Source organism: Janibacter sp. LM, assembly GCF_039631275.1.
Lineage (GTDB): Bacteria > Actinomycetota > Actinomycetes > Actinomycetales > Dermatophilaceae > Janibacter > Janibacter terrae.
The window spans coordinates 1-54,667 of sequence record NZ_JBDIVG010000018.1; the positions used below are offsets into that span (position 1 = coordinate 1).

Below are 54,667 nucleotides of genomic sequence, written 5' to 3' on the forward strand. Positions count from 1 at the left end.
GACCCGTGTCACCAAGGTCATGCCCAGTTACACCTAGGGCAATGCGGGTTCACTCTGCATTGCCCTAGGGCAATGCAGGCCGGGGTCAGTCCCTCGGGCCGCCGGCCACGTAGATGACCTGGCCCGAGACGAAGCCGGCCTCCTCGGACAGGAGGAAGGACGCGGTCGCGGCGATGTCCTCGGGCTGACCGACGCGGCCGACCGGGGTCTCCTTCGCGGCGTGCGCGAGGAAGTCCTCGAAGGGCACGCCGATGCGCTCGGCGGTCGCGGCCGTCATGTCGGTCTGGATGAAGCCCGGGGCGATGGCGTTGGCGGTCACGCCGAACTTGCCCAGCTCGATGGCCAGGGTCTTGGTGAACCCCTGCATGCCGGCCTTGGCGGCCGAGTAGTTCGTCTGACCGCGGTTGCCGAGGGCGGAGGTGGAGGAGAGGTTGACGATGCGCCCGTACTTCTCGGCCGTCATGTGGGCCTGGGTGGCCTTGGTCATGAGGAAGGCGCCGCGCAGGTGGACCGCCATGACGGAGTCCCAGTCGTCGACGGTCATCTTGAAGAGCATGTTGTCGCGGATGATGCCGGCGTTGTTGACCAGGAGGGTCGGGGCGCCGAGCTCCTCGGCGACGCGGGCGACGCCCGCCTCGACCTGGTCGGGGTCGGAGACGTCCACGCCCACGGCGAGGGCGGTGCCGCCCCCTTCGGTGATCTCGTCGACGACCACCTGGCAGGCGGACTCGTCGAGGTCGAGGACGGCGACGTGGTGGCCGTCGGTGGCGAGTCGCAGGGCGATGGCCCGGCCGATCCCGCGGGCGGCTCCGGTGACGATGGCGGTACGCGTGGTGGTCATGGGTCCATCGTGCGCCACGCGTACCGGTCGGTCACAGCGCGGTCCGCGGACCGGTCACCGTCGGTGGACGCGGGGCGGCTTCCACGGCGGCTCGGTCGGCAACATCCAGCCGCGCTTGCGGGCGAGCATGCAGACCCCGCCACCGACCACCAGTGCGCCGAGCGAGGCGACCGGCCCGGACGTCAGGAGGTGGAGCAGGACGAGCGCCGACCCCCCGGCGAAGGCCGCCGTCGCGTAGAGCTCGGAGCGCTGCAGGATCACCGGCACGTTGCCGAGCATCATGTCGCGCACGACACCGCCGCCGCACGCGGTGAGGACACCGAGCAGGACCGCCGGGAGCCAGTGGATGTCGTGGAGCAGCGCCTTCTGCGTGCCGACGACCGCCCACGTGCCGAGCGCGACGGCGTCGACCCACGGGAAGATCTGGCGCCAGCGCCGTCCCTCGAGCGGGACGAGGTAGGCGATGGCCGCGGCCACGAGGGCGACGGTGAGGTAGCGCAGGTCGGTCAGGGCCACCGGCTGCACGTCGAGCAGCACGTCGCGGATCGCCCCGCCGCCGAGCGCGGAGATGATGGCCATCACGGTGAAGCCGACGGGGTCGAGCTGGTAGCGCCGGGCCACCGCTCCCCCGAGCAGGCCGTTGGCGAGGACGCCGAGCAGGTCGAAGAAGCCGATGAGGTCGGGGATCTCCGGGACGTCAGGCACCGGTCACCCGCACGGGGTCGGGGGCACCGGCCACGAGGTGGTGCACGACGGTGTCGGCGAGCAGCCGTCCGCGCCGGGTCAGCACGACCTGCCCGCGCAGGGCGGCCGGCCCCTCGACGAGGCCGTCGGCGACGAGGCCGGCGACCGCCCTCCGTCCGTCGGCCGTGAGGACTGCCGTCGGCAGTCCCTCGCGCAGGCGAACCCCGAGCAGGATCTGCTCGTCGGCCCGCTGCTCCGCGGTCAGCTCCTCGCGCTCGGCCGCGGGGTCGCCGCCGGCGAGGTGCGCCGCCCAGGTGGCGGGGTGCTTGCGGTTCCACCAGCGCACGCCGTCGACGTGGCTGTGGGCACCCGGCCCGACGCCCCACCAGTCGTGGCTGCGCCAGTAGGCCTCGTTGTGCCGGCACCGGTCGGCGTCGGTGCGTGCCCAGTTGCTGATCTCGTACCACTCGTACCCGGCGGCCGCGAGGAGCTCGTCGGCCAGCTCGTACTTGTCGGCCTCGTCGTCACCGGTCGGCATCGGCAGCTCGCCACGCCGGACGCGCACCGCCATCCGGGTGCCCTCCTCGACGGTCAGCGCGTAGGCCGAGAGGTGGTCCGGCCCCAGCGCGATCGCGGTCTCCAGCGAGGTGCGCCACTGCTCCAGGCTCTCCCCCGGCGTGCCGTAGATGAGGTCGAGGCTCACGGAGAGCCCGGCGGCGCGGGCCGCGGCGAGGGCGCGCGCGACGTTGGCCGGGTCGTGGGTGCGGTCGAGGGTGGCGAGCACCTCGGGCACCGCCGACTGCATGCCGATGCTCACGCGGGTGAACCCGCCGTCGGCCAGGACCCGCAGGGACTCCTCGGTGACGCTGTCGGGGTTGGCCTCCGTCGTCACCTCGACGTCGTCGGCGAGCCCCCAGCGTGCGCGCACCGCCTCGAGGAAGCGCACGAGGTCCTGCGGCGGCAGCAGCGTCGGTGTCCCGCCGCCGACGAAGACCGTCGAGACCGGCGGCGCGTCGGGGACCGCGGCGGCGGCGAGGTCGAGCTCACCGATCGCGGCGTCGACGAAGGTGGCGAGGCTCGCCCCCTTCGCTCCTCCGACGGGGCCGAGCTCGGTCGCCGTGTAGGTGTTGAAGTCGCAGTAGCCGCAGCGGACGGTGCAGAAGGGCACGTGCAGGTAGATGCCGAAGGGGGGACGCACCCGCCCATCCTCCCACCCGGTGGCTAGCGTGGCTCCCATGACCAGGTGGATCGAGCTCGATGGCGTCGTCAACATGCGTGACCTCGGTGGCCTGCCCACCCGCGACGGTCGCGGCACCCGGGAGGGCCGGCTCATCCGCAGCGACAACCTCCAGGACCTGAGCGAAGGGGACGTGCGTCACCTCGTCGAGGAGCTCGGCGTCACCGACGTCGTCGACCTGCGCAGCAACGTCGAGTACGAGGTCACGGGTGAGGGTCCGCTGCGCGCGACCCCCCTGACGCACCACCACTTCAGCCTGCTGCGCGAGGACGTCGACGCGCAGACCACGGTCGAGGAGGCGCTCGCGCTGCGCTGGCAGCGCGACGAGCCGGTCGTGCGCGACGGCGAGTTCTGGGGTCGGCACTACACGGGCTACCTCAGCACGCGTCCCGACTCGGTCGCCGCTGCCCTGGCCGCGGTGCGCGACAGCGCTGGCGGCGCCGTGGTGCACTGCGCGGCCGGCAAGGACCGCACGGGCACGGTCGTGGGGATGGCGCTGGCCGTCGCCGGCGTCCCCGAGGAGGAGATCATCGCCGACTACGTGCGCACAGCCGAGCGGATCCACCGGATCATGGAGCGGCTCGTCGAGGTCGAGCCCTACCGCCGCTCGATCCCCCACCACAGCATCGATGACCAGACGCCGCGTGCCGAGGCGATGGAGGCCGTCCTGACCCATCTGCACGAGGGCTTCGGTGGGACCGTCGGCTGGCTGACGGCCACGGGGTGGGAGGAGGCGGAGGTCGAGCGCCTCCGCGCCCGCCTGACGACCTGACGCTCAGGCGGCCTGCTGCGGCTTCGCGGTCACGTAGACGGGGATGACGCCCTCGACGACCACGACGCCGTCGGTGCGCACCGCCCTGACGCGGATGTCGACGTCGTACGGCGCCTCGCCCGCCCACTGCTCGGGGTCGGTCTCGGCGACGCACAGCAGGTCGGTCGTGGACTTCGCGAGGTAGCTCACCTGCAGGCCGCGGGGCAGCCAGCGCTGGTCGGACGGGCAGGTCGCCTCCGCGAGCAGCCCCATCGCGGCCTCGAGCCCGTTGCACACCGCGATCGCGTGCAGGGTGCCGATGTGGTTGTGCACGCGCCTGCGGTTGCTGATCGACAGCTCGGCGTGGTGGGCGCGCACCTCACGCACCTGCGGGCGGACCGTCGCGAAGTACGGCGCCTTGACGCTGTAGAGGAGGGAGAAGATGCGCTTGCCCGCGGGGAGCCGGGTGAGGCGCTGGTACAGGTCGAAGGTCTGCTGGGCCATGCGCACCAGACTAAGCCAGCGCTTACCTGTCCCGACGGATGTGCTACTTCTTGGCCTTGTCCACCGCGTTGTCGTCGGACGAGAGGGCGGTGATGAAGGCCTCCTGCGGGACCTCGACGGTGCCGATGTTCTTCATGCGCTTCTTGCCCTCCTTCTGCTTCTCGAGGAGCTTGCGCTTGCGGGAGATGTCACCGCCGTAGCACTTGGCGAGCACGTCCTTGCGGATCGCCCGGATGTTCTCCCGGGCGATGATCCGCGCGCCGATGGCGGCCTGGATCGGCACCTCGAACTGCTGCCTGGGGATGAGCTCCTTGAGCTTGCCGGCCATCATCGTGCCGTAGGCGTAGGCCTTGTCCTTGTGGACCACGGCGCTGAAGGCGTCGACGGTCTCGCCCTGCAGCAGGATGTCGACCTTGACGAGGTCGGCGACCTGGTCGCCGGACTCCTGGTAGTCGAGGGAGGCGTAGCCGCGGGTCTTCGACTTCAGCTGGTCGAAGAAGTCGAAGACGATCTCCGCCAGCGGCAGCGTGTAGCGCATCTCGACGCGGTCCTCGGAGAGGTAGTCCATGCCGCCGAGCTGGCCGCGCTTGGACTGGCACAGCTCCATGATCGCGCCGATGAACTCGCTCGGGGCGAGGATGGTCGCCTTGACGACCGGCTCGCGCACCTCGGAGACCTTGCCGTGCGGGAACTCGCTCGGGTTGGTCACGGTGATCGTGGAGCCGTCGTCCATCGTCACCTCGTAGACGACGTTGGGCTGGGTCGAGATGAGGTCGAGGTCGAACTCGCGCTCGAGGCGCTCGCGGACGATCTCCAGGTGCAGCAGACCGAGGAACCCGCAGCGGAAGCCGAAGCCGAGCGCCGCGGAGGTCTCCGGCTCGTACACGAGCGCCGCGTCGTTGAGCTTGAGCTTGTCGAGGGCGTCGCGCAGCGTCGGGTAGTCGCTGCCGTCGATCGGGTAGAGCCCCGAGAAGACCATCGGGTTGGGGTCCTTGTAGCCGCCGATCGCCCGGTCGGCCGGCGTGCCCGCGTTGGTGACAGTGTCGCCGACCTTGGACTGGCGCACATCCTTGACGCCGGTGATGAGGTAGCCCACCTCGCCGACGCCCAGGCCCTTGCTCGGGATCATCTCGGGCGAGATGACGCCGATCTCGAGCAGCTCGTGCGTCGCCCGGGTCGACATCATGACGATCTTCTCGCGCGGGTTGAGGTCACCGTCGACGACCCGCACGTACGTGACGACGCCGCGGTAGTTGTCGTAGACGGAGTCGAAGATCATCGCGCGGGCGGGAGCGTCTGCGTCGCCCACGGGGGCGGGGAGCTTGGCGACGATCTGCTCGAGGAGCTCCTCCACCCCTTCGCCCGTCTTGCCGCTCACCCGGAGCACGTCCTCGGGCTCGCAGCCGATGAGGCCGGCGATCTCCTCCGCGTACTTCTCCGGCTGGGCCGCGGGCAGGTCGATCTTGTTGAGCACCGGGATGATCGTCAGGTCGTTCTCCATCGCCAGGTAGAGGTTGGCCAGGGTCTGCGCCTCGATGCCCTGCGCGGCGTCGACGAGGAGGACCGCCCCCTCGCACGCAGCGAGCGAGCGGGAAACCTCGTAGGTGAAGTCCACGTGGCCAGGGGTGTCGATCATGTTGAGGCAGAAGGTCTCCCCGTCCTGCTCCCACGGCATGCGCACGGCCTGCGACTTGATGGTGATGCCGCGCTCACGCTCGATGTCCATCCGGTCGAGGTACTGGGCGCGCATCTGCCGCGCCTCGACGACGCCGGTGATCTGGAGCATCCGGTCGGCGAGCGTGGACTTGCCGTGGTCGATGTGCGCGATGATGCAGAAGTTGCGGATCTGCGCCGGCGGGGTCGCGTTGGGCGGGAGGGCCTCACGGGCCTGCGGTGACACGGGTGGTGGACCTCGGGGTTCGTCGGGACAGGGGTCGGCCTCCATCCTCCCACGGACGGGGAGCCGGTCCGGCAACCAGCGCCAGCCGGTCACCACTACGGTGAGGGCCCATGAGCGGCTACCCGGGCGACTTCGTCGGCATCCCCGAGATGCGGTGGGCCCCGACCCCGGACGACCCCACCCCGTCCCCCGGCGAGGTCGTGTGGACGTGGGTGCCCTTCGAGGAGGACCACGCGCAGGGCAAGGACCGGCCCGTGCTGCTCGTCGGCCGGGACGGCGAGTGGCTGCTCGGCCTGCAGCTGACGAGCGCCGACCACGACCTCGATGCCGAGCAGGAGGCCGCCGAGGGGCGCCGGTGGGTCGACGTCGGCGCGGGCGCCTGGGACGGACGGGGTCGTCCGAGCGAGGCCCGCATCAACCGCGTCCTGCGGGTGGACCCGGAGCAGGTCCGCCGCGACGGCGCGGTCCTCGACGAACGCGTCTTCGCCGCCGTGGTCGAGGGCGTGCGGGCGGTCGCCGCCGGCCGCGACTACGACGACGACCCGGCCTGACCCCCTTCCCTGCATTGCCCTAGGGGAATGCAGCTTCACGGGCATGACGAAGGGGGCCGGTCACCTCGCGGTGACCGGCCCCCTTCGTCTGGGGTCAACAGATCAGATCTTGTTGACGGCCTTCGCCAGCGCCGACTTCTTGTTGGCGGCCTGGTTGGCGTGGATGACGCCCTTGCTCACGGCCTTGTCGAGCTTCTTGCCGGCCGTGACCAGCGCGGTCTTGGCGGTCTCGGCGTCGCCGGTCTCGACGGCCGTGCGGACCTTGCGGATCCACGTGCGCAGCTCGGACTTGTGCGCGCGGTTGCGCTCGGTCCGGGCCGCGTTGGTCTTGACGCGCTTGATCTGGGACTTGATGTTTGCCACAAGAATCTTTCTGACTGGGTTGGTCGAGCTTCTGCCGTTAGAGGGCGGCAAGGCATCTCGGGACCGGCGTGGGGACACCGTGGGAGAGACGCCCTGGGTGGTGCTGCGATGCGCGCACGACCATGCGCGCACGCGATGGACAAATCTAGCAGCGGCGAGCAGGCGCGGACAAACCCGGGGTGGTTCAGCCGCCGTTGCGCTCACGCGTGATGGTGAGCACGGCCTTCTCCACGGCGTAGACGGGGTCGCGCCCGCCGCCCTTGACCTCGAAGTCTGCCGCGGCGACGGCCTGGATCGAGCGACCGAGCGCGTCGCCACCCCAGCCCTGCAGCGCGCGGCGGGCCTTGTCGACCTGCCAGGGGGCCATCCCGAGCTCTCGGGCGAGGTCGGCGCTGCGACCGCGCCCGGCTCCCCCGACCCTGGCCAGCTGCCGCAGCTGCTGGGCGAGGACCGCGACGATCGGGACGGGGTCGACCCCGACGTTGACCGCGTGGCGCAGCAGGCGCAGCGCCTCACCCGTCTGGCCGGCCACCGCCGCGTCGGCCACCTTGAACCCGGTGGCCTCGACGCGACCACCGTGGTACCGCTCGACGACGTCGGCGTCGATGACACCGGTCGTGTCGTCGACGAGCTGCTGGCAGGCGGAGGCCAGCTCGCGCACGTCCTTGCCCACGGCCTCGACGAGCGCCTGGACGGCGCCCGCATCGGCCTTGCGCCGGGCACGCCGGAACTCGTTGGTGACGAACTCGGCCTTGTCCCGGTCGCTCTTGATGGCGGGCGCCTCGAGGACGAGCGCCCTGGCCTTCTTGAGGGTGTCGAGCACCTTCTTGCCCTTGTTGCCCGAGGCGTGGGTGACGACGAGGGTCACGCCGTCCTCGGGGTCGGCGAGGTAGGCGAGCAGGTCGAGCTGCAGGACGTCGGGGGCCAGGTGCAGGTCCCGCACGACGATGACCTTGTCCTCGCCGAAGAGCGAGGGGCCGGCGTGGATGGAGAGCTCACCCTCCTCGTAGCCCTCGGCGCGCAGGGTCACGACCTCGAGGTCGGGCGCACCGACGCGCACGTCGGCGACGACCTGGTCGACGGCGCGATCGGCGAGGACGGTCTCTGGCCCCTGGACGAGGACGAAGGGGGGCGTGCTCAAAAGAGCGCCACCTTGGGCACCCGCGGGAAGATCTCGTCGAGCTCTGCCTCGTCCTGCGGCGTCGGGACCCACCCCGCGGCCCCGGCGTTCTCGGCCACCTGCTCGGGGCGGGTCGCGCCGGCGATGACGCTCGCGACGCTCGGGCGGGAGGCGAGCCACGAGAAGGCGACCTGCACCTCGGTGAGGCCGCGCTCCCGGGCGAAGTCGCCGAAGGCCCGCAGCTGGTCGAGGTCGGCCCCCTCGATGATCTCGGGGCGGGATGCCAGACGGCTGCCCTCGGGCGCCGTGCCCGAGGAGTACTTGCCGGTGAGCAGCCCCCGGGCGAGCGGGAAGTACGTTAGCACCCCCAGCCCGTACGCCTCGGCTGCGGGCGTGACCTCGAGCTCCGCGCGGCGGTCGAGCAGGTTGTAGTGGCTCTGGCTCGAGATGAAGCGTGGACCGCCGCGCTCGCGGGCGACGTGCTCCGCCTCGGCGATCTGCCACCCGGCGCGGTTGGAGTGCCCGATGTAGCGCACCTTGCCGGAGCGCACGAGGTCGTCGAGCGCGTCGAGGGTCTCATCGATGGGCGTGAGGGGGTCAGGGGAGTGGAACTGGTAGAGATCGATGTGGTCGGTGCCCAGGCGCCGCAGGGACGCCTCGACGGCGCGGACGATGTAGCGGCGCGAGCCGCGCGCGCCGAAGTCCTCGCCGTTGGTCCCGCCCATGTCCATGCCGAACTTCGTCGCCAGGACGGCCTCGTCGCGGCGCGAGCCGAGCGCCCGACCCAGCATGGTCTCGGAGAGCCCCGGCTCCGCGCCGTACACGTCGGCCACGTCGAAGAGGGTGATCCCGCAGTCGAGCGCGGCGTGCACGACGGCGTCCGTACCCTCCTGCGTCTCGCTGGCGGTGCCGCGGCGACCGAGGTTGTTGCACCCCAGACCGACGGCGGAGACGGCGAGACCAGAGCGACCGAGGCGGCGGATGTCCATGGCGCTCAGGCTAGTCGCGGGTGCGGACGACGAGCCCGAGGGTGTCGGCCCGCGCGGTGACCGCGGCCTCGTCGCGGTCGAGCGAGGCGGCCAGCTCGGTGAGCGGCAGACCGAGGTCGATGCCGTCGCGCAGCTCGTCGTCGTCCTGGACGGACCACCCGTCGCCCTGCACCACCGCGGTGCGCACGCTGCCGGCCGGGCCGGGGTCGGCGACCTGGCCGGTCAGGCCGCGCTTGACCGGGTCGGCGACCGGCAGGACGTCGGGGGCGGTCTCGTCGAGGCGAGCGAGGGCCCCGAGCACGAGCTGGCGGTCGGTCGTCGGCCAGAACGGGGGAAGGGAGCGCTGCAGGAACCCGGCGTAGCGGGCCTTGATCATCCGGTGGTCGAGGAAGGCGACGACACCCCGGTCGTCGGACCGTCGGATGAGCCGGCCGGCACCCTGGGCCAGCCGCAGCGCGGCGTGCGTGGCCGAGACCGCCATGAAGCCGTTGCCGCCGCGCCGGGCGATCTCCTGGGTGCGCGCGGATGCCAGGGGGTCATCGGGTCGTGGGAAGGGGATGCGGTCGATGAGCACGAGCTGGCAGCTGCTGCCCGGCACGTCGACGCCCTGCCAGAGCGTGAGCGTGCCGAAGAGGATGGTCCGGGGGTCGCGCGCGAAGTCGCGCACCAGCGTGCCGATCATGTCCTCGCCCTGGCAGAGCACGGTGAAGTCAGGCCCCAGCCGCTCGCGCATCGCCTCGCTGGCCTCCTTGGCCGCGCGCATCGACGAGAAGAGCCCGAGCGTGCGACCCCCGGCCGCCCGCACGAGCGCCTCGATCTCGTCGAGCGTCTGCGGCGCGAGCCCGTCCCGTCCGGGCGCCGGGAGGTGCTCGGCGACGTAGGCGATGCCCTGCTGCTGGTAGTCGAAGGGGGACCCGACGTCGAGGCCGGTCCACTCCGGGGCGCCCGGGCCGCGCAGACCGAGCGTGCCGGCGACGGCGTCGAAGGTGCCGCCGAGCTCCAGCGTCGCGGAGGTGAGGACGACGGTGCGGTCGCGCACCCCTTCGTCGTCGTCGGTCGCCCCGGTACCGAAGATCCGCTCCCGCATCCGCATCGCCACGCTCATCGGGGCGACCCTCAGCAGCGGTCCGCGACGCAGGTCGCGGCTGACCCAGATGACGTCCAGCTCGTGCTCCTGCAGCATGCGCGCGGCCGTGTCGTGGACCTCCTCGACCGTGACGAGCGCGACCTGCCGGGTGCCGTCGGCCTGCTCGCCCTTGGGCGGCTTCATCTCCGTGAGCAGCGCGCGGGCCACGTCACGGCAGCGCCCGAGGACCATTGCGAGCGCGTCGGGGATGCCGGTGGCCAGGCGCCCCTCGGGGGCCTCCTCGAGCACCGCCTCGAGGTCGGTGGCGAGGTCGTCGAGCGCGTCCGAGGTCTCCGCGAACTTGCGCGCCCGCTTGGCCGCCGCGCGCACGCCGCCCGGCGCCAGCTCGTCGGTGACCGTGGATGTGACCCGGTCGACGAGCTCGTGCGCCTCGTCGATGACGAGCACGTCGTGGTCGGGCAGCATCGGGCGCCCCTCGAAGGCGTCGATGGCCATGAAGGAGTGGTTGGTGACGATGACGTCCACGTCCTTGGCGGCCTCGCGGGAGCGCTCGACGAAGCACTCACCGACCATCGGGCACTTGGAGCCCAGGCACTCCTGCGCGGAGACCGACACCTGGCGCCAGGCCTTCTCCGAGACACCGGGGACGAGCTCGTCGCGGTCGCCCGACTCGGTCTCGGCGGCCCACTCGCGGACCCGGACGACCTCCTTGCCGAGCCAGCCCGCGCGGGCGTCCGCCTCGCCGACGTCGAAGAGCCCGTCCTCGTCGTCGGGGAAGCCGCCCTCGACCTTGTGCTTGCACACGTAGTTGCGACGGCCCTTGACGATCGCGTAGGTCGGGCGACGCCGCAGGTGGGGGGTCAGCGCGTCGGCGAGGCGCGGCATGTCACGGTCGACGATCTGGCCCTGCAGCGCGAGGGTCGCGGTCGCGACGACCGCGGGCTTGCCGACGCGCTGGGCGTGCTCGACGGCGGGGACGAGGTAGGCGAGGGACTTGCCGGTGCCGGTGCCGGCCTGGACGAGCAGGTGCTCCTCGGTGTCGATGGCACGCGCCACCGCGACGGCCATCTCGACCTGTCCCGGGCGGGTCGATCCGCCCACTCCCCCGACGGCGGCGGCGAGCAGGGACTCAACAGTCGAGGACACCGCTCCACCCTAGATGGCCCGGCCGACATCCCGGGTCACCGATCCACAGCCGTCGAGTTGGTCCACCAAAAGGTTGACCGCAGGACCAACCTCCCGCGCGATGCGGGCGAGCCCCCTTCGCCGGTGGACTGGGTGCCATGACGACGACCCTGCGACCTCACCGCCCCGACACCCCTCCACGTGGGTCCCGCGAGACCCTCGCGCAGCGCCTGACCGGCCGCCGCGGGGCCGCCCTCGTGCTCGTCCTGACCCTCCTGCTCGTCGGGCTGGCCACCACCCTGCTCGGCACCGCGCAGGCACCGCCCCGGGGCGACGGCTACCCGGCCACCGCCGAGTCCGCCATCGCGGCCGGGCAGCTGCGGCACTTCCCCGGGAGCGGCGATGCCCCGGTCGTCCTCGTCGCGACGAAGGGAGGAGCCGCCCTCTCCCCCGCCGACACCTCCGCCCTGGCCGACCTCGCCGACGACCTCGGCGCCACCGACGCCCACGCCCGCGTCAGCGAGGACGGCCGGGCCGCGACGGTCACCGTGCCGGTGCCCGTGACCGAGGACAGCGCCGCGGCGGTGCAGACCATCGAGGACCTGCGTGCCGACGTCGCCGAGCACGCGCCGGCGGACCTGACCGTCGAGGTCACCGGTGGGCCCGCCTTCGGTGCGGACATCGCCTCGTCCTTCGACGGCGCGGACCTCACCCTGCTCGCCGTGACCATCGGCGTGGTCGCGCTCCTGCTGCTCCTCACCTACCGCTCACCGGTCCTCTGGCTCGTCCCGCTCGTGGTCGTCGGGACCGCCGACCGGCTCGCCGGCAGGGTCACGGCTGCCGTCGGCGAGGCGAGCGGTCTACCCTTCGACGCCGGGATCGTCTCGGTCCTCGTCTTCGGCGCCGGCACCAACTACGCCCTCCTGCTGATCTCCCGCTACCGCGAGGAGCTGCACGAGCACGCGGACCACCGCGCCGCCCTCGCGGTCGCCTGGCGCGCCACGGTCCCCGCGATCCTCGCGAGCAACGCCACCGTCGTCCTCGCGCTGGGCACCCTGCTCCTCGCGAGCGTCCCCGGCACCCGTGGGCTCGGGCTGGCCTCCGCCGTCGGCCTCGCCATCGCCCTGGTCGCCGTCCTCGTCGCGCTGCCCGCCGCCCTCGCCCTGGTCGGCCGGCGGGTCTTCTGGCCCTTCGTCCCCCGCCCCGGTGACCGGCCCGGCCACGACGGCGTCTGGGCGAAGGTCGCCCGCCGCGTCGTCGCCCGCCCCGGGGCGCACCTCGTCGGTGGTCTCGCCGTGCTGGCCGTCCTCGCCTCGGGCCTCTCCGGCGCGAGCGTCGGCCTGGCCCAGGCCGACTCCTTCCGCACCGCCTCCGAGTCCGCCGACGGCCTCGTCACGGTCGGCGAGCACTTCCCCGCCGGGTCGCTCGCCCCCTTCGCCGTGACGACGCGCGCGGGGAGCACCGCGGCGACCGTCTCCGCGCTCGAGTCCGTCGACGGCGTCACCACGGTCGTCCCGGCGGGCACCGACGGCGCCGGCCTGGCCCGGCTCACGGTCATCGGCGAGCCCTCCCCCGGCACGCCTGCGAGCCTCGACCTCGCCCGCGACCTGCGCACGAGCGCCCACGCCGTCCCGGGTGCCGACGCCCTGGTCGGCGGTGGCTCCGCCGAGCTGCTCGACGCCCGCACCGCCGCCGAGAGCGACCTCACGACCGTCGCCCCCCTCGTCCTGCTCGTGAGCCTCGTCGTCCTCGTCCTGATCCTGGGCGCGCTCGTCGGTCCGCTCGTGCTCCTGCTGCTCAACGCGGCGAGCGCGCTCGCGGCGATCGGCCTCGGGGCGTGGCTCGACGAGCACCTGCTCGGACACGCGGCGCTGGACGTGCAGGTCCCGCTCCTCGCCTTCCTCTTCCTCGTCGCGCTGGGGATCGACTACACGATCTTCCTCATGCACCGGGCGCGCGCCGAGGCCGGTGGGCACGGCACCCGCGAAGGAGTCGCCCGGGCGGTCACCCGGACGGGAGCGGTCATCACGAGCGCCGGGGTCGTCCTGGCCGCGGTCTTCGCCGCCCTCGGGGTCCTCCCTCTCGTCGTGCTCGGCCAGCTCGGGCTCGTCGTCGGGCTCGGTGTCCTCCTCGACACCCTCCTCGTGCGCACCGTCGTCGTGCCCGCCGCGACGGCCCTCGTCGGCGACCGCTTCTGGTGGCCCGGGCGGGTAGCGTCACGCCGGTGAGCGCGCCCCTCGACCAGACGGTCACCAGCCGGTGGCTGCGGCTGGGCCGGCACGCCCTCCTCGGCGTGCTGGCCCTGGTCTGCGGACTCCGGGCGATCGTGGACGGGGCCCACCCGCTCGCCGAGATCGCCGCGCTCGCCGCGTTCATCGGTTGGTACTCCGTCGGCCCACGCCTCGCCCGGGCAGGCACCCGCTGGTTCCTCGTGCTGGTCCTGCTGTGGACCCTCCTCGTCCTCGTCTCCCCCGAGAACGTCTGGCTCGCCTTCCCCCTGTGGCTGCTGGCCGGCCACGTCCTGCCGCTGCTGCCGGCCGTGCTCATCTCGCTCGGCGTCTTCGTGGTCGTCGCCCTCGAGCCGGTCCGACAGACCGGCGCGGCCTCCTTCGCCGCGATCATCGGCCCCCTCATCGGCATGGTCGTCGCGCTCGGCGTCGCCTGGGCCCAGCAGGCACTCGTGCGGGACGGCATCGAGCGGCAGCGGCTCATCGCCTCGCTCTACGCGGCGCAGGAGGAGACCGCGGCCCTCACCGACGAGCTCGCCCGCGTGCAGCGTGCCGAAGGGGCGACGAGCGAGCGCACCCGGCTCTCCCGGGACATCCACGACGGCATCGCCCAGGGCTTCAGCTCGATCGTCCTGCTCGCCCGCGCGGCCGGCGCCGAGGAGGACCCCGCCCGGGTCCGCGAACTGCTCGGCCACCTCGAGGACGGCGCCACCCGCGGCCTCGAGGAGTCGCGCCGGGTGGTCGCGGCCCTCGCCCCCGCCGACCTCGACGAAGGGAGCCTCGCCGCGGCCGTGCGCCGGGTCACCGAGCGCTTCGCGCAGGAGTCGGGGGTCGAGGCAGAGGTCGTCGTCGCCGGGACGCTCCCGCCGCTGCCGACGACCGCCGAGGTCACGCTCCTGCGGTGCGTCCAGGGGGCACTCGCCAACATCCGCACCCACGCCGCCGCCGGCCGGGTCGTCGTCACCCTCGACGCGAGCGAGGAGACCGTCCGGGTCGACGTCGTCGACGACGGGCGTGGCTTCGACGCGGACGCGTGGTGGTCGTCCGGACCGAGCACCACCGGCGAAGGGGGCTACGGCCTGCGGGCGACACGAGCCCGCCTGCGCGAGGTCGGCGGTGGCCTGGCCGTCGAGTCCACCCCCGACGAGGGGACGGCCGTCTCGGCCTGGGTCCCCTCGCCCCGCACCGTGAAGGAGACACCGTGAGCGTGCGTGTCGTCGTCGTCGAGGACCACCCGGTGACGCGGCTGGGCATCGTCGCCCTGCTCGGTCAGGACGAGCGGATCGCGGTCGTCGGCGAGGCGGGCACCGGCGAGGAGGCCCTGGTGGTCGCGGAGCGAGAGCGTCCCGACGTCGTCGTCACCGACCTGCGCCTCGGCGACGGGATGGACGGGGTGGGGGTGACGGCCTCCCTCCGCTCCGGGCGGGAGGCGCCGGCGGTGCTCGTCCTCACGACGTACGACACCGACCGTGACATCGTGCGCGCCGTCGAGGCCGGGGCGGCCGGGTACCTGCTCAAGGACGCGGACCCGGCCGACATCGTCGGCGCCGTCGTCCGGGCCGCAGCGGGCGGGACGGTCCTCTCGGCCGAGCTCGCCCAGCGGGTCGTCGCCCGGCTGGGCCGGCCGCGTGCGCAGCTGTCGGCGCGCGAGGTCGAGATCCTCACCGCGGTCGCCCGGGGCCTGGGCAACAAGGAGATCGCCCGCACGCTCTTCATCTCCGAGGCGACGGTCAAGACCCACCTCGTGCACGTCTTCACCAAGCTCGACGTCGACTCGCGCACGGCCGCGGTCGCGCGCGCCCGTGAGGAGGGCCTGATCAGCTGACGACCGCGGTGAGCCGGTAGCCCACGCCGCGCACGGTGACGATCCGCTCGGCGCCGATCTTCGAGCGCAGCGAGCGGACGAAGACGTCGACGACGTTGGACCCCGGGTCGAAGTCCATGTCCCACACCATGCCGAGCAGCTGCTCCCGGGAGAGCACCTGCTCCGGGTGCTCGACGAACGCCTCGAGCAGCGCGAACTCCCGCGCGGTGAGCTCCACCTCGCGCTCGGCCACGCGCGCGGTCCGGCGACGCACGTCGAGGCTGAGGTCGCCGAGGGTGAGGGCGGTGTCCGTGGCGGGTGCGGCGCCCCCTTCGCGCAGCCGCAGGCGCACCCGCGCGAGCAGCTCGGCGAACTGGAAGGGCTTGGTCATGTAGTCGTTGGCCCCGCCCTCGAGGCCCGCGACCGTGTCGTCCACACCGTCACGGGCGGTGAGGATGATGACCGGGATGTCGACGCCGTCGCCGCGCAGCCGCCGCAGCACCTCGAAGCCGTCGAGGCCGGGCAGCCCGACGTCGAGCACGAGCAGGTCGAAGGCACCCGTGCCGGCGAGCGCCCAGGCCTGACGGCCGTCGGCGGTGATCGTCGTGCGGTGGCCGTTGGCGCGCAGCCCCTTGTCGATGAAGCTCGAGATCTCCTCGTGGTCCTCGGCGATGAGGATGCTGCTCATGGTGCCTCCTGGTCGTCCTGCTCGTGGCGTCCGGTGTCCTCGTCGACGGGGATGACGATCGTGAACACGGCGCCCCCACCCGGTCCGGCTCCCACGTCGACCCGACCGTCGTGCCCCTCGGCGATGGCGCGCACGATCGCCAGGCCCAGCCCGGCCCCACTGTGGCGGCGACCGTCCGGCGGCTCGCCGTGCGAGAAGCGCTCGAAGATCCGCTCCCGGTCCGCCTGCGGCACCCCCGGCCCCGTGTCCGTGATGGAGATGCTCAGCGCCCGGCCCAGGGCCGGGTCGTCGACCACATCGGACCCGAGCGTGATCGCGTCGCCGTCGTGGGTGTGCTGGACAGCGTTCTGCGCGAGCTGCAGGACGGCCTGGGTGATCCGCTCGGCGTCGAGCCTGGCGGTCCCCTCGGCGACCTGGCTGACCCGCCAGCTGCGCTCGGCCAGGGCGGAGATCTTCGCGTCGAGCGAGACCGTGAGGGCGGACAGGTCGACCCCGTCGACCGGGCGGAGGAAGTCCGGACGGTCGGCCTTGGCCAGCGCGAGCAGGTCGGTGACGATCCGGCTCATCCGGTCCAGCTCCTGGGTGACGATGCGCATCGTGGCCGCCCGCGACCGCGGGTCGTCGTCCATGAGCTCGAGGTGGCCACGGATGACGGTGATGGGGGTGCGCAGCTCGTGGCCGGCGTCGTCGACGAAGCGCTGCTCCGCGAGGAAGGCCTCCTCGAGGCGGTCCAGCATCCGGTTGAAGGTCGCGGCCAGCCCGGACACGTCGTCGTCACCGACGTCGATGCGCCGGGTGAGGTCCTGCTCAGTGATCTCCTCGGCCGCCTCGTGGACGAGGCGCACCGGGCGCAGCAGCCGACCGGCGACGAGCCAGGAGACGACGCCCGCGAAGAGGAGCGCGACCAGCGAGACGAGGGTCAGGGTGCGCACGGTGCGGTCGGCCTCGGCCCGCGCGCCCTCGGTGAAGACGGCGACGAGCATCATCGCGTCGTCGCCGCCGCGTACGTCGACGACGGTGCGGGCCCACCGCATCTCGCCCGCCGGGGTGTCGGTGGTGCCCGAGGTCCGGCGCTCGGCGTCGCGGACGAGCGAGGTGTCCCGGGTGAGGTCGTACTCCTGCGGGTCGGGAGCGCCGGGACCGTACGAGGTCGTGACGACCCCCGACTGGCCGACGTAGCCGACGATGGCCTCGCCCGCCCCGGGCCGCTGGCGGGTGAGGTAGACGGTCAGGAGCCGCTCGGCGGAGGTGAAGGGCTTCGAGGTCTCGGGGTCGACGCCTTCCTCGGTGAAGGTGCGGAACTCCTCGATCTCCTGCGAGACGTCGGCGTTGGCGGCGTCGGTCACGGACCGGTGCAGGCTCTCGCGCACGACGATGATGACGCTCAGCAGGCTGACGAGGAGCATCAGCAGCATCCAGCCGACGATGGTGTCCCTGGCCAGCCTGGGCCGCGGGCGGCGCTCAGCCGCCATCAGTCATCGTCGTACTCGTCATCATCCGCGTCGTCCCCGTCGTCGTCCCCATCATCGTCGTCGTACGTCGGCACCGGGGCATCGGAGCGGGTGGTGACGCTGGGCGGGGGCGTCCACGTGGGGCGCGACGACGTGGACGACGGGACGGGCTGCGTCGTCTTGGGGCTGGAGGTCTTGGGGCTCGAGGTCTTGGGGCTCGACGTCCTGGGGCCGGAGGAGGTCGAGCTCGACGTCGGGCTGGAGGGGCTCGTCTCGCTCGTCAGCTGCAGGGGGCGCTCCTGCACCGGCGGCGGGTCCGAGGGCGCGGCCGCCACGCGGAACCCGAGCAGCACCAGCAGGGGCACGCAGAGCAGTGCCGCCAGCAGCAAGCCGTCTCGTCCGATGCGTCGTCCTGTCCTCATGCCGATGACCCTAGGCAGTCCGGATGATCCGATGATGAGGGCGAGATGAAGACGTCTTCATCAGTCGAGCGGGGTGAGCGGGTCGGGCACCGCACGGGTGACGAGGTTGAGCGCCCGCATGCCGTGGAAGACGAGCAGCGCGGCGGCGGTCCCGAGCGCGATCCCGGCGAACTGCAGGTCACCGATCTGCCAGGTGAAGTCGGCGATGCCGATGATCAGCGCGACTGCGCCGGTCATGAGGTTGATCGGGTTGCCGAGGTCGACCCGTGACTCGATCCAGATCTTCGCGCCGAGCAGGCCGATCATCCCGTAGAGGACGACGCCCGCTCCGCCGAGGACGCCCGCGGGCACGGTCGCGATGGCCTCGCCGAACTTCGGCGAGAAGGACAGGAGCAGGGCGACGACCGCGGCCACCCAGTAGGCCGCGGTGGAGTAGACCCGGGTGGCCGCCATGACCCCGATGTTCTCGGCGTAGGTCGTCGTGCCGGACCCGCCGCCGGCCCCGGCGAGGGTGGTCGCGAGCCCGTCGGCGATGAGCGCGCGCCCGGTGATCGGGTCGAGGTCCTCACCGGTCATCGAGGCGACGGAGCGGATGTGCCCGACGTTCTCCGCGACGAGGACGAGGACGACGGGGACGAAGAGACCCGCCACGGCGAGGTCGAAGTGGGGCGCCTGGAAGTCCGGCATCCCCCACCAGGACGCCTCCTCGACCTTGGCGAAGATGACCTGTCCCTGCAGCAGCGCGGCGACATAGCCGGCCGCGACGCCCACGAGGATCGCTATGCGGGAGAACAGCGTCCGGGTGGCGACGGTGACCACGAGGATGACGGCGACGGTGACCAGGGCGGTCACCGGCCCCTGCTCGACGTTGGCCTTGGCGCTCGGCGCCAGGTTGAGCCCGATGAGGGCGACGATCGCACCGGTCACCGTGGCGGGCATCAGGGCGCGCAGCCACCGGTCGCCGGCGAGCTGCACGGCCAGGCCGAGCAGCGCGAGGGCCACGCCCGCCATGACGACGCCGCCGAAGGCGGTCGCCTGGTCGTGGCTCGCCGTCGCGGCGGTGAACGGGGCGATGAAGGCGAAGGAGCTGCCGAGGTAGCTCGGCACCCGCCCGGCGGTGAGGACGAGGAAGAGCATCGTGCCGATGCCGCTGAAGAAGAGGGTCGTCGCGGGCGAGATGTCGACGAGCAGCGGGACGAGGAAGGTCGCGCCGAACATCGCGACCACGTGCTGTGCGCCGAGACCGATCGTCCGCGGCCACGACAGCCGCTCGCCGGGCCGCACGACCTCGCCGGGCCGGACCTCCCGCCCGTCGCCGTGGAGCTGCCACCCGAGGCCGAAGGGGGGTCTGCTCGCGGTGTCCTGATCGGTCTCGGTCATGGGCCGAATGCTAGGTCAGGGACGGCCACCCCTGAGGACGGACCACAGCCACGGGGTGCGCGAGGGCGTGGACAGCCGCTCGCCCGGCGGTGGACCCTCGTCGACGTCGTCGTAGTACACCGCGTTGCCGGGGACCTGGCCGGCGAGGGTCCTGGGGTCGATGCTCTCGGCGGCGGCCCGCGCGAGCACCTCCTCCGGTGCGGCGTCACGGGTCGTGTCGTAGAGGTGCACCCGGGTCCCGAGCAGCGCGGTGAGCGCCCCGAGCCGGCGGGGTGAGATGCCGGACATGCGGTGGCTGATGGCGAGCGTCCAGCGACCGTCCGCGCCCGGGACCGGCGGGAGGATGCCCGTGCCCGAGACGGCGCCCACGGCCTCGGCCCCGTCGACCCCGCGCCCGTCCGTCAGGCCCAGCGCCTCGGCGACCTCGGCCTGCGACCGGTCGAGGACGGCGAGCCACGCGGTCCCGTGGCCGAAGGGCTCGAGGTGGGTCACAGCGAGCGCGCCATGATCACGCCGTCCCGGTCGTCACCGGGCGCGACCCGGACCGCCCCCGGCACCCGACCGACCTCCGCGTAGCCGTACCGGGTGTAGAACTCGCCGAGCCCGGTCCCGCCCCGGTAGTCGAGGGTGACGAGCTCGAAGCCGCGGTCGCGGGCCGTGCGGTGCAGGCCCGCCATGAGGAGGGCGCCGTGGTTGGTGCCACGGCGGCCGGGGTCGGTCATGACCCGCTCGAGGGTGGCGCCGTGCGCCATGAGTGCCCCGGTCGACCCGACGACGAAGCCGAAGCCCAGCAGGTCGCCCAGCGGCGAGTTGAGGGCGACGCACACCGTGTCCCCACGCTCGAGCCTCGACTCGTAGCCGTCGAGCACGGCCGAGACGTCCTCGCGGGAGGCGCCGGGCAGGAACCCGACCGCACCGCCGGCGTCGTTGACCGCGACCCACATGTCGAGCATCGCCTCGCGCGCCCGGGCCGGGATGCGCTCGGCGAGCCGCAGGTACGGCAGCTCGAGGACCTGCCACTCCTCCCCGTCCACGGTGTGGTCCAGCTCGGCGACGTGCATCATCCCGGCGGACTCGGCGACGAGCCTGGTCGCGAGGTCATCCGGGGCCACCCGCATGCGCAGCGGCAAGTCCGGCAACCACTCGAGGGCGTGCGCGACCGCCGCCCGCAGCGAGCGCGCGGCCAGGTCCTCGCCCCCTTCGCGCTCGAGGACGCGGATCGTCACGCGGATGAACTCGGCGTGCGCCCGGAGCCCGACGAAGCCGGCGCGGGCCCCGGCTCCGTCCTCGACGACCCAGGCGCCGTAGCCGTGCTGGTCCCAGTGCGCGCGCCAGCCCCGGACGATCTCGGCGGCACGCTCGGCGGCCTCGGGGTCACCCATGAGGTCGGCCACGAGGCGGGCGTCGCCCACGACCGGGGCACGGAGGCCGAACCCGGCCGTGGTGATCGATCGCGGTGGAGGCAGCACTGCAGTCACGTGGGCCATGGTGCACCACCACCCCGGTCACTGGGACGATGGAGTCACGATGACCTCGACGACCACCGCCTCCGCCCCCTTCGCCGTCCCCGTCGGCACCGAGCCCGACGCGCTCTTCGAGCTCTTCGCGACGTGGGCCGCCGACCGCGGCACGCCGCTGTACCCGCACCAGGAGGAGGCGCTGCTCGCCCTCCTCGGCGACGACCACGTGGTCCTCGCGACCCCGACCGGGTCCGGCAAGTCCCTCGTCGCCACCGGCGCGATCGCCCACGCGCTGGCCAGGGACGAGGTCGCCTTCTACACCGCACCGATCAAGGCCCTGGTGTCCGAGAAGTTCTTCGACCTCTGTGCGACCTTCGGCCCCGACAACGTCGGCATGCTCACCGGCGACGCCTCGGTCAACGCCGACGCCCCGATCATCGTGTGCACCGCCGAGGTCCTGGCCAACCTCGCGCTCCGCGAGGGCAGCAGCGCCGACGTCGGCCTGGTCGTCATGGACGAGTTCCACTACTACTCCGAGCCCGAGCGCGGCTGGGCCTGGCAGGTGCCGCTGCTGGAGCTGCCGCAGGCGCAGATGCTCCTCATGTCGGCCACGCTCGGCGACACCCGCGCGATCGCGGCCGACCTGCGCGAGCGGACGGGGCGCGACGTCGCCGTCGTGGCGGACGCCGAGCGGCCGGTGCCGCTGACCTTCTCCTGGGCGCTCACCCCGATCCAGGAGACGATCGAGGAGATCCTCGAGTGGCGTCGCGCCCCGGTGTACGTCGTCCACCAGACCCAGGCCAACGCCGCCGAGCACGCCCGCCTGCTGCAGACGCTCAAGCTGCTCGACAAGGACGAGAAGCAGGCGATCGCCGACCGGCTCGCCGGCTTCCGCTTCTCCGCGGGCTTCGGCCGCACGCTCGGCGGGATGCTGCGCCGCGGCGTCGGCGTGCACCACGCCGGCATGCTCCCCCGCTATCGGCGTCTCGTCGAGCAGCTCGCCCAAGCCGGCCTGCTCAAGGTCATCTGCGGCACCGACACGCTCGGCGTCGGCATCAACGTGCCCATCCGCACCGTGCTCTTCACCTCGCTGACGAAGTTCGACGGGTCCCGCCACCGCGTGCTGCGGGTGCGCGAGTTCCTCCAGATCGCCGGCCGCGCGGGCCGCGCCGGGTACGACACCGAGGGCTACGTCGTCGTCCAGGCGCCGGAGCACGTCATCGACAACCACCGCGCGCTGCTCAAGGCCGGCGACGACGACAAGAAGCGCAAGAAGGTCCAGCGCAAGAAGGCCCCCGAGGGATTCATCGTCTGGACCGAGGAGACCTTCGCCAAGCTGACGTCCGCCGAGCCGGAGGTCCTGCGCTCACGGATGAAGGTCGACAACTCGCTCATCCTCAACCTCGTCGCCCGCCCCGGTGACCCGGTCGCCTCGCTCTCGCGGCTCACCAGGGACAACCACGAGGACGCGAAGGGGAGGTCCCGCCTCGCGCGTCGAGCCGTCCGCCTGGGGCGCAGCCTGCTCGACTCCGGTGTGCTGGAGCGTCTCCCCGAGCCGGACGAGACCGGGCGGACCGTCGCGCTGACCCTGGACCTGCCCGCCGACTTCGCGCTCAACCAGCCGCTCGCCCCCTTCGCCCTGGCCGCGCTCGACCTGCTCGACCCGGACTCCCCCACCCACGCCCTCGAGGTCGTCTCGACGATCGAGGCGGTGCTCGAGGCGCCGATGGCGGTGCTCGTCGCGCAGCAGCACGCCGCCCGAGGCGAGGCGATCGCGGAGATGAAGGCCGACGGCATCGAGTACGAGGAGCGGATGCGGCTGCTCGAGGAGATCACCTGGCCGCGGCCCCTCGCGGAGGAGCTCGAGGCCGCCTTCGAGACCTACCGGCAGAGCCACCCGTGGCTGCCCGAGGAGGCGCTCGTCCCCAAGTCCGTCGTCCGGCTCATGTGGGAGGAGGGCATGTCCTTCGCGGACTTCGTCCGTCGCTTCCAGCTCGCGCCGCGCGAGGGCCTCGTCCTGCGCTACCTCACCGACGCGTACCGGACGCTGACCCGGACGGTGCCCGAGGCCCACTCCTCACCCGCGCTCGAGGAGATCGTCGCCTGGCTCGGCGAGACCGTGCGCCAGACCGACTCCTCGCTGCTCGACGAGTGGGAGGCGCTGTCCGACCCGGACGCGGCCGCCCGGCTCGCCCAGGGCCGCGAGGCCGCCGCACCGCCGCGCCCGTTGAGTGCGCGCACCGGTCCCTTCCGCACGATGGTCCGGGGCGCCCTGTGGCAGCGCGTCGAGCGCGCAGCGCGCGACGACCTGTCCGGGCTGAGCGCCATCGAGACCGCCGCCGCCGAGCTCGCCGACGACGGCCGGACCCCGGTCATGGGGTACGACGCGTGGGACGGCGCGCTCGGCGACTACTGGGAGGAGCACGACCGGATCGCCACCGACCAGGACGCCCACGGCCCGCACCACCTGCACGTGGAGGAGGCGAGCGGCCCCGCCCCCGGGGTCGACGACGAGGACGCGCCGGACGTGCGGCTGTGGCGGGTGCGCCAGACCCTCGCGGACCCCGAGGGCGACCACGACTGGGTCATCGAGGCCGAGGTCGACCTCGATGCGTCCGACCGGGTCGGCGAGGCGGTCGTCCTGGCGAGCGCGCTGAGACGGTTGTGAGCCGATGATCCTCGTCGACCCGCCCACGTGGCCCGGATGGGGCCGTACCTGGAGCCACCTCGTGTCCGACTCCTCGCTGGAGGAGCTGCACGCCTTCGCGGGCGCCGTCGGGCTGCAGCGTCGGCTCTTCGACGAGGACCACTACGACGTGCCGGTCGAGCGATACGACGAGGTCGTCGCCGCCGGGGCCCACGAGGTCGCCGGGTCCGAGCTGATCCGCCGACTCATCCGCAGCGGCCTGAGGGTCACGCAGGCGGAGCGAGCCGGGCGAGCTCCCGAGCAAGGTTGACGCGGGCCCGCGCGCTCCAGTGCGCGTGCGCGTGGTCCGTGAGGTACAGGCGCTCCCGCTCGGCGAAGGGGGTGAGCACCGCGGCCCTCCCCCACGCGAAGTCCCTCGCCCGCACGTGCCCGTACTCGGCGCGCACCTGGGCGCAGTAGGAGTCGAAGCGCTCGGTCGGCGACGCCAGGATCCACAGGTCCGCGTCGTGGAAGGCCCTGGAGACCGCGTCGTCGACGGCCATCTCGTGCGTGGCGCTGTCACGGACCAGGCGCGCCACGCGGGTGACCTCCGCCACCCGGAGCCCGAGGAGGGGCAGGCGCTGCTCCGCGAGCACCGCCGAGGCCTCCTCGGACGCACCCGGCGCGGCGGTGGTCTCGTACACCGCGTCGTGGAACCACGCGACCAGCTCCGCGAGGTGCCGGTCCTCGTCGGGGAGGTCACCCCCTTCGGCCAGCTCGTCGAGGGCCGCGAGGACCTCCGCCAGGTGCACCGGGCCGTGGTACGCGCGGTGTGACTCGCGCCACCGCACGAGCAGCTCGTCGCCGAGCTCGCCCACGGCCGCGGGGTCCGCGCCCGGCACCAGGGCGGTCACATCGGCGTGCCAACGCTCACGCAGGGTCATCACGTGTGGGATTCTGCCCGAATGAGCGCTCCCTCCCCCACGGGTGACACCCTCGAGTCCGTCCGGCGCGCCGGCGTCGAGACCACAGGCATCGAGATCATCGACGAGGCAGACCGCACCGCGAGGCCCTCCGACCTCTTCTGGCCGTGGTTCGCCGCGAACGTCTCCGTCTTCGGCATCTCGTACGGCAGCTTCGTGCTCGACTTCGGCATCTCCTTCTGGCAGGCCATGCTCGTGTCGATCATCGGGATCGTCATCTCCTTCCTGCTGTGCGGGCTCGTCGCCGTCGCCGGCAAGCGGGGCTCGGCCCCGACGATGGTCATCTCCCGGGCGGCCTTCGGCGTCCAGGGGCAGAAGCTGCCGGGCGTCGTCTCGTGGATCGTCTCGATCGGCTGGGAGACCTTCCTCGCGATCATGGCCACGCTCGCGACCGCGACGGTCATGCGCGAGCTCGGCTGGGGCGGGGGGACGCCCACCAAGATCATCGCGATGCTCGTCGTCGCCGGGCTCATCGTCGTCGCCTCGGTCGCCGGCTACCACCTGATCATGCGGCTGCAGTCGTGGCTCACCTGGGTGACCGGTCTCGCGACGGTCGTCTACGTGCTGCTGACCGTCTCGCACATCGAGTGGTCCGCGCTCACGGCGGTCGAAGGGGGGTCCCCCCAGCAGGTCCTCGGCGCGCTGATCATGGTCATGACCGGGTTCGGCCTCGGGTGGATCAACATCGCCGCCGACTGGTCGCGCTACCAGAGCCGCGAGGCCTCCTCCGGCGCGATCGTCGCGTGGAACACCTTCGGTGGCGCGCTCGCGCCGGCCCTGCTCGTCGCGTATGGCATCGGCCTGGCGGGGTCCGACGCGGACCTGCGGGCGGGCATCGTCGCCGACCCCGTCGGCACCCTCGCGACGATCCTGCCGACGTGGTACCTCGTGGTCTTCGGCGTGGCCGCCGTGCTCGCGCTCGTCTCCGGCGCGGTGCTCGGCATCTACTCCTCGGGCCTGACCCTGCTGAGCCTCGGGGTGCGGATCCCGCGCCCCGCCGCCGCCGGCATCGACGGGCTGCTGCTCACCCTCGGCACGATCTACGTGGTCTTCTTCGCCGAGAACTTCCTCGGCCCCTTCCAGTCCTTCCTCATCACCCTCGGGGTGCCGCTCGCGGCCTGGGCCGGGATCTTCCTGTCCGACCTCGCGCTGCGGCGCCGGGACTACGACGAGGTCGCGCTCTTCGACTCCCGCGGGCGCTACGGGTCGGTCGACTGGATCTCCGTCGCGACGATGGTCCTCACCTCGGCCATCGGGTGGGGTCTGGTCACCAACGCGATGCCGGACTCGACGTGGAACAACTGGCAGGGCTACCTGCTCAAGGCCTTCATGGGCACCGAGCTCGTCGAGGACCCGGCCGGGAGCTACTGGGCCGGGGACTGGTCCTACGCCAACCTCGGCGTGGTCGTGGCGCTTGTGCTCGCCTTCGTCATCACCTGGGTGGCGCGACGCGGTGTGGTGCGGCGGCAGGAGGAGCGGCTGTGACGGGCGCCGAGCGGCCCTCGCTGCCCGACCTCGACGACGCCTGGCTCGTCGTCGTCGACCCCCAGCGCATCTTCGCCGACCCTGCCTCCGAGTGGGGCTCGCCGATGTTCGACGCGGCCCTCGGCCCGATCAAGAGCCTGCGCTCCGGCTTCGGTGCCGAGCGCACGCTCGTCACGCGCTGGCTCCCGGGGACCTCACGGGAGGGCTCCTGGGGGCCGTACTTCGAGCGCTGGGCCTTCGCCGACCGGCCCGACACCGATCCGCTCTTCGACCTCGTCTCCCCCGCCAACGGGTGGAGCAGCCGGGGCACGGTCGACGTCACGACCTTCGGCAAGTGGGGCACGGCGCTGAGGCGCGTCACCGGCGAGACGCCCACGCTCGTGCTCGCGGGGGTCTCGACGGACTGCTGCGTCATCTCCACCGCGCTGCCCGCAGCGGACGCCGGCGCGACGCTCGTCGTCGCCGCCGACGCCTGCGCGGGGTCGAGCGAGGAGGACCACGCGGCCGCACTGCAGGTCATGGGCCTGTACGCGCCGCAGATCGTCGTGTCGACCTCGGCCGAGGTCCTCGCCGAGCGGTAGCTCAGCCGCCGCTCACCGAGCTCCCCGCGATGTTGACCATCCACGGGACGCCGTAACGGTCGGTGAAGGAGCCGAACTCGTCCCCCCACATCTGCATCTCGAGGGGCACCTCGACGGTGCCGCCGTCGGTGAGCCCCGACCAGTAGCCGCGCAGCCGCTCCGCCTCGTCGCCGCTGATGCTGATGGTGATGGCGCTGCCGGGCGTGGCCGTCATGCCGGGTGGCGTGTCGCTGGCGAAGATCGTGTAGCCCGCGTCGGTCTGCAGGCTCGCGTGCATCACCTGGTCGGCGATGTCGCCGGCGTCGGGCATGGATTCGCCGAAGGTGTGCACGACCAGCTCGCCGCCGAGCACGGACTGGTAGAACTCCATCGCCTCACGGGCACTGCCGTCGAAGCTCAGGTACGGGTTGAGTGTCGATGCCATGCCACCCATGGTGGCCCCGGCGCACCGACCGGCGGTAGGCCTCAGCGGGTGCGGACCGGACGCAGTCGCCGAGCGGCGTCGTGAACCGCCTCCGTGAGGCGGGTGAGGCGTGGGGTGCCGAGGGTCCAGACCTGCCAGTACAGCGGCACGTCACGGCGCTCACGGCTGCGCAGGAGCACGAGCTCGCCGGTGTCGAGGTCGTCGCCGAGCTGTGCCTCGGGGACCATCGCCCAGCCGAGGCCGGCGCGCACGGCCGCGACGAAGCCCTCCGACGACGGCACCTGCGACGTCGGCGGTTCGGTCATGACGCCCAGGTCCCGCAGCACCTCGGCCTGCAGGTCGTCCTTGGAGTTGAAGCGCAGCACGGGCATGGCAGCCCAGTCGTGGCCCCGCCCTCGGATGAAGCGCTCGGCCAGGGCCGGCGAGGCCACCGGGAGGTAGCGCATCGCCCCGAGCGGCTCCGTGCGGCAACCGGCGACCGGCGTCGGGTCGGCCGTGACCGCACCGACCACTCCCCCGCGCCGCAGGTGGTCGGCGCTGTACTCCTCGTCCTCGACCTCGAGCTGCAGCCGCGTGTCCGGCCAGCCGGCGGCGACCTCGAGCACGGGCGCGAACCACGTCGCGAGGGAGTCGGCGTTGACGGCGACCGGCAGCGCGACGTGCGTGGATCCCCCTTCGCCCAACGCGGCACGCGCCTCGTCCTCGAGCAGGACCATCTGCCGAGCCGTACGGACCAGCGACTGCCCTGCCTCGGTCGCCCGGCACGGGATCGCGCGCTCGACGAGTACCCGACCCGTGTCGCGCTCGAGCGCCTTGATCCGTTGGCTCACCGCGGAGGGAGTGACGTGGAGGGAGCGGGCCGCGGCGTCGAAGGTACCGGCGTCGATGACGGCGAGCAGGGCTCGCAACTGCTCGAGCTGCATGAAGCCATGCTAATGATCCTGAAGGATCCTTCACTGGCCTGCACGGTGGCGAGCGCCTAGCGTCGTGCCCTGTGCCCGTCTCCGCCCTCGCCGGTCTGCTCACCGGACTCACCCTCATCGTCGCCATCGGCGCGCAGAACGCCTTCGTCCTGCGCCAGGGCATCCGTCGCGAGCACCTGGCACCGGTCGTGCTCATCTGCATCGCCGCCGACGCCCTGCTCATCGGTCTGGGCACTGCCGGCGTCGGCGCGCTGGTGGGTGCCCACCCCGAACTGGTGCGCGTCGTCACGTGGCTGGGGGCGGCCTACCTGCTCGGGTACGGTCTCGTCGCCCTGCGGCGTGCCGCCCGACCGGAGACGCTGACCGCCGATGCGCCCACCTCGCGCGGGTCGGTCGTGATGACGACGCTGGCCATCACCTTCCTCAACCCGCACGTCTACCTCGACACCGTCCTCATGCTCGGGTCGATCGCCAACGGTCACGGCGAGCAGCGCTGGGCCTTCGCGGGCGGGGCCGCGCTCGGCAGCACCCTGTGGTTCTCGGCGCTGGGCCTGGGCGCACGGGCCCTGGCCGGGCCGCTCGGCCGGCCGGGCACCTGGCGGGTGCTCGACGGCGTCATCGGCGTGACGATGATCGGGCTAGCCGTGCTGCTCGTCACCAGATGAGGCGAGCCACCGCCAGCACGGTGCTCGCGGTGACGCCCACGCAGCAGACCCACCGGACCCAGAGTCCCGTCCTGGAGCGCTGGCCGTGCCCGGGCGCCCGCAACGAGCTGAGGTACCCACCGCCCGGGGCGAGGGCACCACGGTGCCCGCGCGAACGCTCGAAGGGCGCCCACGCATCGCGTGCCCGGACCGCCTGGGCGATCCCGCGCGCCGTCGGGACGACGAAGAACGCTCCGACGAGGGCGGCGGCCAGGACCGCCAGTGGTTCCACCGGAACGGGTCAGGCGACCGCGACGAAGGGGGCGAGCTCGGCCGCGAGGTCCGGGTGCACCCTGGCACTGACCCGGGTGCCGTCGGCGACGTGGTCCTCCGAGAGGATGTCGGCCTCGTCGTGCAACCGGCTGACGAGGTCGCCGCGCGCGTACGGGACGAGGACCTCGACGTCGATGTCCGGACGGGGCAGCTCGTCCGCGACGAGCGCGAGCAGCTCCGGGATGCCCTCCCCCGTCCGCGCCGAGACGGCGATCGAGTGCTTCTCGTTGCGCAGGATGCGGTCGACGACCTCGGGGTCGGCGGCATCGGCCTTGTTGATGACGATGACCTCCTTGACATCGGTCGCGTCGACGTCGGCGAGCACAGAACGGACCGCGGAGATCTGCCCCTCCGGGTCGGGGTGCGAGCCGTCGACGACGTGCAGCAGCAGGTCGGCCTCGCCCACCTCCTCGAGCGTGGAGCGGAAGGCCTCCACGAGCTGCGGGGGGAGCTCGCGCACGAACCCGACGGTGTCGGCGAGGGTGAACTCGCGCCCGTCGGCCGTCTCGGAGCGCCGCACGGTGGTGTCGAGGGTCGCGAAGAGCTGGTTGTCGACGAGCACCCCGGCGTGGGTGAGGCGGTTGAGCAATGTCGACTTGCCGGCATTGGTGTAGCCGGCGATGGCGACGGACGGCGTGCCGTTGCTGCGGCGCGAGGAGCGCTTGGTGTCACGGTGGGTCTTCATCCCCGCGATGTCGCGCTTGAGCTTGGAGATGCGCGAGTTGATGCGGCGGCGGTCGAGCTCGATCTTGGTCTCACCGGGACCGCGCGACCCCATGCCCTGGCCGCCGGCCGCCTGGCCACCGGCCTGCCGAGACATCGACTCACCCCAGCCGCGCAGGCGCGGGAGCAGGTAGGTCAGCTGGGCCAGCTCGACCTGCGCGCGGCCCTCGCGGGAGGTGGCGTGCTGGGCGAAGATGTCGAGGATCAGAGCCGTGCGGTCGATGACCTTGACCTTGACGACGTCCTCGAGGGCGCGCCGCTGGCTCGGGCTGAGCTCGGTGTCGCACACGACAGTGTCGGCTCCTTCGGCCTCGACGATGTCGCGCAGCTCGAGTGCCTTGCCGGAGCCGAGGTAGGTGCCGGGGTCGGGGTTCTGGCGGCGCTGCAGGACGCCGGCGAGGACCTCGGAGCCGGCCGTCTCGGCGAGGGCGGCGAGCTCGCGCAGCGAGTTCTCCGCGTCCTCGATCGTGCCGTCGTTCCACACCGCGGCGAGCACGACGCGCTCGAGCCGCAGCTGGCGGTACTCGACCTCGGTGATGTCCTCGAGCTCGGTGGACAGCCCTTGGACACGGCGAAGGGCGGAGCGCTCCTCGCGGTCCAGCTGGTCGCCGTCGTAGTCGCTGCGGTCGAGGAAGCCCTCGTCGTCGGCGAGCGCCTGTGCGCGTCGGGAGAGGACCCGGTCGATCGTGGCGTCGAGGCGGATGTCGTCGGCGGACGCGTCGTGGTCGTGAAGTGGTTCTGTCATGTTCTCCTCAGGATCTCACCTTCCAACGCCCACGATCCACCCATTAGTCCTGCGTGGGAGCCCGGACGTAGGCTCGGACCTCGTGTCCGCCACCCACGACGTCGTCCCCACGCCCACCGAGGACCACCTGGATCGGGGTCTGAACCCCCGCCACGTGCAGTTCATCGCCCTCGGCACCGCCATCGGCACGGGCTTGTTCTTCGGCTCCTCCGAGACCATCCAGGCCGCTGGCCCGGCCGTGCTGCTGGCCTACCTCGTCGCCGGTGCCATGGTCTTCATCGTCATGCGCGCGCTGGGCGAGATGGCCGTGCGCCACCCCGTCGCCGGGTCCTTCGCCCAGTACACCGGGTCCTTCCTCGGCCCCTTCGCCGGGTTCATCACGGGGTGGGTCTTCTGGCTCGAGCTGGCCGTCGTCGCCATCGCCGACATGACCGCCGTGGCGACGTACATGGGGTTGTGGTTCCCCGGCGTGCCCGGCTGGGTGTGGATGGTCGCCGCGCTCGTGCTCATCGGCTGCCTCAACCTCATGGCCGTGCGGGTCTTCGGTGAGATGGAGTTCTGGTTCTCCCTCATCAAGGTCCTCGCGATCCTCGCCCTGGTCGTCGGTGGCCTCGTCCTGATCTTCTGGGGCAAGGACGTCGGTGGCACCACCCCCGACTTCGCCAACCTGTGGAGCAACGACGGGTTCGCCCCCTTCGGCCTGTGGGGCATCGTCATGAGCCTGAGCGTCGTCGTCTTCTCCTTCGGCGGGATCGAGACGCTCGGCATGACGGCCGGCGAGGCGGACGAACGGACCGCTCCATCGCGCGAGCGGTAACACCGTGCCCGTGCGCATCCTGCTCTTCTACGTCGCCGCGCTCGCGGTGATCATGTCGATCATCCCGTGGGACGAGGTGACCGGCGAGACCTCTCCCTTCGTCGAGGTCTTCGCCGCCCTGGACATCCCCGCGGCCGAGCACATCATGAACTTCGTCGTCATCACGGCGGCCCTGTCGGCGATGAACGCGATCTTCTACGCCTGCTCCCGCACGATGTACGGCCTCGCGGAGCAGGGCCACGCGCCACGCGTCTTCCACCACGTCTCGCGCCGGGCGCACATCCCGGTCGTCCCCGTGCTCATCATGTTCGTCACCGGCGCCGTCGGCATCGCGCTCTTCCTGACGATCGAGGACCGGCTCTTCTTCTACGTCGCGGCCATCGCCACCTTCGCCACGGTCTTCACGTGGCTGATGATCCTGCTCGCCCACTGGCGGATGCGGGCGCGGATGATCCGCGAGGGCGCGCCCGACACGCCCTACCGGATGCCCTTCTTCCCGGTGCTCAACAGCATCGCGATCGCCTTCATGCTCGGCGTCATCGTGCTGCTCGCGACCACCGACTCCGGACGCAACGCCTTCTACGTGGGGGCCGGCGCGCTGGTCCTGCTCACGCTGGCGTACTTCACGCTGGTCCGCGGGGAGGGTCGGGCTCCGGTCGACCTGCCCGCGCACACCATCGAGCAGCGCCCGGACGTCGGCTCCAGGGCGTAGGCCTCAGCCCTTGGCCAGGGTGCGGATGTCGGTCGCCTCGGTGCGCTCGGCATCGGCCCGCTCGTCCTCGGTCATCTGCTGGCTCTCGATCTCGGCCTGCACCCGCCGCAGGTAGTGCTGGACCTCCGACTCGGTGCGCTCCGCGTCCCAGCCCAGCTCGGCCGCGAGGACCCGCGCCGCCGGTGCGGCCGCCTGGACGCCGCGGTCGGTCGTCTCGATCGAGATGCGCGTGCGACGGGTCAGGAGGTCGTTGAGGTGGAGCATCGCCTCGTGGCGGGCGGCGTAGACGACCTCGACGACGAGGTACTCCTCCGCTCCCTCGAGCGGCTCGGCGAGGGCGCGGTCCTCGTCGATCATCCGGAAGAGGTCGACGGCGAGGGACCCGTAGCGGTCGAGCAGGTGGGTCAGGCGCCAGACCGGCAGGTCGTGACGGCGACTCAGGGTGTCGAGCTGGTTGACCAGCGCTTGGTAGCCCTCGGCCCCGACGAGCGGGATGTGCTCGGTGACGCTGTCCGGGACCCCGGGCGACAGGTCCACACGGGCCGCGTCGACCGCGTCCTGCGCCATGATCCGGTAGGTCGTGTACTTGCCGCCCGCGATGGAGACCAGACCCGGCTGGGGACGGGCCACCGCGTGCTCGCGGCTGAGCTGCGAGGACTCCTCGGACTCACCGGCCAGCAGGGGGCGCAGCCCGGCGTAGACCCCCTGGATGTCGTCGCGGGTCAGCGGGGTGACGAGCACGCCGTTGATCTGCTCGAGGATGTAGTCGATGTCCGTGGAGGTCGCCGCCGGGTGCGCCCGAGAGAGGTTCCAGTCCGTGTCGGTCGTACCGATGATCCAGTGGGTGCCCCACGGGATGCAGAAGAGGACCGACTTCTCCGTGCGCAGGATCAGGCCCGTCTCGGAGTTGACCCGGTCGCGGGCGACGACGATGTGCACGCCCTTGCTCGCCCGGACGTGGAACCGGCCGCGGCCACCGGCCATCCGCTGGATGTCATCGGTCCACACGCCCGTGCAGTTGATGACGACCGACGCGCTGACCTCCACCTCGTCGCCGGTCTCGACGTCGAGCACCCGCGCGCCGACGACCCGCTCGCCCGCGTGGAGCAGACCGGTGACCTTCGCCGAGTTGAGGACGGTCGCGCCGTAGGACGCCGCCGTGCGCACGACCGTGAGCGTGTGGCGGGCGTCGTCGCACTGGGCGTCGTGGTAGAGCAGCCCGCCGTGGTGGGCGGACGGCTTGAGCGCGGGGACGAGGCGACGGACTCCCCCCTTCGTCAGCTGCTTGGTGCGCGGCACGGACCGGCCGCCGCCCATCGAGTCGTAGAGGGTCAACCCGGCGGTCACGTACGGCCGCTCCCAGACCGGGTGCGCCAGCGGGTAGAGGAAGGAGACCGGCTTGACGAGGTGCGGCGCGATGCGGGTGAGCATGAGCTCGCGCTCCTTGAGCGCCTCGCGGACCAGGCCGAAGTTGAGCTGCTCGAGGTACCGCACGCCGCCGTGGAAGAGCTTGCTCGAGCGGGAGGAGGTCCCCGAGGCGAAGTCGCGCTGCTCGACGAGGGCCACCTTGAGGCCACGGGTCGCCGCATCGAGGGCGACGCCGGCGCCGGTCACCCCACCGCCGATGACCAGGACGTCAAGGTCCTCCTCCGCGATGCGGCGCCAGGCCGCGACGCGCTGATGGGGGTCGAGGGGCGTGGGATTCGGCATGGCACAACGGTAGTCGCGGTCGGCACCACAGGCGAAAGGGACCTGACAGGATGCCGCACATGAGCGCTGCCAAGACCTACGTGCTGGCCATCGACCAGGGGACGACCAGCACCCGGGCGATGATCTTCGACCGGGACGGCTCGGTCGTGGCGACCGACCAGATCGAGCACGAGCAGATCTTCCCGCGTGCCGGCTGGGTCGAGCACGACGCCATGGAGATCTGGGACAACACCCGGCGGGTCATCGGCGGGGCGCTCGGCAAGGGCAACCTCAACAGCGGGCACATCTCGGCGGTCGGCATCACCAACCAGCGCGAGACCACCGTCGTGTGGGACAGGAGCAACGGCCAGCCGATCCACCACGCCATCGTCTGGCAGGACACGCGTACCCAGGGGATCGTCGACGAGCTGGCCCAGGACGGCGGCCTGGACCGCTTCAAGGAGGTCTGCGGCCTGCCGCTCGCGACGTACTTCGCCGGACCGAAGATCGCGTGGATCCTCGACCACGTCGAGGGGGCGCGCGAGCGCGCCGAGGCCGGCGAGCTGCTCGCGGGGACGATGGACACGTGGGTCCTGTGGAACCTCACCGGCGGCGGCGAGAACGCCGGGGTCCACGTGACCGACGTCACCAACGCCTCCCGCACGATGCTCATGGACCTGCGGACCCTCGCGTGGGACGAGGCGACCTGCGAGGCGATCGGGGTGCCGATGCAGGTGCTCCCCGAGATCCGCTCCTCCTCGGAGGTGTACGGCGAGTGCAAGCCGGGAGTGCTCAAGGGGACGCCGATCGCAGGGGTCCTCGGCGACCAGCAGTCGGCCACCTTCGGCCAGGCGTGCCTGACGCCGGGGACGGCGAAGAACACCTACGGCACGGGCAACTTCATGCTGCTCAACACCGGGACCGAGATCGTCAAGAGCGACAACGGCCTGCTGACGACCGTCTGCTACCAGCTCGGCGAGGAGCCGGCCGTGTACGCGCTCGAGGGTTCGATCGCCGTGACCGGCTCGCTCATCCAGTGGCTGCGCGACAACCTGGGCTTCATCAAGGAGGCCCCCGAGGTCGAGCAGCTCGCCGGGAGCGTCGAGGACAACGGCGGGGTCTTCTTCGTCCCGGCCTTCTCGGGGCTCTTCGCACCTCACTGGCGGCCCGATGCCCGCGGCGCGATCCTCGGGCTCACCCGGTTCGCCAACAAGGGCCACATCGCCCGGGCAGCCCTGGAGTCCACCGCGTACCAGACCAAGGACGTGCTCGACGCGATGCAGGCGGACGCCGAGCGCGCCGGCGGCCGTCTCACCGAGCTCAAGGTCGACGGCGGCATGGTGGCCAACGAGACCCTCATGCAGTTCCAGGCGGATGTCCTCGGCGTCGACGTCGTGCGGCCCAGGATCGCCGAGACCACCGCGCTCGGCGCCGCCTACGCCGCCGGCCTCGCCGTCGGGTACTGGGAGTCGACCGACGAGATCGTCGACAACTGGGCCGAGGACCGCCGGTGGTCGCCGGCCATGGACGAGACCGAGGTGGGGCGGCTGCACCGCAACTGGACCAAGGCGATCGGCAAGACCCTGGACTGGGTGGACGAGGACGTCGTCTGAGGTCGGGGTCCGAGGTCGGCGTCCTAGGCCGCGTCGACGAGCCCGTCGAGGTGAACCTCAAGCGGTGACCAGGCCCGGTCGGGCACCGGCTCCGGTCGGCGCCTCACCCTGGCCGCCGAGGTGCCGGGGCGCGTGGGTCTCCCGTGGCCCAGCAGCGGTGGCGCCACGCACGAGTAGTCGTTGCCCGTCGGTGTCGTCAGCCTGACCTGATGTGGGCCACCGCCGGGGTCGAGCCCGTCCGCGACGAGCTCGGCCGACCAGCCCGGCGACTCCTTGGCCAGGTTGTGCCGCTGACAGGTCCCCATCGCGTTGGCCGCGGAGGTCTCGCCCCCGCCCGCGTGGGCGTTGACGTGGTCGATGTCCCTGATCGGGGCACCGCACCACGGCACCCGGCACGACGCGTCCCGCAGCTCGATCAGCCGACGCAGCACCCCGGAGAAGAGGCGCCGCTGCGAGTCCATGGCCACGAGGTCTCGTCGCCCCGGAGCGGTCCACAGGCGGCGCAGCCAGGTCCGGGTGTCGCTGTCACACAGCCGCAGGAGGTGCTCACGAGCCATCGGTCCCGGCATCGCCCCGAAACCCGGGACCTCGACCTCGTCGCTCTCGCCGTCCGTACGCACGATCGCCTCCTCACGCATCACCAGGGCGACCTCGACGGGCTGCACCTGCCCTGCGTGGCGCCCCGACAGCAGCTCCAACGCCGTGTCAGCCATCCACGCGCCGCGGCCTCGCTCGTCCGCCACGCGCGCCGCGTCGACGACCGGGTCGCCCGTCAGGGTGTGACGCGCGTGCTCCGCGGCCTTCAGTGCTGCGAACGCGCCGACGACATCCGTCAACGGACCCAGGATGCTCAACCAGGCCATGCCGTCCGGGGCCGGGCGCACCGACACGTTGCGGGAGGCGGCCGCCCGGCGACGACGCCTCACCAATGACTCCTGATCCAGGTCGACCGCCGCCCGGTGCGCCGCAGCGGACAGCTCTCGGTCCCCCGCCGTCGTCAGGCACCCGGCGATCCGCCGGTCGGCCTCCATGCGGTCCTCGTGGGAGAGGCACGCCGTCTCGCGAGCCACGATCGTCGCCCGCCACTCACTGAGCTCACCGGCGGTCAGGGCCGCCATCGTGTGCGGCAGGTCGTGGACCAGACCCTGGGCCAGACCCACGTGCCGATCGGCCTGGCTCGGCGAGACCCGCCGTGCCAGGGCCAACTCCGCCCGCGCCGCGGCGCGACGGCACCGGGCCTCACGGGCTGAGATCTCGTCGCTCGCCAGCTGCTCGGCCACCCGCGCGTCGCGGTCCTCGACGAACCGAGCGGTCGCGCGGGCCTGCAGAGCCGCAGCCGCCCCCTTCGTCGCCTCCAGCAGGCTGACCACGCGGAGCAGCTCCGCCTGCGACAACCCCTCCGGGCGGGCCGCCGACAAGGCCTCCAGCGAGGCGGCCAACCGGTCCGGCAGGGCGACCGGCGGCATCGACTCGCTCCCCGTGCTGTCGGTCCCTGGATCCGTCATCGCGCCTCCCTCGCCCTGCATGTCCATCGCTGGCGCCAGCATCCCACCGGGCACCGACAACCGACCTAGGGTTGCTGCGTGACCGACCACTACTTCACCGACTCCCCCGCCGCGACCGACCGCGAGCGCCGTCCGCTCACGCTCGAGCTCGCCGGCCGCGAGGTCACGGTGGAGACGGCCGGCGGCATCTTCTCGCCCGGCGGCCTCGACCGGGCGACGGCGATCCTCCTCGCCGCGGTGCCCGAGCCCCCCGCCGCCGGAGACCTGCTCGACATCGGCTGCGGGTGGGGTCCCATCGCCCTGACGCTCGCGATGCGCTCCCCCGAGGCCACCGTCTGGGCGGTCGACGTCACCGAGCGCGCCCTCGACCTGACCCGGCGCAATGCCGCCGGACTCGGCCTGGCCAACGTCCGCACGGCCCGGCCCGACGAGGTGCCGGCAGACGTCGCTTTCGCGGCCATCTGGTCCAACCCGCCGATCCGCATCGGCAAGCCTGCCGTCCAGGACCTGCTGGGCACGTGGCTCCCCCGCCTGGCGAAGGGAGCCGATGCCCACCTCGTCATCGGCAAGAACCTCGGCGCCGACGGTTACGCCCGCTGGATCACCGACGAGCTCGGGCTGCCCACCGAGCGGGTCACGACGAGCAAGGGCTTCAGGGTGCTGCGGTCCACCCGCCCCGCGGCGGGTTGACCGTGTCGCCCTCGTAGCTCAGGTCCGCGTCCGCATCGACCTCGAAGGCCTCGAACCTCTCGTCCGCTAGGACTGCATCGACGAGAGAGCGCGGTCCGGCGACGATCGTGCTGTCCCAGTCGATCTCGCTCGCCACGACCCACGCCCGGTCGGCCGGCCAGAGCAGCTGCGGGCTGATCTCCCACATCCCGTCGTCCGCCCCCAGCCCGGCCCGCTGCGGCCATGTCCGGTCCGCCAGCTCGCTCGTCGACGTGGCGAGGAGGAGCATCTCCCGTCCCGGCCACTGCAGGCACGGCCCGTGATTCACCGCGCGGCGCACCTCGGGTGCGACACCAGCCTGTTGCGCGATGTCGGCCTCGCGCTGCGCCCGCCTGCGTGCCAGCCACCCGCTGCGCTCCTCGAGGTACCGGGCGACCCCACGCTCACCGAGCTGGCCCCACCCCGCCCAGATCCCGGTGACGAGGTCGTCCGGCGTCGTCGTCGCGACCGCCAGGTGCTCGGTCAGCCCGGCGAGCAGGTCGAGGTCGAAGAACCCCTCCTGCGTCTGACCGACCCTCCACCCATCGGCGAGCTCCACGCCCTCGTGAACGTCGGCCAAGCGGTTGAACTGGACGAGCGGGTGCGTCGTCAGGCCCTGTCGGGCTGCGACCTCGGACCACGGCCACCGGGTCTCCTCGAGCAGACGCGGCATGCCCCACTCGTCGACCACGGACCGGTCCCAGCGCGTGACCGGGACCGGGTGCAGGATCCGCGCGTACGAGTCGAAGCCGGTCCCCGCGACGCCCCCGACCAGACCCCAGTCACCCACCCGGTCGATCAGCCAGCCACCCGCGGTGACGTCCCTCATCAGCTCCACAGCGGGAGTCTAGGGGCGCCATCCACCCGCGACGGGCTGAGCCGAGAAGGGGAGCGCCTCAGACGAGCGTCGTCGTCCCGTCGGCGACGAGCACGGCAGGACCGGCGAGCTCGACCTCACGGCCGGGCAGCAGGCGCACCCGCAGCGTCCCGCCGGGCACCTCGACCTGCACCTGTCCCGGGGCATCGACGTCGCCGGACCAGAAGGCGAGCCCGATCGCGGCGGCGCACACGCCGGTGCCGCAGGAGCGGGTCTCCCCGACGCCACGCTCGTGGACGCGCATCGAGACGTGGCCGGGGCCGAGGACCCGGACGAACTCGACGTTGCTGCCCTCGGGCGGGACCGGGTTGACCTTCGGCGGCTGGCGCAGGCGGAGGCCGTTGAGGTTGACGTTCTCCGGCAGCGCCACGACGGTGTGCGGGTTGCCGAGGTCGAGCGAGAGCGCGGAGTACGGTTCGGTGATGTCCTCGGCCTCCTCGACGTGGACGAGGGAGTCGAACCCCTGCGCCTGCGCCTTGGCCTCGTCGACGAAGCGCCAGGTCCCCATGTGGGTGACGACCTCGTCGCCCTCGAAACGGATCCGGCGGATGCCTGCTCGGGTGGCGATCGTCAGCTCCTCGCCGACCAGTCCCTCGCGGCGCAGCCAGGTCGCGAAGACCCGCGTGCCGTTGCCGCACATCTGGGCCAGCGACCCGTCGGCGTTGCGGTAGTCCATGAACCACTCGGCCCGGTCGGCCAGCGCGCGCACGTCCTCCTCCGCGGCCGCCGCCGTGCGCACGATGCGGATGACGCCGTCACCGCCGATGCCGGCCTGGCGGTCGGCGAGCAGCGCGACCTGCGTCGGGGTGAGGTCGAGCTCGCCGTCGAGGTCGGGGATGAGCACGAAGTCGTTCTCGGTGCCGTGGCCCTTGGTGAAAGGCAGGTTCATGGGACCCATTGTGTCGGACGGCGGGTGAGCTCCAGCGCCGCATCCGCGAGGTCCGGCGCGGCCGCGTCCAGCCACACGGGGCGCGGGTCGGGCCGCCACCACGACTCCTGCCGTCGGGCGTACCGCCGGGTGGCCTGCGCGGTGTCCGCGATGGCCTGGTCCGCACCCCAGCGCCCGTCGAGCTGCCCGAGTGCCTGCGCGTAGCCGATCGCGCGCGAGGCGGTCCGGCCGCGGCGCAGCCCGGCTGCGTCCAGCCGGCGCACCTCGTCGAGCAGCCCGCCGTCCCACATCGCGCGGGCGCGCCGCTCGATCCGGCGGGTCAGCGCGTCCCAGTCGTCGCGCAGGCCGATGACGAGCGAAGGGCGTCGGTACCGCTTCGTGGGCGCCGTCGCCGAGAAGGGACGGCCGGTGATCTCGACGACCTCGAGTGCTCGGACGATCCGGCGGATGTTGTTGGGCTCGATGGCAGCCGCGGCCGCGGGGTCGAGCTCGCGCAGGCGACGACGCAGGGCGTCGCTCCCCCCTTCGTCCTGCGCCTGCGCCTCGAGCCGCGCGCGCACGACCGGGTCCGTCGGCGGGATGTCGAGGTGATCCAGGGCCGCGCGCACGTACAGGCCGGAGCCGCCGGCGAGCACCGGCACCCGACCGCGCGCGAGCACGTCGCCGATCGCTGCCTCGGCACGGGACTGGAAGTCTGCGAGGGTCGCCTCGTCGGTGACCTCGAGGACGTCGAGGAGGTGGTGCGGGATCCCACGGCGCTCAGCGGGAGGCAACTTGTTGGTGCCGATGTCCATGCCGCGGTAGAGCTGCATCGCATCGGCGTTGACTACCTCGCCACCCAGCCGCTCGGCGAGGTCGAGCGCCAGGTCCGACTTGCCGGTCGCGGTGGCGCCGACGACGGCGATGACCTGCGGGATCACTCCTGCTCGTCGTCCTGCTCGTCGTCGTGACCGAAGGGGTCCGGGACCTCGCCCGGCATCCACGTGTGGCCGGGGACGCCCCAGCCCTCGGCCCTGACGGCCTTGCGGGCCTTCTTCTTCCACTTCTCGCCCAGCCGGTCGACGTAGAGGAAGCCGTTGAGGTGGTCGTACTCGTGCTGCATGCAGCGGGCGAACCACCCGGTGGCGGTGAAGGCGATCTCGTTGCCGTCCCAGTCGTAGCCACTCACCTCGGCGCTCTCACCGCGGCGCAGCGGGAAGGAGTAGCCGGGCACGGAGAGGCAACCCTCGGACTCGTTGTCGCGGTCGGGCTCGCCGACGGCGGGCTTGGCTGCCTTGACGTAGGGGTTGATGACGTGACCGAGGGTCGGCACGCCGTCGTCGTTCGCCATGCTCCAGGTGAAGACCCGCAGGCCGACCCCGATCTGCGGCGCTGCCAGACCGACGCCGTGCGCGGCCTCCTGGGTCTCGTACATGTCCTCGACGAGGGTGCGCAGCTCGGCGTCGAACTCGGTGACCGGCTGGGCGCGCGTGTGCAGGACCGGTTCACCCGTGATGGTGATGGGGCGGATCGTCATGGGCGGCATCCTATTTGGCCCGCGGGACGGGCATGACGGAGCCGGGACCGGTCAGGGGGCACCGGTCCCGGCTCCGCGGGGGTGGCGGGCTCTACGAGCCCGGGGTCGAGGCTCAGGCCTGCTTGATGGCCGAGACCTCGAGGTTGAGGGTGATCTTCTTGGAGACGAGCACGCCGCCGGTCTCGAGCGCGGCGTTCCAGGTGAGGCCCCAGTCCTCGCGCTCGACGACCGTCTGGGCGGTGAAGCCGACACGGACGTTGCCGAAGGGGTCCTGGGCGGTGCCGTCGTACTCGGCCTTCAGGGTGACCGGCTTGGTGACGCCCTTGATCGTCAGGTCGCCGACGAGGTCGAAGCTGTTGCCCGAGGCGTTCTGCACGCCGGTGGAGACGAAGGTGATCTCCGGGTTGGTCTCGACGTCGAAGAAGTCGGCCGACTTCAGGTGGCCGTCACGGTCGGCGCTGCCGGTGTCGACGGAAGCGGTCTTCATCGTGGCCGTCGCGCTGGAGGCGCCCAGGTCCTCGGCGACGGTGATGGTGCCCTCCAGGTCGCGGAAGTAGCCGCGGACCTTGGTGACCATCGCGTGGCGGGCGACGAAGCTCACCTCGGTGTGGCTCGGGTCGATGGCGTAGGTACCGGCGGGGATGTTCAGGTCGGTCATGTGGAGCTCCTTGGTGGTGGTGCCGTGGTCCGGGAGGTGGTTGGAACACGACATACGTTAGGACCTTTTGCTTGTCGTGTCAACTATTCGTTTTTCAACCACTATCGACCGTACGCCCGTTCCCGTTGAAGCGCCAGAGATGTCGTGCTTGTGTGGTGCCACGGCCCGTACCGGGCATGCCGACACAGAAGGAGAACGCCATGGGGTTCGACGATCTGAAGGGCCAGGCCACCGACGCGCTCGGTGAGCACAGCGACAAGGTCGAGGAGCACAGCGACCAGGGCCTCGACAAGGCCGGCGAGTTCGCCGAGGGCAAGGGCGTTGACGCCGACAAGAGCGACCAGGGCAGGGAGTTCCTCGACGGCAAGATCGGCGAGTGAGACCGCTCTGACGCGAAGGGGGTCGATCATCACGGCGATCGACCCCCTTCGTCGTGTTTTGGCTCCCTCGGCAGGGGTAGGCCAGTGGTGCCTCCGGCCGAACCCCGGCCGTCGACACGACCACGAGAGGAACGGAACATGAGCATCGACCACAACGCCATCGACCAGATCAGCGGGCGGGACGTCCACGGCTCCGACGGGGAGAAGATCGGGAGCGTCGGGCAGGTGTACCTGGACGACCAGACCGGGCGCCCGGACTGGATCACCGTCAGGACCGGGCTCTTCGGGACCCGCTCGAGCTTCGTGCCGCTGACCGACGCACAGCAGACGGACGAGGGCCTGCGGGTGCCGTACACGAAGGACCAGGTCAAGGACGCACCCAACGTCGAGGACGACGGGCACCTCGAGCCCGAGGAGGAGGAGCGTCTCTTCGCCCACTACGGCAGGACGGGCACCACCGGTGCACCCGTCGCCGGTGTGGCCGGGGGCCGTGGCGGCCGGGACCTGGACGACGAGACCGGTGAGCGCGTCGTCGGCCACGACACCTCCGGACCCACGACCGACGACGCGATGACCCGTTCCGAGGAGCGGCTCGACGTGGGGACCGAGCGCCGCGAGACCGGTCGTGCCCGTCTGCGCAAGTACGTCGTCACCGAGGAGCAGCAGGTCACCGTCCCCGTCACCCGGGAGGAGGTCCGCGTCGAGCGGGAGCCGATCACCGACACCAACCGGGGCGACGCCCTCGACGGCCCCGGCATCTCCGAGGAGGAGCACGAGGTCACCCTCCACGAGGAGCGCCCCGTGGTCGAGAAGGAGACCGTCCCCGTCGAGCGCGTCCGCCTCGAGAAGGAGACCGTCACGGACGAGGAGCAGGTGAGCGGCACGGTACGCAAGGAGCGCATCGAGACCGAGGGCGTCGACGACGTCCCGGACGACCGTCGCGTCTGACCCGTCCCAGCCCGAAGGGGGTCGGTCACCGTGACGGTGACCGACCCCCTTCGTCGTGCTCGGTCGTGGTCCTGCTCGGGCGGATCAGGCGCTGCAGGCGGGCCCGTTGGCCTCCACGGGCTCCGGAGCCCCGATGCGCGGCATGCCGAGCGAGACGCCGGGCTTGGCGACGGCACCCTCGACGCCCTTGTCCTGGAGGGCGGCCCATGCGTCGCCCCCCTTCGTGCGGCGGACGCTGAAGGTGCCGCCGGACAGGGCGGAGTCGGCGACGAGGTGGTGCGGGGCGCCGTAGGTGACGCCCACCGTGACCATGTCGCCGGGGCGCGGACGCCCGGCCTCGGGCAGGTCCTCGGGCACCGCGAAGTGCACCAGGCGGTTGTCGGGGGCGCGGCCACTCAGACGGGCGGTCTCGCGGTCCTTGCGCCCCTCCCCCGTCGCGACGAGGACTTCGAGCTCGCGCCCCTCCTGCTCACGGTTGCCGACCCAGGAGATCTCCTCCTGGAGCGCGACGAGCCGCTCGTAGCGCTCCTGGACGACCTCCTTGGGCACCTGCTCGGCCATCGTCGCGGCCGGCGTCCCGGGCCGGATCGAGTACTGGAAGGTGAAGGCGGAGCTGAAGCGCGACTCGCGCACGACCCGCAGCGTCTCCTCGAAGTCCGCGTCCGTCTCCCCCGGGAAGCCGACGATGATGTCGGTCGTGATCGCCGCGTCGGGGATCAGGTCGCGGACCCGCTCGATGATCCCGAGGAAGCGCTCGGAGCGGTAGCTGCGCCGCATCGCCCTCAGCACGCGGTCGGAGCCGGACTGCAGCGGCATGTGCAGGCTCGGCATGACATTGGGCGTCTCGGCCATCGCCTCGATGACGTCATCGGTGAAGGCGGCCGGGTGCGGGCTGGTGAAGCGCACCCGCTCCAGGCCCTGGATGTCGCCGCAGGCGCGCAGCAGCTTGCCGAAGGCGAGCTTGTCACCGAACTCGACGCCGTAGCTGTTGACGTTCTGCCCGAGCAGGGTCACCTCGAGGACGCCCTGGGCGACGAGCGCCTCGACCTCGGCGAGGACCTCGCCGGGACGGCGGTCCTTCTCCTTGCCGCGCAGCGCGGGCACGATGCAGAAGGTGCAGGTGTTGTTGCAGCCGACCGAGATCGACGTCCACCCCGAGTAGGCGGAGTCGCGCCGCGTCGGCAGCGTCGAGGGGAAGGTCTCCAGCGACTCGAGGATCTCGACCTGCGCCTGCGCGTTGTGGCGGGCGCGGTCGAGCAGGGCGGGCAGCGAGCCGATGTTGTGGGTGCCGAACACGACGTCGACCCAGGGCGCCCGCTCGACGATGGTCGTGCGGTCCTTCTGCGCCATGCAGCCGCCGACGGCGATCTGCAGGTCGGGGTTGCGCTGCTTGAACGGGCGGAGCTGGCCGAGGTTGCCGTAGAGCTTGTTGTCGGCGTTCTCCCGCACCGCGCAGGTGTTGAACACGACGACGTCGGCGACCTCGCCGCGCTCGTGGCGCGGCACGCTCGCGATGTCGACATAGCCGGCCGTCTCGAGGAGGCCGGCCAGGCGCTCGGAGTCGTGCACGTTCATCTGGCACCCGTGGGTGCGCACGTCATAGGTCTTGGGCGTCGCAGTCATGGCCCGTCAAGGGTACGTCGGACGAAGGGGGTGCCCTCCCCCTGCGTCCGCGCCTCACCCCAGCCGGGTGTAGGTGATCTCGATGTCGAGGTCGCTGACCGGGGGGCCGACGAAGATGCCGCGGAAGGGCGAGACGTCGTCGTAGTCGCGGCCGCGGCCGATGACGACGTGGTCCAGCCCGACCGGCCCGGTGTTGGTCGGGTCGAGCGCGTGCCAGCCGCCGTCCCACAGCTCGATCCACGCGTGGTTGCGCGCGGGCACCGTCGTGCCGCGCTGGACGTCCGTGTCCTCGGCCGTCAGGTACCCGCTCACGTAGCGGGCGGGGATCCCGGCCGACCGCAGGGCGCCGAGGGTCACGTGGGCGAAGTCCTGGCACACGCCCTTGCCGCCGGCCCAGACGTCGGCGGCCGTCGACTGCCAGCCGGTGATGCCGCTCTCGTAGGTGAGGCGCTCGCGCAGCCGCTCGACGATGGCGAGCCCGGCGGCTCGCGGGGTCGGGTCCTCCACGCGCTCCTGTGCGAGGGCGACGACCTCCTCGGGCGGCGCGGTCCGGCCGGTCTGCGCGAGGAACTCGCTCAACCGGTCGCAGGTCGTCGCGTCCCTGACCGCGGCCCAGCCGACGGCGTCGGCCTGGACGGGCAGCTCGGAGCGCTCGACGGTGCTCGTGGCCTCGATCTCGAGCACCTCGTGGCCGGTCTGGGACTCCATCGCCATGACCTGGGTACCCCAGTGGTCCTCGTAGACGTGGCTCCAGGTGAGGGGCTTGACGCGCACGCGCGCCTCGAGCGTCGCCTGGCCCGGCTCGCTCACCGGGATCATGCGCAGCTCGTTGTGCGCGGCGGTGACCTCGCCCTCGTAGCGCATCGTCGTGCGGTGGACGATGCGGTGGCGCCTGCTGCTCATACGACCTCTCCCATCCACTCCTGGACCGGCGCGGACAAGAAGTAGCGCGCCCCGATCGCGTCCGAGGCGGCCATGACGGCCTCCTGCACCAGCTGCATCCGCTCCGGCAGGTCGTGCAGCACCGTGTCCGGGTTGCTGAACTCCAGCGAGGTGCGGATCTGCCCGAGGATGCGGCGGCCCTCGTCGGAGAAGCCGACCCGGTCCTTGTCGGGCGAGAGGTTGATCAGCCGCTCCTCCGCCTCCTTGAGCGCCGCGATGACCGAGCGCGGGAAGCGCCGGTCGAGCGTCAGGAAGGCGGCCGCGGTGCGGTCGGTGACGACGCCACGCATCGTGCGCAGCATCGCCTGCTGCGCGCCGCAGCTGGCGAGGACCTGCCCCCAGCCGGGGCCCAGGTCGCTGGCGCCCGTCGCGACGAGACGGGCGGTCATGTCGGCACGCTCGAGCGCCCGGCCGAGGACGAGGAAGTCCCAGGCGTCGTCGTGGCTCATCGTCGTGTCGGTGAGGCCGTCGAGCAGCGCGGAGCGCTCGCGCACCCACCCGAGGTGGTACTGCGTCGCGGGTCCCGGGGTGAAGGAGTTCCACCGGTGGTAGGTCGTGTTGATCGCCTCCCACATCTCGGTGGAGACGGTTTCGCGGGCACGCCGGGCGTTTTCGCGCGCGGCGTGCCACGAGCCCGAGACGGCGTTGGGGTTGCCCGCGTCGAAGACGAGCATGCGGCTGGTGTCGGCGTAGTCGACCTCGCCGACGTCGTCGTAGCCCATGATCCCGCGCAGCACCATCGTGCACGCGGTCTGCTCGTCCGCCGCGGGGTCCTCGAGGAGCTGCAGGCGCAGCACGTCGACGATGCGCGCGGTCCCGTCGGCGCGCTCGATGTAGCGACCGATCCAGAAGAGGGAGTCAGCGATCCGGCTCAGCATCAGACGTCCTCCTCGCTCGGGTCCTGCGACTGGCCCTGGTACTGGGACTGGGACTGCGACTGCGGGACAGGGCCGTCGTCGCGCTCGTGCGTGCCCGTCCCGGTACCGAGGAAGATGACCTCGCGCTCGTCGACGTCGTGCGGCAGCCGGTTGTAGCGTCCGGCGAGCACCCAGGTGTCCTTGGAGCCACCCCCCTGGCTGGAGTTGACGACGAGCTGGCCCTCGGGCAGGGCGACGCGGGTCAGGCCACCGGGGAGGACCTGCACGTCGGTGCCGTCGTTGACGGCGAAGGGGCGCAGGTCGACGTGGCGCGGGCGCAGCTGCCCGTCGATGAGCGTCGGCACCGTCGACAGCTGGACCACCGGCTGGGCGATCCAGCCGCGCGGGTCCTCGAGCAGCTTGGACCGCAGCTCGTCGAGCTCGGCGCCGCTGGCCGCGGGTCCGATGACGAGGCCCTTGCCACCGGAGCCGTCGACCGGCTTGGTCACCATCTCGTCGAGCCGGCCGAGCACCTCCCGCAGGGCCTCGGGCTCCTGGAGCCGGTAGGTGTCGACATTGGGCAGGATCGGGTCCTCGTCGAGGTAGTACCGGGTGAGGTCAGGGACGTAGGAGTAGACGAGCTTGTCGTCGGCCACGCCGTTGCCGATCGCGTTGGCCAGGGTCACGCGGCCCGAGCGGACGGCGGAGACCAGGCCGGTGACACCGAGCATCGAGTCGCGCCGGAAGTGCACCGGGTCGAGGAAGTCGTCGTCGATGCGCCGGTAGATGACGTCGACGCGCTCCTCCCCGTGCGTCGTGCGCATGCGCACCTCGCCGCCGCGCACGACGAGGTCACGCCCCTCGACGAGCTCCACGCCCATCATCCGGGCGAGCAGGGTGTGCTCGAAGTACGCGCTGTTGTAGACGCCCGGGGTGAGCACGACGACGGTCGGGTCGACCCTCCCTTCGGGCGCCGAGGCGCGCAGCGCGTGCAGGAGCATGCGAGGGTAGTCGTGCACCGGCCGGATCCGCATCGTCGCGAAGGCCTCGGGGAAGACATTGGTCATCGCGCGGCGGTTGGCGATGACGTAGGAGACCCCGGAGGGGACGCGGACGTTGTCCTCGAGCACGCGGAAGGTGCCCTCCTCGTCGCGGATGAGGTCGATGCCGCTCACGTGCGCGCGCACCCCGCCCGGCGGTCGCAGACCGGTCACCGCGCGGTGGTAGTGGCTCGACGTGGCGATGAGCTTCCACGGGACGATGCCGTCCTCGACCGCCCGGGGCAGCCCGCCGGTGCGGCTGTAGATGTCGTCGAGGAAGGCCTCGAGGACCTTGACGCGCTGCGCGACGCCCTGCTCGACCGCCTGCCAGGCGTCCGCGTCGATGACCCGGGGGACGGCGTCGAGGGGGAAGGGGCGTTCCTCGCCGGCGTGGTCGAAGGTGACCCCCTGGTCGAAGAACATCCTGGCGAGGGCGTCCGCGCGGTCCTTCAGCTCCTGCGGCTCCATCGAGCGCAGGGTGTGGTGGATCGGCTTGTACGGCGCGCGGGGCTCACCCCCTTCGCCGAGCATCTCGTCCCATGCCGCACTGGGTGCGTAGGTCCCGAAGAGAGAGTCGTTGACGGTCACGCGCCCACCCTACGCACGAGCGGTGGTGCCACGACCGGGTGGACGACGAGGCCCTGGTGCTCGACGTCATCGCCCGGCACCCGCTCGCCTCGCTCGTCACCCATGACGGCGCCTCCCCCGAGGTCGACCTCATCCCCCTGCTCGCGCAGCGGACCGCATCCGGCATCGAGCTCGTCGAGCACGTCGCCCGCGCCAACGGGGTGTGGCAGGTCGGGCGGCACGAAGGGGAGTCCCTCGCCGTCTTCCGGGCCACGGACCACTACATCTCCCCCACCTGGTACCCGAGCAAGGCCGAGCACCACCGCACCGTGCCGACGTGGAACTACGTCGCCGTCCACGCCTGGGGTCCGCTGGAGGTGCACGACGACCCGCGGTGGGCGGGCGGGCATGGCACCACCCGCGTACGTGGACGAGATGCTGGCCCACGCCGTCGGCATCCGCATCCCCGTGCGCCGGGTGACCGGGAAGTTCAAGGTCTCGGCGCACAAGAGCGACCCCGACCGCCTCGGGGCCCGCGACGGCGTCGCGGCCGACGGCCCCGGCCCCGGCCCGGGCGCCGGGTCGAACCCGGACCTGCTCGTCGAGTGGATGAGCCGGCCGCCCGGCGGAACTAGTCGCGCTGGTGCTCCGGCTGCGCGTCGAGCGCCTCGTTGATGACCAGGCGCGCGACCTCGCTGCCGTAGCCCTTGCGGGCGAGCATCCCGGCGAGGCGCCGAGCCTGCACGGTGCGGTCCAGGCCGTGCATGGAGCGCAGCTTCTTCGCGACGAGCTCATGGGCGCGGGCCCGCTCGTCCTCCGGGTCGACCTCGTCGAGCACCGCCTGGGCGAGCTCGTCGTCGACCCCCTTCCTGCGCAGCTCGTGGGAGAGCGCGCGCTTCGCCAGACCGCGACCGGCCTGCTTGGAGCGCACGAAGGCCTGGGCGTAGGCCTCGTCGTCGACGAGGCCCACCTGCTCGAAGCGATCGAGCACATCCGCCGCGACGTCGTCGGGGCAGCCCTTGCGGCGCAAGGCCTTCTCCAGCTCGGCGCGCGACTTGGGCGAACCGGTCAGCAGGCGCAGGACGACGGCGCGGGCCACCGCGTACGGGTCGGCGTCGGAGTCGCTCTCCCGGCCCGCGGGGTCCGGCGGCGGGGCGGCACCGCGCTCGACGGCGGAGACCGCCGCACGCAGGCCCTCGAGCGTGCGCGCGGCGGCTCCCTCGTCAGTGCTCATGTCGCGGCTCAGAAGTCGACCGGGACCTCGGCCGGCTCGTCGGCCTCCTCGACGGGAACGACCCCGATGCCGAGCTTGGTCTTGATCTTGGCCTCGATCTCCTCGCCGAGCTGCGGGTTGTCCTTGAGGAACTTGCGGGCATTTTCCTTGCCCTGACCCAGCTGGTCGCCCTCGTACGTGTACCAGGCTCCGGCCTTGCGGACGAAGCCGTGCTCGACGCCCATGTCGATCAGGCCGCCCTCGCGGGAGATGCCCTGGCCGTAGAGGATGTCGAACTCCGCCTGCTTGAAGGGCGGGGAGACCTTGTTCTTCACGACCTTGACCCGGGTGCGGTTGCCGACCGGGTCGGTGCCGTCCTTGAGGGTCTCGATGCGGCGCACGTCCAGGCGGACGGAGGCGTAGAACTTCAGCGCCTTGCCACCCGTGGTGGTCTCGGGCGAGCCGAACATGACGCCGATCTTCTCGCGGAGCTGGTTGATGAAGATCGCGGTCGTGCCGGAGGTGTTGAGCGCGCCGGTGATCTTGCGCAGCGCCTGGCTCATGAGACGGGCCTGCAGACCGACGTGGCTGTCACCCATCTCGCCCTCGATCTCGGCGCGGGGCACGAGCGCCGCGACGGAGTCGATGACGATGACGTCGAGCGCGCCGGAGCGGATGAGCATGTCGGCGATCTCGAGCGCCTGCTCACCGGTGTCCGGCTGGCTGACGAGGAGGGCGTCGGTGTCGACACCCAGCTTCTTGGCGTACTCGGGGTCGAGGGCGTGCTCGGCGTCGATGAACGCCGCGATGCCCCCGGCTCGCTGCGCGTTGGCGACCGCGTGCAGGGCGACCGTCGTCTTTCCGGAGGACTCCGGGCCGTAGATCTCGACGACTCGGCCACGGGGCAGGCCGCCGATGCCGAGGGCGACGTCCAGGGCGATCGCGCCGGTCGGGATGACCGCGATCGGGGGGCGCACGTCGTCGCCCAGGCGCATCACCGCGCCCTTGCCGTGGGCCTTCTCGATCTGCCCCATGACGTTGTCGAGGGACTTGAGCTTCTGCTCGTGGAGCTTGCTGTCGATGGCGGTGACCTCAGCCATGCCACACCTTCCTTGTCATCGTGTCGGGCGCGTCCACCGGCGACCAGTTCCCACACAGTCGGACGTCTCGTGCTGTCTGGTCAGACGCTAGGAGCCACCACCGACAACCGTCCGCAGCTGCCGTGGGGCTGTGGACACCGCGGCTGCCGGATGGGCACCTGTGGACGACGTTACCCGTACAGGTGTTCGAGGGTGGGAGGTGGCGCGCCGACACGCCGTCACGACAGGATGAGGACGTGCAGACCGTCACCCCCGAGGCCCTCGCCCGCGCCCTGACCGCCCTGCCCGACGACCCGCGGGTCGTCGTCTCCGGCAACCACAGCGTCCCGTGGGCGCTCGTGCACCTGCTCGACGCGACCCTCGAGACCTACACGCTCAACATGCTCAACGGCCCGGCCGGCCTCCCCGACCGCGCGGGCGTGACGCTCGAGACGAGCTTCGTCGGGCCCGGGCAGCGGCGCCGCGCCGGGCTGCGGTACGTGCCGAGCCGCCTCTCCCTCGTCCCGGTCCTCTACCGCGACCGGCTCCCTGTCGACTGCGTCCTCGTGCACTGCGCTCCCCCGCGCGAGGGGCACCTCTCCCTCGGCCTCGAGGTCAACCTCCTGCCCGGCGCCGTCGAGGCCTGCCGCGAGCGCGGCGGCCTCGTCGTCGCGATGGTCAACGACCGCATGCCCTACACCCACGGTGACGCGCGCGTCCCGCTCGACCACGTCGACCTCGCGGTCGAGGTGAGCGAGCCGCTCCCTTCGCCCGCCGCCCACGCGCCCCTCGGGGAGGAGACGAGCGCCATCGGCCGCCGCGTCGCCGCGATGGTCCCCGACGGCGCAACCCTGCAGATGGGCATCGGGGCCGTCCCCGACGCGGCGCTCGCCGCGCTCACCGAGCACCGCGAGCTGCGGCTGTGGACGGAGATGTTCTCCGACGGCGTCCTGGCCCTCGACGCGGCCGGAGCGCTCGACCCGGACCATCCCCTCACCACGTCCTTCCTCTTCGGCTCCCCCGAGCTCTACGCCTGGGTCGATGGCAACCCGCGGGTGCAGATGGCCCGCACCGAGCGCACCAACGACCCTGGGCTCATCGCGCGGCAGCGCTCGATGACCTCGATCAACACGGCGCTGCAGGTCGACCTCTTCGGGCAGGCCAACGCCTCCCGGCTCGGCGCCCGCATCCACAGCGGCTTCGGCGGGCAGACCGACTTCATCGTCGGCGCGCTGCACTCCCCCGGCGGGCAGGCCTTCCTCGCGCTGCGCTCGTGGCACCCACGCGCCGACGTCAGCACGATCGTGCCGCTCGTCGACGAGCCGGTGACCTCCTTCCAGGCCACCGCGATCGTCACCGAGCAGGGCACCGCCCCGCTCTTCGGCCACTCCGAGCGGGACCAGGCCCGGGCGCTCATCGAGCAGGCCGCCCACCCCCGCGTGCGCGAGGAGCTGTGGGAGGAGGCCGCGGAGCTCGGTCTGGCGTGACCCCCTTCGCTCCTAGGCGCGCAGGAGGGTCTCGATGCGGTGGGAGGTGGCCCAGATGCCGACCACGCCCAGCACGAGCAGGTAGGCGACGTGCCAGAGCAGGCCCCACCCCACCTCGCCGAGCATGAGGCCGCGCTCGAGCGCGACGCCGTGGTAGAGCGGGGTAGCCATGACGACCGGCTGCGCCCAGCCCGGGTAGGTCGCGAGCGGGAAGAAGGTCGCCGAGAGCAGGAAGAGCGGCTGGATGACGAGCATGACCCAGTCGAAGTCGACCCAGGAGCGCATGAAGGTCGTCGCGTACATGCCGACCGCGGAGAACGCGAGGCCGATGAAGACCGCCGCCGGCACCGCGAGCACCGACCACCAGGACTCGACGACGCCCACCGCGAGCGCCACGAGGTAGAAGACGAGTGCGTAGACCCCGCCGCGGACGAGGCTCCAGACGACCTCCCCGACGGCGATGTCCCGCGGCCCGAGAGGGGTCGCGAGCATCGCGTCGTAGATCCGCGCGTACCTGAGCTTGAAGAAGACGTTGAAGGTCGAGTCCATGACCGCGCCGTTCATCGCCGAGCTGGCGAGCATCGCCGGGGCGACGAAGGCCGCGTAGGAGACCTGTGTCCCGCCGTCGGTCATGACGAAGGGGACGAGCGACCCGACGCCGATGCCGAGCGAGAAGAGGTAGAAGACCGGCTCGGCGAAACCGGTGACGAAGGCGATCCACTGCCGTCGGAAGGTCACGACGTTGCGCTCCACGACGGCGCGCCACATGGCCAGGCCGGGCGTGAGGACACCGGTCGTCATGTCACCAACCGCCGGGTCATGCCGGACCGGGCGTAGACCCACCCGAGGGCGACGAAGGCGAGCAGCACGAGCAGGTGCACGAGGTCGAAGGGGGCGAAGCTCCCGTGGGCGGACGAGCGCACCAGCTCGACCCCGTGCCACAGCGGGGTAGCCCAGGCCAGGATCTCGAGGACGAAGGGGAGGCGGTCGACCGGGAAGAAGACGCCCGAGAAGAGCATGAGCGGGGTGATGACGAGGCGGTAGACGATGTTGAAGGAGGAGTCCCCCTTCGCCCGGGCGGTGAAGCCGAAGAGCGGGACGGCGAAGGCGAGGGTCACGAGGACCCCGATGGGCACCGCGAGCAGGACCCACCAGGACGCGAAGCTGCCGAAGAACGAGGCGACGAGGACGAAGGCCGCCGCAGCGAGGCCACCCTGCACGGCGATGACCGTCAGGTGCCCGAGGAGCAGGTCGCTCACCGTGAGGGGCGTGGCGAGCATCGAGTGGTACATGCGGTTCCACGTGAAGAGCCCGTAGACGGGGTAGGTCGACTCACCGACCGCCGTCATCATCGCCTGCACCGCGACCATGCCCGGCGCGACGAAGAGCAGGTAGGAGACGCCGTCCACTCCCCCGGACGACGCGTCCACGAGGGATCCGAGGCCGAGCCCGATCGCGAGCAGGAAGAGCAGCGGCGAGACGAAGCGCGAGAAGAGCGAGCCCATCCAGGTGCGCCGGTAGACGACGAGGAAGTACCCCGCGACGGCGCCGACGCGGCCGAGCATCAGTCGACGAGGGTGCGGCCGGTGAGGTGGAGGAAGACGTCCTCGAGCGTGGAGCGGCGCACGATCGCGCTGAGCGGCTGCAGGCCGCGGTCGTGGACGGCCTCGAGGGCCGCGTCACCGTGGTCGGTGTAGACGAGGAGGCGGTCCGGCAGTGCCTCGACGCGCTCGCCGACGCCCTCGACGAGGTGCGCCGCGTCGGCGTGGTCCGCCTGCTCGTCCAGCGGCAGGCGCAGCTCGAGCACCTCGCGCGTCGAGTAGGACCCGATGAGCGAGCGCGGAGAGCCCTCGGCGACGATGCGACCGCGGTCCATGACGACGAGCCGGTCGCACAGCTGCTCGGCCTCGTCCATGTAGTGCGTCGTGATGATGAGCGTGACGCCCTGGCGCTTGAGCCGGAAGAGCTTGTCCCACAGGACGTGCCGCGCCTGGGGGTCCAGACCGGTCGTCGGCTCGTCGAGGAGCAGGATCTCCGGCTCGTTGATGAGCGAGCGGGCGATGGTCAGGCGTCGCTTCATGCCACCCGACAGGGGCTCGACCTTGTCCTTGCGCCGCTCGGTGAGCTGGGCGAAGTCGAGCAGCTCGTCGATCCGCTCGCGGATCACCCGGCGCGGCAACCCGAAGTAGCGCCCGTAGACGTAGAGGTTCTCCTCGACGGTGATCTCCTCGTCGAGGTTGTCCTGCTGCGGGCAGTTGCCCAGGCGGGCCCGGATCGCGGCGCCGTCGGTCACCGGGTCGAGGCCGAGGATGCGCAGCTCGCCGGCGCTCGGCGGAGAGGTGGCGGCGACCATCTTCATCGTCGAGGACTTGCCGGCGCCGTTGGGACCGAGGAACCCGAAGGACTCCCCCCGCCGCACCTCGATGTCGATGCCGTCGACGGCCGTGAAGTCACCGAAGGTCTTGGTCAGGCCGCGCGCGCTCAGCAGCACGCTCACTCCGGCCTCTCGTTCGCGATCTCCGGCGGGACCTCCATCGGCTCCCGGTCGAGCCCGAGGCGGCGGTGGGGCGGGATGGACAGGTCCTCGCACAGGCTCTCCCACACCCGGCGGGGCGGCTCACCGTCGGCGAGCGCGCGCTCGACCGTGCGGTCACCGAGCGCCTGGACGACGTGCCCGCGGGCGAGGGTGTGGGCATACCCCTCCCCGAACTCGTCCTCCATGAGGGTCCAGAAGTGACTCAGGCGCACCCGGCGAGTGTAGGTGTGTCCGGCGGCCGTCGGTGCGGGGCGGCATACTGCAGCCACGACGACCAAGGAGGTCGCCCGATGGGCGAGACGATCCCGTGGCGGATGCCCGCCGAGTGGACCGAGCACGAGCGCACGTGGATGGCGTGGCCGAGCAACGGCTACACCCTGGGCGACACCCCCGACGAGGTGGAGCGCGCCCGGCGGACGTGGGCCGCGGTCGCGCGGGCGGTGGCCGGCTTCGAGCCGGTGACGATGGTCGTGTCGCCGAGCGACATCCACCTGTGCCGCGAGTACCTGCGCAACGACACCGCGCACCCCATCGACATCGTCATCGCCGACCTCGACGACGCGTGGATGCGCGACATCGGGCCGAGCTTCGTCCTCTCCCCCGACGGCGAGCTCGGTGGCGTGGACTGGGTCTTCAACGGGTGGGGCGGGCAGGACTGGGCGACGTGGGACCTCGACGCCCGGATCGCCGCACAGGTGGCCGACGCCGCGGGCGCGCACCACCTCCCTTCGTCGATCGTGAACGAAGGGGGCGGGCTGCACGTGGACGGGGAGGGCACCGTCCTGCTCACCGAGACCGTGCAGCTCGACCCGGGTCGCAACCCGGGGGCGACGAAGGGGGACATCGAGGCCGAGGTCGGCCGGCTGCTCGGCGTGGACACCTTCATCTGGCTGTCGCGGGGCCTGACGCGCGACTACGACGAGCTCGGGACGCGCGGGCACGTCGACATCGTCGCGACC

The 54,667-nt window shown here is 72.0% G+C and carries 56 protein-coding genes and 1 pseudogene (1 of these 57 cut by a window edge); 20 read left to right on the forward strand and 37 right to left on the reverse strand.

What is annotated here, in order from left to right:
- Window positions 1-85 precede the first annotated feature (85 nt).
- Genes fabG through hemW form a run of 3 tightly spaced genes read right to left on the reverse strand, consistent with a single transcriptional unit; the run spans window position 86 to window position 2,723 of the window.
- Window positions 86-841 carry a 3-oxoacyl-ACP reductase FabG gene (gene fabG, locus ABC138_RS10580; RefSeq protein ID WP_068323028.1) on the reverse strand — a complete coding sequence of 252 codons (756 nt, stop codon included), beginning with the start codon at window positions 839-841 and terminating at the stop codon, window positions 86-88.
- A 54-nt stretch (window positions 842-895) separates the two neighbouring features.
- Window positions 896-1,546, reverse strand: a complete 651-nt coding sequence (locus ABC138_RS10585) for a trimeric intracellular cation channel family protein (RefSeq protein WP_345913657.1) — start codon at window positions 1,544-1,546, stop codon at window positions 896-898.
- Window positions 1,539-2,723 carry a radical SAM family heme chaperone HemW gene (hemW, locus tag ABC138_RS10590; protein WP_345913658.1) on the reverse strand — a complete coding sequence of 395 codons (1,185 nt, stop codon included), beginning with the start codon at window positions 2,721-2,723 and terminating at the stop codon, window positions 1,539-1,541. The genes ABC138_RS10585 and hemW overlap by 8 nt, the downstream gene beginning before the upstream one ends.
- 37 nt (window positions 2,724-2,760) lie before the next feature.
- Between hemW and ABC138_RS10595 the strand changes: the two genes are divergently transcribed.
- On the forward strand, window positions 2,761-3,534 hold the full coding sequence (locus tag ABC138_RS10595; protein WP_338537926.1) for a tyrosine-protein phosphatase: 774 nt from the start codon (window positions 2,761-2,763) through the stop codon (window positions 3,532-3,534).
- A 3-nt stretch (window positions 3,535-3,537) separates the two neighbouring features.
- Here ABC138_RS10595 and ABC138_RS10600 read toward each other — a convergent pair whose 3' ends face one another.
- Together ABC138_RS10600 and lepA are read right to left on the reverse strand one after the other, a co-directional pair.
- Window positions 3,538-4,017, reverse strand: a complete 480-nt coding sequence (locus ABC138_RS10600) for a hotdog fold domain-containing protein (protein WP_338537925.1) — start codon at window positions 4,015-4,017, stop codon at window positions 3,538-3,540.
- Between the two features lie 43 nt (window positions 4,018-4,060).
- A complete protein-coding gene (gene lepA, locus ABC138_RS10605; RefSeq protein WP_345913659.1) occupies window positions 4,061-5,917 on the reverse strand; it encodes a translation elongation factor 4 in 1,857 nt (618 codons plus the stop codon).
- Between the two features lie 110 nt (window positions 5,918-6,027).
- On the opposite strand from lepA, the gene ABC138_RS10610 reads away from it, so the two are divergent.
- Window positions 6,028-6,468, forward strand: coding sequence for a type II toxin-antitoxin system PemK/MazF family toxin (locus tag ABC138_RS10610; protein WP_068323007.1), 441 nt, complete (start codon window positions 6,028-6,030; stop codon window positions 6,466-6,468).
- Between the two features lie 102 nt (window positions 6,469-6,570).
- Here the strand turns inward: ABC138_RS10610 and rpsT are convergent, their stop codons facing one another.
- The 4 genes from rpsT to ABC138_RS10630 all read right to left on the reverse strand — a co-directional run bounded on the left by rpsT (window position 6,571) and on the right by ABC138_RS10630 (window position 11,173).
- Window positions 6,571-6,831 carry a 30S ribosomal protein S20 gene (gene rpsT / locus ABC138_RS10615; protein WP_068323005.1) on the reverse strand — a complete coding sequence of 87 codons (261 nt, stop codon included), beginning with the start codon at window positions 6,829-6,831 and terminating at the stop codon, window positions 6,571-6,573.
- A 184-nt stretch (window positions 6,832-7,015) separates the two neighbouring features.
- Window positions 7,016-7,972 (reverse strand): DNA polymerase III subunit delta, encoded by a 957-nt coding sequence (holA, locus tag ABC138_RS10620; RefSeq protein ID WP_068323002.1) that lies wholly within the window; start codon window positions 7,970-7,972, stop codon window positions 7,016-7,018.
- Complete coding sequence (locus tag ABC138_RS10625; protein WP_345913660.1) at window positions 7,969-8,940, reverse strand: aldo/keto reductase; 972 nt, start codon at window positions 8,938-8,940, stop codon at window positions 7,969-7,971. Before ABC138_RS10625 ends, holA begins: the two co-directional genes overlap by 4 nt.
- 10 nt (window positions 8,941-8,950) lie before the next feature.
- Window positions 8,951-11,173 (reverse strand): ATP-dependent DNA helicase, encoded by a 2,223-nt coding sequence (locus ABC138_RS10630; protein WP_345913661.1) that lies wholly within the window; start codon window positions 11,171-11,173, stop codon window positions 8,951-8,953.
- Between the two features lie 137 nt (window positions 11,174-11,310).
- Here ABC138_RS10630 and ABC138_RS10635 point away from each other — a divergent pair, with 137 nt between their 5' ends.
- Genes ABC138_RS10635 through ABC138_RS10645 form a run of 3 tightly spaced genes read left to right on the forward strand, consistent with a single transcriptional unit; the run spans window position 11,311 to window position 15,205 of the window.
- Complete coding sequence (locus tag ABC138_RS10635; RefSeq protein ID WP_345913662.1) at window positions 11,311-13,380, forward strand: MMPL family transporter; 2,070 nt, start codon at window positions 11,311-11,313, stop codon at window positions 13,378-13,380.
- A complete protein-coding gene (locus ABC138_RS10640) occupies window positions 13,377-14,585 on the forward strand; it encodes a sensor histidine kinase (RefSeq protein WP_345913663.1) in 1,209 nt (402 codons plus the stop codon). The genes ABC138_RS10635 and ABC138_RS10640 overlap by 4 nt, the downstream gene beginning before the upstream one ends.
- Complete coding sequence (locus ABC138_RS10645) at window positions 14,582-15,205, forward strand: response regulator transcription factor (protein WP_068423466.1); 624 nt, start codon at window positions 14,582-14,584, stop codon at window positions 15,203-15,205. Before ABC138_RS10640 ends, ABC138_RS10645 begins: the two co-directional genes overlap by 4 nt.
- On the opposite strand, the gene ABC138_RS10650 is transcribed toward ABC138_RS10645, so the two are convergent.
- From ABC138_RS10650 to ABC138_RS10675, 6 genes are read right to left on the reverse strand one after another with little or no spacing between them, the layout of a single operon-like run.
- Window positions 15,198-15,872 (reverse strand): response regulator transcription factor, encoded by a 675-nt coding sequence (locus ABC138_RS10650; RefSeq protein WP_068322990.1) that lies wholly within the window; start codon window positions 15,870-15,872, stop codon window positions 15,198-15,200. The two genes, ABC138_RS10645 and ABC138_RS10650, sit on opposite strands and share 8 nt — an antisense overlap.
- Complete coding sequence (locus ABC138_RS10655) at window positions 15,869-17,344, reverse strand: ATP-binding protein (RefSeq protein ID WP_068322987.1); 1,476 nt, start codon at window positions 17,342-17,344, stop codon at window positions 15,869-15,871. The genes ABC138_RS10650 and ABC138_RS10655 overlap by 4 nt, the downstream gene beginning before the upstream one ends.
- On the reverse strand, window positions 17,344-17,745 hold the full coding sequence (locus tag ABC138_RS10660; RefSeq protein ID WP_345913664.1) for a hypothetical protein: 402 nt from the start codon (window positions 17,743-17,745) through the stop codon (window positions 17,344-17,346). The genes ABC138_RS10655 and ABC138_RS10660 overlap by 1 nt, the downstream gene beginning before the upstream one ends.
- A 60-nt stretch (window positions 17,746-17,805) precedes the next feature.
- Entirely contained in the window at window positions 17,806-19,125 is a 1,320-nt protein-coding gene (locus ABC138_RS10665; RefSeq protein WP_345913665.1) for a solute carrier family 23 protein, read from the reverse strand.
- Window positions 19,126-19,140: 15 nt separating this feature from the next.
- The gene (locus ABC138_RS10670; protein ID WP_345913666.1) at window positions 19,141-19,617 is read right to left on the reverse strand and encodes a hypothetical protein; all 477 of its coding nucleotides are present in this window, start codon (window positions 19,615-19,617) and stop codon (window positions 19,141-19,143) included.
- Complete coding sequence (locus tag ABC138_RS10675; RefSeq protein WP_345913667.1) at window positions 19,614-20,603, reverse strand: GNAT family N-acetyltransferase; 990 nt, start codon at window positions 20,601-20,603, stop codon at window positions 19,614-19,616. The genes ABC138_RS10670 and ABC138_RS10675 overlap by 4 nt, the downstream gene beginning before the upstream one ends.
- Before the next feature lie 49 nt (window positions 20,604-20,652).
- On the opposite strand from ABC138_RS10675, the gene ABC138_RS10680 reads away from it, so the two are divergent.
- Window positions 20,653-23,253 carry a DEAD/DEAH box helicase gene (locus tag ABC138_RS10680; protein WP_068322971.1) on the forward strand — a complete coding sequence of 867 codons (2,601 nt, stop codon included), beginning with the start codon at window positions 20,653-20,655 and terminating at the stop codon, window positions 23,251-23,253.
- 4 nt (window positions 23,254-23,257) lie between these two features.
- Window positions 23,258-23,542: a DUF4031 domain-containing protein gene (locus ABC138_RS10685; protein ID WP_068322968.1), complete on the forward strand. Its 285-nt coding sequence runs from the start codon at window positions 23,258-23,260 to the stop codon at window positions 23,540-23,542.
- Here the strand turns inward: ABC138_RS10685 and ABC138_RS10690 are convergent.
- Window positions 23,499-24,158: a hypothetical protein gene (locus tag ABC138_RS10690; protein WP_345913668.1), complete on the reverse strand. Its 660-nt coding sequence runs from the start codon at window positions 24,156-24,158 to the stop codon at window positions 23,499-23,501. The two genes, ABC138_RS10685 and ABC138_RS10690, sit on opposite strands and share 44 nt — an antisense overlap.
- An 18-nt stretch (window positions 24,159-24,176) precedes the next feature.
- Here ABC138_RS10690 and ABC138_RS10695 point away from each other — a divergent pair, with 18 nt between their 5' ends.
- A complete protein-coding gene (locus ABC138_RS10695) occupies window positions 24,177-25,679 on the forward strand; it encodes a cytosine permease (protein WP_345913669.1) in 1,503 nt (500 codons plus the stop codon).
- On the forward strand, window positions 25,676-26,260 hold the full coding sequence (locus ABC138_RS10700) for an isochorismatase family protein (protein WP_255218243.1): 585 nt from the start codon (window positions 25,676-25,678) through the stop codon (window positions 26,258-26,260). The genes ABC138_RS10695 and ABC138_RS10700 overlap by 4 nt, the downstream gene beginning before the upstream one ends.
- A 1-nt stretch (window position 26,261) precedes the next feature.
- Here ABC138_RS10700 and ABC138_RS10705 read toward each other — a convergent pair whose 3' ends face one another.
- Both ABC138_RS10705 and ABC138_RS10710 read right to left on the reverse strand, forming a co-directional pair.
- The gene (locus tag ABC138_RS10705; protein WP_068323458.1) at window positions 26,262-26,684 is read right to left on the reverse strand and encodes a VOC family protein; all 423 of its coding nucleotides are present in this window, start codon (window positions 26,682-26,684) and stop codon (window positions 26,262-26,264) included.
- A 41-nt stretch (window positions 26,685-26,725) separates the two neighbouring features.
- Entirely contained in the window at window positions 26,726-27,607 is an 882-nt protein-coding gene (locus tag ABC138_RS10710) for a LysR family transcriptional regulator ArgP (protein ID WP_068322959.1), read from the reverse strand.
- A gap of 71 nt (window positions 27,608-27,678) precedes the next feature.
- Between ABC138_RS10710 and ABC138_RS10715 the strand changes: the two genes are divergently transcribed.
- Complete coding sequence (locus tag ABC138_RS10715; RefSeq protein ID WP_255218242.1) at window positions 27,679-28,272, forward strand: LysE/ArgO family amino acid transporter; 594 nt, start codon at window positions 27,679-27,681, stop codon at window positions 28,270-28,272.
- Here the strand turns inward: ABC138_RS10715 and ABC138_RS10720 are convergent.
- Window positions 28,262-28,543: a hypothetical protein gene (locus ABC138_RS10720; RefSeq protein ID WP_068322956.1), complete on the reverse strand. Its 282-nt coding sequence runs from the start codon at window positions 28,541-28,543 to the stop codon at window positions 28,262-28,264. The two genes, ABC138_RS10715 and ABC138_RS10720, sit on opposite strands and share 11 nt — an antisense overlap.
- A gap of 9 nt (window positions 28,544-28,552) precedes the next feature.
- Window positions 28,553-30,052 carry a GTPase HflX gene (hflX, locus tag ABC138_RS10725; protein ID WP_068322953.1) on the reverse strand — a complete coding sequence of 500 codons (1,500 nt, stop codon included), beginning with the start codon at window positions 30,050-30,052 and terminating at the stop codon, window positions 28,553-28,555.
- A gap of 82 nt (window positions 30,053-30,134) precedes the next feature.
- On the opposite strand from hflX, the gene ABC138_RS10730 reads away from it, so the two are divergent.
- Together ABC138_RS10730 and ABC138_RS10735 are read left to right on the forward strand one after the other, a co-directional pair.
- Window positions 30,135-30,869, forward strand: coding sequence for an amino acid permease (locus ABC138_RS10730; protein WP_345913670.1), 735 nt, complete (start codon window positions 30,135-30,137; stop codon window positions 30,867-30,869).
- Window positions 30,870-30,873: 4 nt separating this feature from the next.
- Window positions 30,874-31,581, forward strand: a complete 708-nt coding sequence (locus tag ABC138_RS10735) for an amino acid permease (protein WP_345913671.1) — start codon at window positions 30,874-30,876, stop codon at window positions 31,579-31,581.
- Between the two features lie 3 nt (window positions 31,582-31,584).
- Here the strand turns inward: ABC138_RS10735 and ABC138_RS10740 are convergent, their stop codons facing one another.
- Entirely contained in the window at window positions 31,585-33,291 is a 1,707-nt protein-coding gene (locus ABC138_RS10740; RefSeq protein WP_345913672.1) for a glycerol-3-phosphate dehydrogenase/oxidase, read from the reverse strand.
- Between the two features lie 59 nt (window positions 33,292-33,350).
- On the opposite strand from ABC138_RS10740, the gene glpK reads away from it, so the two are divergent.
- Complete coding sequence (gene glpK, locus ABC138_RS10745) at window positions 33,351-34,883, forward strand: glycerol kinase GlpK (RefSeq protein ID WP_345913673.1); 1,533 nt, start codon at window positions 33,351-33,353, stop codon at window positions 34,881-34,883.
- Between the two features lie 23 nt (window positions 34,884-34,906).
- Here glpK and ABC138_RS10750 read toward each other — a convergent pair whose 3' ends face one another.
- Entirely contained in the window at window positions 34,907-36,388 is a 1,482-nt protein-coding gene (locus ABC138_RS10750) for a DUF222 domain-containing protein (protein ID WP_345913674.1), read from the reverse strand.
- A 78-nt stretch (window positions 36,389-36,466) separates the two neighbouring features.
- On the opposite strand from ABC138_RS10750, the gene ABC138_RS10755 reads away from it, so the two are divergent.
- Window positions 36,467-37,078 (forward strand): methyltransferase, encoded by a 612-nt coding sequence (locus ABC138_RS10755; RefSeq protein ID WP_345913675.1) that lies wholly within the window; start codon window positions 36,467-36,469, stop codon window positions 37,076-37,078.
- On the opposite strand, the gene ABC138_RS10760 is transcribed toward ABC138_RS10755, so the two are convergent.
- From ABC138_RS10760 to ABC138_RS10780, 5 genes are all read right to left on the reverse strand, one after another.
- On the reverse strand, window positions 37,041-37,934 hold the full coding sequence (locus ABC138_RS10760) for a hypothetical protein (RefSeq protein WP_345913676.1): 894 nt from the start codon (window positions 37,932-37,934) through the stop codon (window positions 37,041-37,043). The two genes, ABC138_RS10755 and ABC138_RS10760, sit on opposite strands and share 38 nt — an antisense overlap.
- Window positions 37,935-37,992: 58 nt before the next feature.
- Complete coding sequence (gene dapF, locus ABC138_RS10765; RefSeq protein WP_345913677.1) at window positions 37,993-38,862, reverse strand: diaminopimelate epimerase; 870 nt, start codon at window positions 38,860-38,862, stop codon at window positions 37,993-37,995.
- Window positions 38,859-39,779: a tRNA (adenosine(37)-N6)-dimethylallyltransferase MiaA gene (gene miaA, locus ABC138_RS10770; protein WP_345913738.1), complete on the reverse strand. Its 921-nt coding sequence runs from the start codon at window positions 39,777-39,779 to the stop codon at window positions 38,859-38,861. Before miaA ends, dapF begins: the two co-directional genes overlap by 4 nt.
- Window positions 39,779-40,378 carry a peptide deformylase gene (gene def / locus ABC138_RS10775; RefSeq protein WP_068322927.1) on the reverse strand — a complete coding sequence of 200 codons (600 nt, stop codon included), beginning with the start codon at window positions 40,376-40,378 and terminating at the stop codon, window positions 39,779-39,781. The genes miaA and def overlap by 1 nt, the downstream gene beginning before the upstream one ends.
- A 112-nt stretch (window positions 40,379-40,490) precedes the next feature.
- A complete protein-coding gene (locus tag ABC138_RS10780; protein ID WP_082807454.1) occupies window positions 40,491-41,036 on the reverse strand; it encodes a YceI family protein in 546 nt (181 codons plus the stop codon).
- Between the two features lie 200 nt (window positions 41,037-41,236).
- Here ABC138_RS10780 and ABC138_RS10785 point away from each other — a divergent pair, with 200 nt between their 5' ends.
- Both ABC138_RS10785 and ABC138_RS10790 read left to right on the forward strand, forming a co-directional pair.
- Window positions 41,237-41,416, forward strand: coding sequence for a hypothetical protein (locus tag ABC138_RS10785; protein ID WP_068322922.1), 180 nt, complete (start codon window positions 41,237-41,239; stop codon window positions 41,414-41,416).
- A gap of 138 nt (window positions 41,417-41,554) precedes the next feature.
- Complete coding sequence (locus ABC138_RS10790) at window positions 41,555-42,364, forward strand: PRC and DUF2382 domain-containing protein (protein ID WP_338537906.1); 810 nt, start codon at window positions 41,555-41,557, stop codon at window positions 42,362-42,364.
- An 84-nt stretch (window positions 42,365-42,448) separates the two neighbouring features.
- Here the strand turns inward: ABC138_RS10790 and miaB are convergent, their stop codons facing one another.
- Genes miaB through ABC138_RS10810 form a run of 4 tightly spaced genes read right to left on the reverse strand, consistent with a single transcriptional unit; the run spans window position 42,449 to window position 47,357 of the window.
- The gene (gene miaB / locus ABC138_RS10795; protein WP_345913678.1) at window positions 42,449-43,987 is read right to left on the reverse strand and encodes a tRNA (N6-isopentenyl adenosine(37)-C2)-methylthiotransferase MiaB; all 1,539 of its coding nucleotides are present in this window, start codon (window positions 43,985-43,987) and stop codon (window positions 42,449-42,451) included.
- 54 nt (window positions 43,988-44,041) lie between these two features.
- Window positions 44,042-44,890, reverse strand: coding sequence for a transglutaminase family protein (locus ABC138_RS10800; protein WP_068322914.1), 849 nt, complete (start codon window positions 44,888-44,890; stop codon window positions 44,042-44,044).
- Entirely contained in the window at window positions 44,887-45,807 is a 921-nt protein-coding gene (locus ABC138_RS10805) for an alpha-E domain-containing protein (protein WP_068322911.1), read from the reverse strand. Before ABC138_RS10805 ends, ABC138_RS10800 begins: the two co-directional genes overlap by 4 nt.
- Window positions 45,807-47,357, reverse strand: a complete 1,551-nt coding sequence (locus ABC138_RS10810) for a circularly permuted type 2 ATP-grasp protein (protein ID WP_345913739.1) — start codon at window positions 47,355-47,357, stop codon at window positions 45,807-45,809. Before ABC138_RS10810 ends, ABC138_RS10805 begins: the two co-directional genes overlap by 1 nt.
- A gap of 113 nt (window positions 47,358-47,470) precedes the next feature.
- Here ABC138_RS10810 and ABC138_RS10815 point away from each other — a divergent pair.
- A pseudogene (locus ABC138_RS10815) lies at window positions 47,471-47,743 on the forward strand (FMN-binding negative transcriptional regulator); the annotation flags it as partial.
- Between the two features lie 58 nt (window positions 47,744-47,801).
- Complete coding sequence (locus ABC138_RS10820) at window positions 47,802-48,068, forward strand: hypothetical protein (RefSeq protein WP_345913741.1); 267 nt, start codon at window positions 47,802-47,804, stop codon at window positions 48,066-48,068.
- On the opposite strand, the gene ABC138_RS10825 is transcribed toward ABC138_RS10820, so the two are convergent.
- Window positions 48,025-48,627 carry a regulatory protein RecX gene (locus ABC138_RS10825; RefSeq protein ID WP_345913679.1) on the reverse strand — a complete coding sequence of 201 codons (603 nt, stop codon included), beginning with the start codon at window positions 48,625-48,627 and terminating at the stop codon, window positions 48,025-48,027. The genes ABC138_RS10820 and ABC138_RS10825 overlap by 44 nt on opposite strands.
- 8 nt (window positions 48,628-48,635) lie before the next feature.
- On the reverse strand, window positions 48,636-49,706 hold the full coding sequence (gene recA / locus ABC138_RS10830) for a recombinase RecA (RefSeq protein WP_068322905.1): 1,071 nt from the start codon (window positions 49,704-49,706) through the stop codon (window positions 48,636-48,638).
- A gap of 236 nt (window positions 49,707-49,942) precedes the next feature.
- Here recA and ABC138_RS10835 point away from each other — a divergent pair, with 236 nt between their 5' ends.
- The gene (locus tag ABC138_RS10835) at window positions 49,943-51,172 is read left to right on the forward strand and encodes an acetyl-CoA hydrolase/transferase C-terminal domain-containing protein (RefSeq protein WP_345913680.1); all 1,230 of its coding nucleotides are present in this window, start codon (window positions 49,943-49,945) and stop codon (window positions 51,170-51,172) included.
- A gap of 12 nt (window positions 51,173-51,184) precedes the next feature.
- On the opposite strand, the gene ABC138_RS10840 is transcribed toward ABC138_RS10835, so the two are convergent.
- Genes ABC138_RS10840 through ABC138_RS10855 form a run of 4 tightly spaced genes read right to left on the reverse strand, consistent with a single transcriptional unit; the run spans window position 51,185 to window position 53,920 of the window.
- Window positions 51,185-51,973 carry an ABC transporter permease gene (locus ABC138_RS10840; protein WP_345913681.1) on the reverse strand — a complete coding sequence of 263 codons (789 nt, stop codon included), beginning with the start codon at window positions 51,971-51,973 and terminating at the stop codon, window positions 51,185-51,187.
- Window positions 51,970-52,737, reverse strand: coding sequence for an ABC transporter permease (locus ABC138_RS10845; protein ID WP_068423425.1), 768 nt, complete (start codon window positions 52,735-52,737; stop codon window positions 51,970-51,972). Before ABC138_RS10845 ends, ABC138_RS10840 begins: the two co-directional genes overlap by 4 nt.
- Window positions 52,737-53,669, reverse strand: coding sequence for an ABC transporter ATP-binding protein (locus tag ABC138_RS10850; protein WP_068322897.1), 933 nt, complete (start codon window positions 53,667-53,669; stop codon window positions 52,737-52,739). Before ABC138_RS10850 ends, ABC138_RS10845 begins: the two co-directional genes overlap by 1 nt.
- Window positions 53,666-53,920 (reverse strand): DUF3046 domain-containing protein, encoded by a 255-nt coding sequence (locus ABC138_RS10855; RefSeq protein WP_082807434.1) that lies wholly within the window; start codon window positions 53,918-53,920, stop codon window positions 53,666-53,668. Before ABC138_RS10855 ends, ABC138_RS10850 begins: the two co-directional genes overlap by 4 nt.
- A gap of 78 nt (window positions 53,921-53,998) precedes the next feature.
- On the opposite strand from ABC138_RS10855, the gene ABC138_RS10860 reads away from it, so the two are divergent.
- On the forward strand, window positions 53,999-54,667 hold the 5' portion of the coding sequence (locus ABC138_RS10860; protein ID WP_068322891.1) for an agmatine deiminase family protein. The gene runs 378 nt beyond the window's last position; only the first 669 of its 1,047 coding nucleotides appear in the window; its start codon is at window positions 53,999-54,001; the stop codon falls past the right edge of the window.

What these genes read in the sequence shown, in the direction of transcription:
- ABC138_RS10810 (WP_345913739.1), bottom strand. Translation starts at nt 47,357, where the DNA reads ATGCTCGGCGAAGGGGGTGAGCCCCGCGCGCCGTACAAGCCGATCCAC.
- ABC138_RS10800 (WP_068322914.1), bottom strand. Translation starts at nt 44,890, where the DNA reads ATGAGCAGCAGGCGCCACCGCATCGTCCACCGCACGACGATGCGCTAC.
- ABC138_RS10610 (WP_068323007.1), top strand. Translation starts at nt 6,028, where the DNA reads ATGAGCGGCTACCCGGGCGACTTCGTCGGCATCCCCGAGATGCGGTGG.
- ABC138_RS10650 (WP_068322990.1), bottom strand. Translation starts at nt 15,872, where the DNA reads ATGAGCAGCATCCTCATCGCCGAGGACCACGAGGAGATCTCGAGCTTC.
- ABC138_RS10785 (WP_068322922.1), top strand. Translation starts at nt 41,237, where the DNA reads ATGGGGTTCGACGATCTGAAGGGCCAGGCCACCGACGCGCTCGGTGAG.
- recA (WP_068322905.1), bottom strand. Translation starts at nt 49,706, where the DNA reads ATGGCTGAGGTCACCGCCATCGACAGCAAGCTCCACGAGCAGAAGCTC.
- ABC138_RS10780 (WP_082807454.1), bottom strand. Translation starts at nt 41,036, where the DNA reads ATGACCGACCTGAACATCCCCGCCGGTACCTACGCCATCGACCCGAGC.
- ABC138_RS10680 (WP_068322971.1), top strand. Translation starts at nt 20,653, where the DNA reads ATGACCTCGACGACCACCGCCTCCGCCCCCTTCGCCGTCCCCGTCGGC.
- ABC138_RS10635 (WP_345913662.1), top strand. Translation starts at nt 11,311, where the DNA reads ATGACGACGACCCTGCGACCTCACCGCCCCGACACCCCTCCACGTGGG.
- ABC138_RS10825 (WP_345913679.1), bottom strand. Translation starts at nt 48,627, where the DNA reads ATGAGCACTGACGAGGGAGCCGCCGCGCGCACGCTCGAGGGCCTGCGT.
- ABC138_RS10790 (WP_338537906.1), top strand. Translation starts at nt 41,555, where the DNA reads ATGAGCATCGACCACAACGCCATCGACCAGATCAGCGGGCGGGACGTC.
- ABC138_RS10740 (WP_345913672.1), bottom strand. Translation starts at nt 33,291, where the DNA reads ATGCCGAATCCCACGCCCCTCGACCCCCATCAGCGCGTCGCGGCCTGG.
- ABC138_RS10750 (WP_345913674.1), bottom strand. Translation starts at nt 36,388, where the DNA reads ATGACGGATCCAGGGACCGACAGCACGGGGAGCGAGTCGATGCCGCCG.
- ABC138_RS10845 (WP_068423425.1), bottom strand. Translation starts at nt 52,737, where the DNA reads ATGCTCGGCCGCGTCGGCGCCGTCGCGGGGTACTTCCTCGTCGTCTAC.
- ABC138_RS10710 (WP_068322959.1), bottom strand. Translation starts at nt 27,607, where the DNA reads ATGCAGCTCGAGCAGTTGCGAGCCCTGCTCGCCGTCATCGACGCCGGT.
- ABC138_RS10595 (WP_338537926.1), top strand. Translation starts at nt 2,761, where the DNA reads ATGACCAGGTGGATCGAGCTCGATGGCGTCGTCAACATGCGTGACCTC.
- ABC138_RS10695 (WP_345913669.1), top strand. Translation starts at nt 24,177, where the DNA reads ATGAGCGCTCCCTCCCCCACGGGTGACACCCTCGAGTCCGTCCGGCGC.
- ABC138_RS10655 (WP_068322987.1), bottom strand. Translation starts at nt 17,344, where the DNA reads ATGGCGGCTGAGCGCCGCCCGCGGCCCAGGCTGGCCAGGGACACCATC.
- glpK (WP_345913673.1), top strand. Translation starts at nt 33,351, where the DNA reads ATGAGCGCTGCCAAGACCTACGTGCTGGCCATCGACCAGGGGACGACC.
- ABC138_RS10840 (WP_345913681.1), bottom strand. Translation starts at nt 51,973, where the DNA reads ATGACGACCGGTGTCCTCACGCCCGGCCTGGCCATGTGGCGCGCCGTC.
- ABC138_RS10820 (WP_345913741.1), top strand. Translation starts at nt 47,802, where the DNA reads ATGGCACCACCCGCGTACGTGGACGAGATGCTGGCCCACGCCGTCGGC.
- ABC138_RS10665 (WP_345913665.1), bottom strand. Translation starts at nt 19,125, where the DNA reads ATGACCGAGACCGATCAGGACACCGCGAGCAGACCCCCCTTCGGCCTC.
- ABC138_RS10805 (WP_068322911.1), bottom strand. Translation starts at nt 45,807, where the DNA reads ATGCTGAGCCGGATCGCTGACTCCCTCTTCTGGATCGGTCGCTACATC.
- fabG (WP_068323028.1), bottom strand. Translation starts at nt 841, where the DNA reads ATGACCACCACGCGTACCGCCATCGTCACCGGAGCCGCCCGCGGGATC.
- dapF (WP_345913677.1), bottom strand. Translation starts at nt 38,862, where the DNA reads ATGAACCTGCCTTTCACCAAGGGCCACGGCACCGAGAACGACTTCGTG.
- ABC138_RS10685 (WP_068322968.1), top strand. Translation starts at nt 23,258, where the DNA reads ATGATCCTCGTCGACCCGCCCACGTGGCCCGGATGGGGCCGTACCTGG.
- ABC138_RS10600 (WP_338537925.1), bottom strand. Translation starts at nt 4,017, where the DNA reads ATGGCCCAGCAGACCTTCGACCTGTACCAGCGCCTCACCCGGCTCCCC.
- ABC138_RS10625 (WP_345913660.1), bottom strand. Translation starts at nt 8,940, where the DNA reads ATGGACATCCGCCGCCTCGGTCGCTCTGGTCTCGCCGTCTCCGCCGTC.
- def (WP_068322927.1), bottom strand. Translation starts at nt 40,378, where the DNA reads ATGACGATCCGCCCCATCACCATCACGGGTGAACCGGTCCTGCACACG.
- miaB (WP_345913678.1), bottom strand. Translation starts at nt 43,987, where the DNA reads ATGACTGCGACGCCCAAGACCTATGACGTGCGCACCCACGGGTGCCAG.
- ABC138_RS10660 (WP_345913664.1), bottom strand. Translation starts at nt 17,745, where the DNA reads ATGAGGACAGGACGACGCATCGGACGAGACGGCTTGCTGCTGGCGGCA.
- hflX (WP_068322953.1), bottom strand. Translation starts at nt 30,052, where the DNA reads ATGACAGAACCACTTCACGACCACGACGCGTCCGCCGACGACATCCGC.
- ABC138_RS10705 (WP_068323458.1), bottom strand. Translation starts at nt 26,684, where the DNA reads ATGGCATCGACACTCAACCCGTACCTGAGCTTCGACGGCAGTGCCCGT.